Raw genomic sequence first — 56,188 nt, forward strand, 5'->3', positions numbered from 1 at the left:
AAATTGAAGGCGTCGCCCAAGCGCAAGGCCACGGGCGTGGGGCGCAGCGCCAGCGTGGGCGCGGGCGCGGGCATGGCGACGCGGGCCTTGCTGAAAGCACGCTAATTACCCCAACGGCGAAAGACCGGGGTCGTACGGGGACGCCGAGTCCTCAGGGTACGACCCCAGTTTATTTTTTGGGTACTTTTACTTCTTCACCCGGTACACCTCGCCGCTGCGCACCTTCCGCACCAACCCATCCCCGCCAAACAGAATCACATATTCTCCCTGCGCGCCCGAGGCGGCCGGATAGGTGTACATCCACACTTCATTGCCGCTGTCGAAACGGATGGACGTGCTGTCGCCCAGCGCGGCGCGCACCTGTTCGCGCGTGCTGCTGCCCGGCTGTACCGTCTGCTCCAGCGTTGCGTAAGGCACATTCTTGCTTGCCTGCAAGGCGCGCGTGCCGGAGCAGGCGGCCAGCAGCGCCAGCGCGAAGACACTGAGCCATTTCATGGCGCCACCTCGTCCATGTAAGTAAATTCCAGCAGGGTATCGTCGGGCCAGTTGCTATCCCACAGGGGCGCGTAATACGTGCGGTCAAGCAGCACCTGGCAATCGCAATAGGGCAGCGAGGCGGGCGTTTGCTCGCCGCCCGCATACAGCATGGTGAATGGCAGGGCCAGGCGGCGCTCGCCATGCACGAGGGTGACGCCGAACAGGGGGCGGTCCGTGAAAAACAGATAGTTGCCGTCCGGCTCGGAACACACCTTGTCCGTGCTGTAGAGCATGCTGGACAGCCAGGCAATGATTTGCGGGTCGTTCGAGATCAGGCCGGAATCCATGCCGGCGCGGCATTCCAGGCGCAAGTCGCCCAGGCGCCGCGTGCCGGGCGGCAAGCCGGGCGTGATCACTTGCGCGCGCCAGCTCATGGTGGTGGCCTTGCGGTTGGCGATCAGCACGGCGTCTTCGCGCGCCGCTTGCGCATGGCGCACGGGGGCAAAGCTGTTGTCTTCGGCCAGGGGCAAGGGGATGCTGACCGTGTCGCCGGCGATGCGCAGTTGCACGCCCGTCATGTCCACGCCGGGCTGGCGCGGCAGCAAGCGAAAGCGCAGCACGGCCTGCGGCGCCAGCGCATGGTCGCGCTCGAAGCGGTCCACGCCCTGCAGCATCTTGCGGTAGGATTTATCGACGGGGTCGCGCGTGGCGCCCACTTTGACTTGCGGCACGGGCGCGGTTTGCGCCAGCGCAATAGGTCCATGGAGCAAGCCTATGATCAGCAGTAATAGATAAATACGCATGGCTTAATGCTACGCCTTTTTGCGCATCAGCCACGCACGCGTGGGCGTGTCAGTATTCGCTGTATTTGCGCGCATCGCCACGCACCTGCTGCGCCGGGTATTTTTGTGCGTTGAGTTCCATCTTTTCCAGCACGGCCCCATGCAGGTCGACGCCACTCTTGTCGGCCAGGCGCACCAGATACATCAGCACGTCGGCCAGTTCGTGGCGGATGCCCGTGCGCTTCGCTTCGTCCAGTTCCGCGTCCGCCCCCGTGGGCAGCCACTGGTAGTGTTCCACCAGTTCCGCCACTTCCACGGACAGGGCCATGGCCAGGTTTTTCGGCGTGTGGAATTGCTCCCAGTCGCGTTCGTCGGCAAAGGCGCGCAGGCGCGCGCGAATGTCGAGCAAGCTGTCGGTGGGCGCGCTCATGCCGCCACCTGCAGCGTTTTTTCCATGAAGACACTGAACGGATCGTCGGGATAGTCGCCGTACGGTCCGCGCCGCTGGTAGCCGTGGCGCGCGTACAGGGCGATGGCTTCTGGCTGGTGGATGCCCGTCTCCAAGGTCAGCAAGCGGCAGCCGCGCGCCAGCGCCTGTTCTTCCAGCAAGGCCAGCAGGCGCTTGGCCAGGCCCAGGCCGCGGCTGTCCGGGTGCACGTACATGCGCTTGACCTCGCCGAAAGCGGGCGTGACGACGATGGCGCCGCAGGCGCGCGCCGCACCGGCCGCATCGCGGGCGACGGCAAACAGCAGGGTCTCCGGCGGCACGGACGCCAGGTCCAGCGAGTAGACGCACTCGGCCGGGTACAGGGTCTGTTGATAGGCATCAAGCTCGGCGATCAAGGTTTGCACATCGGCTTGCTGCGGCGATTCCAGGCGGATAGTCATGAGGGAGGTCGAATGAATGGGACTTCCCCCATGGTATCACTGCGGCTGCGCCAGGCACATGGTCAGGCCGATGGGCGACATCACAAAACCCATCAGTTCCCGCGCCTCGCCGCCATCGGGCGTGTCGACGCCGGCGATGTCGAAGCTGCCCAGCAGCATGGCCATGGCGATCTTGATTTCCAGCAAGGCCAGATAGCGGCCCGGGCACGTGCGCAAGCCGGCGCCGAACGGCATCGAGGCGCGCTTGTTGTTCGCTTCGCCGCCTTCGGCCAGCCAGCGTTCGGGCTGGAAGGCACTGGCATCGGGAAAGTGCGCATCGGATACGGTGTCGTGGCGCATCACGCACCACACGAGGGTGCCGGCCGGCACGGCGATGTCGGCGATGACCGTGTCGCGCAGCGCTTCGACAGGCAGGAAGGGCGCCACCGGTTTCAAGCGCATGGCTTCGCTGGCGCAGGCGCCCAGGTAGTCGAGGCTATCCATCTGCTCGATCGTGAAGTGGGCCGCGTCGGGCGCCAGGCGCCGCACTTCCTCGCGCGCCCGCGCCAGGGTGTGCGGATGGCATTGCAGCATGTAGATGATCCAGGAAATCGTGTTGGCCGTCGTGTCTTCGCCGGCCAGCAGCATGGTCAGCACATTGCCGGCCACGTTGCGGTCCGTCACGCCGCTGCCTTCCAGGTCGGCGGCGGCGATCATGGCTTCGAGCAGGTTGGGCGGGTGTTCTCGGCGCGCCGGGTCGTGCGCCATGCGCGTGCGCGCCTGCTGTACCAGGTCGGCCACGGCGGCGGAAAGGGCCGCCACGTCGCGGTCCAGCCGGCGGTCGACGGGCAGCTTGACGTAGCGCCAGTACGGGAACATGGACAGGCTGCGCCGCGCCACGGCGGGCAGGATGTCGTCCATGTGGCGCTGGATCACGTCCTCGCCCGATTCGAGCGTGTTGACTTCCGTGCCAAAGGCCAGGCCGGCGATGATGTCGACCGTGTAGCGTTTCAGGTCGCCGTCCAGGTCGATCGCCTGACCTTGCGTGGCGGCAAGATGCCAGCGCCGCTGCAAGCGCTGGGCCACCGTCACCAGCGCGGGGAAATAGGCCTTGATGGCGCCAGGCGCCATGCCGGCCATGACCATGCGGCGCTGGTTGCGCCACTCCGTGCCCTCGGCCAGGAACAGGCCGGGGATGCCGCCCATTTCCTCGGACACGATGGAGCTGCTCAGGGGGCGGCGAAAACCGTCGGGCCGGTCGCGCAGCACGGCGCCGACGGCCTCGCTGTCGGCCACCACCAGCACCAGGGTGCGGCCGAACCAGGCGCGCATGTAGGGGCCGTAGCGCCGCACCCACGCTTCCACGTCGCGGTGGATGCGCGTGAGCTTGAGTTGCAGGCTGTTGCCGACGATGGGCAGGGCGAAGGGCCCCGGCAAGCGGCGGATCTGGCGCAGCGGCCGGGCAATGTCGGGTGCGGCGGCGTGGTCGAGTGGCGGCATGGCAAGCTCCTGTTTCAGTGGGAACGATGGCATGACTGTAGCGCGCTTGCGCGCCCGCGTCTTGAACGAATACGACATCGTGCGCGGCCAGAAATTGCCGGTACAATCGTCGCCATGCCTGCCGCCCCTACGCCCCTGACCCGTTTGATCGCGCCGCGCACGGCGCTCGCTTCCTGCGTGCGCGCCTTCCTCGTGCGCGACACCACGGGCTGCGCGCCCCTGCCGCCGGCGCAGCGCCTGAACCGCTTTCCCGCTGCGCCCATGTGCAGCATCATCTGGACCGTCGCGGGCGATGTGGAAGCGGCCGCGCCGGGCCTGTCGCTGCGGGACGTGCGCATGCCGCCCGCGCTGTTCGGCGGACCCCGCTCGTATCCGCTGGTCAGCTACAACCCCGGTCCCGTGCGTTCGTTTGTCGTCATGTTTTATCCGGCCGCGCTGCATGCGTTGACGGGCGTGTCGATGGATGCCTTGCTGGACCAGTTTCGCCCGCTCGACGCGCTGTTCGATGCCGACTGGCAGGCCCTGTCGGACGCCGTGCTGGCGGCGCCGGACGACGAGGCCCGCGTCCGGCTGGTGGAGGATTTTCTCGCGCCGCGCTGGCAGTTGGCGCGCAAGAGCGGCGACCATCCGGCGGGCGCCGTGCAGGACTGGGTGCGCCGCCTGGGCGTGCAGGCGGCATCGACGGGCCTGGCCAGCAGCGCGCGCAATGTCGAGCGCCGCATCAAGGCCTGGGCCGGCCAGCCCATGCGCACCTTGCGCCGCATGCGCCGCGCGGAACAGCTGTTTCTCGACGAACGCGGCGCCATCCTGCAAGGCACGGCGTCCTGGTCCGACGTCGCCGCCAGCGGCGGTTACGCCGACCAGGCCCATTTCTGCCGCGAGACGCGCGAAATCACGGGCTTGAGTCCCACCGAGCTGGTGCGGGCCATGCGCGACGATGAAAGTTACTGGATTTACAGAATCTGGAATTGAGGGCGTAGGTCGGATTAGCGAGGCCTGGTCTCGCGTAATCCGACCTACCGCTCGCTGTACACCTTGCCCTTGGATAGGGTTACTTCATGGTGCCCCGCGCCGGGCGCCATCATGGGGAAGCAGTTTTCCGCGCCATGCACGCGCACGTCGAGGAAGTAGGGGCCGCTGGATTCCAGGCAGGCCGCCAGCGCCGCGTCGAGCTCCTCGCGTCGGCTCACCGTCTGTGCCTGCCAGCCGAACGCGCGTGCCAGGGCGACGAAATCGGGCAGCGCTTCCGTGTAGCTGTGGCTGTAGCGCTCGCCGTGGTGCAGTTCCTGCCACTGGCGCACCATGCCCATGTAGCCATTGTTGGACAACACCACTTTCACGGGCAGGCGGTGCTGCACGGCCGTGGCCAGTTCCTGGATATTCATCAGAATCGACGCATCGCCGCTGACGCACACCACGCGCTTGCCGGGATGGGCGATCTGCGCGCCGATGGCCGCTGGCAATCCATAACCCATGGTGCCGGCGCCGCCCGAGGTGAGCCAGCGGCGCGGCTGCTCGAAGCGCAGGTGTTGTGCCGCCCACATCTGGTGCTGGCCCACGTCGGTGGCGACGATGGCGTCGACGCCGTCCATGCTGTCCAGCGCCGCCTGCAGCCGGCGCATCAGCGCCTGCGGCGCGATCACTTCCGGCGTGTCGTCGAACGCCAGTGAGTCTTGCGCGCGCCAGCCTTCGATGCGTTGCCACCACGGTTGGCGGTCGGCCAGCAACCGGCCGCGCAGCTGCGCCAGCAATGCAGCGAGCACGGGCGCACAATCGCCGCGCAGGGCCACGTCGGCGCGCACCACCTTGCCGATCGATGCCGGGTCGATATCGACGTGGATGATTTTCGCGCCGGGGCAGAAGGCGTCGAGCCGCCCCGTGACCCGGTCGTCGAAGCGGGCGCCGACGCAGACGATCAAATCCGCATGATGCATGGCCAGGTTGGCTTCCAGGGTGCCGTGCATGCCCAGCATGCCGAGGAAGGCCGGGTGCGATGCGGGAAAGGCGCCCAGGCCCAGCAGGGTCAAGGTGCATGGCGCGGCGGCCAGCTTCACCAGCTGGCCGAACGCGGCGCAGGCATCCAGGCCGGAATTGATAAGCCCGCCGCCGCCATAGAATACGGGCTGGCGCGCACCGGCGATCAGGCTGGCGGCTTGCTCGATATCAGCCGCGCCGGGCAGGGGGGCAGGGACGGCTGCGACGGACGGCAGCGGCGTGCCGGCCGCGACCCGCGCCAACTGCATATCCTTGGGAAAATCGATCAGCACGGGACCGGGCCGGCCCTGCGTGGCCTGCGCGTACGCTTCCTGCACCACGCCAGCCGTCTCGTCGGCCGCGCGGATTTGCCGGTTCCACTTGGTGACGGGGCGCGAAATACCCAGCGCGTCGCATTCCTGGAAGGCGTTTGTGCCGATGCTGGTGGTGGCCACCTGGCCGCTGATGCAGATGAGGGGAACCGAATCGCACAGGGCGTCGAGCAGGCCCGTGGTGGTGTTGCTCATGCCGGGGCCGGACGTGACGAAGACGACGCCGGGCCGGCCCGTGCTGCGCGCATAACCTTCGGCCGCATGCACGGCTGCCTGTTCGTGGCGCACCAGCACGTGGCGCAAGCGGGGCTGCGCGTGCAGCGCATCGTACAGGGGCAGCACGGCGCCGCCCGGGTAGCCGAAGACAGTGTCGACGCCCAGGGCCAGCAGGGTGTCGATCAGGACGCTGGCGCCGTTGCGCGGCGCAGTATCGGTGGCGGGAGCGAGGAGGAGATCGGGATCGGGTTTCATGTGTCTATTTTCTGCTTGCTCCGACAGAAAAGGCTGCTGGTTTTCTCGTATAGAATGCAGTCTTCAGCAAAATTTGCTGTGAAATAGGGAGATGATAGAATGAAGCTGGATAAATTCGACCTCGCCATCCTGACGGCCCTGCAACAGGATGCCCGCATCAGCTTGCACGAGCTGAGCGCCAAGGTGGGCCTGACCTCGTCGCCATGCTGGGCCCGCATCAAGCGCATGGAAGACGATGGCGTCATCGAAGGCTATACGGTGAACGTCAACGCGGCCAAGGTGGGGCTGGCCGACACCGTCATTGTGCAAGTCACGCTGGACGACCATTCCGACCAGGCCCTGTTCGAATTCGGCCACGCGCTGGCCATGATCCCGGAAGTGCTGGAAGCGTTTCTCGTCTCGGGCGACTACGATTACTATCTGCGCATCGCGGTCAGCGACACGCGCGACTACGAACGCCTGCTGCGCGAGCGCCTGTATAAAATTCCCGGCATCCGCCACAGCAAATCGAGTTTCGTGCTGCGCCAGCTTAAACAGAGCTACCTGCCCTTGCAACGCTAGTTCCCCCGCACGGCGGGAGTTTTTCCCTAGTCCATCCCCTGTGGCTGTCCGATACTGGACGCAATAAAAACCACGATAAAACTGGGGATACGCATGAAACTGACTTTATTGGCCGCCGCTGCCATGGCGCTGTGCCAGGCGCAGGCCGCCGACCTTGCCGCTGACGCCAGCCTGGCCGCGAGCCTGGCCACCTCGGGTGACTTGCCCACCGTCATCATCACGGGCAGCATGCCGCTGCCCACCGTGGAGCAGCCGCGCGATGCGTTGGCCGCGCCCGTGCAGACGGCCAGCGCGCAGCAGATCGCCCGCAGCGGCGCGCTCGATATCTCCGCTTTCCTGCGCCGCAACCTGGGCAGCGTGGTTGTCAACGAGGTGCAGAACAACCCGTTCCAGCCCGACATCAGCTACCGCGGCTACACGGCTTCGCCTCTGCTGGGCACGCCGCAGGGGCTCTCCGTGTATCTGGACGGCATGCGCCTGAACCAGCCGTTTGGCGATGTCGTCAGCTGGGACTTGATCCCGCGCATGGCCATCGCATCGCTGACCCTGATGCCGGGCTCGAATCCCCTGTTCGGCTTGAATACCCTGGGCGGCGCGCTGGCGCTGCAAACCAAGGATGGCAGGAGCAGTCCCGGCACCGCCATCGAGGCGCGCCTGGGTTCCGACAAACGGCGCGGCGTCGAGGTCGAGCATGGCGGCAACAATGCGCAAGGCTGGCACTGGTATGTGACGGGCAACCGCTTCAAGGAAGACGGCTGGCGCGACGATTCGCCGTCCGACGTGCGCCAGGCGTTTGGCAAGCTGGGCTGGAGCGATGCGCGCACGGACATCGCCGTCACCGTGGCCCACGCGGACAATGCGCTGACGGGCAACGGCTTGCAGGAACAGCGCCTGCTGGCGCGCGACTACCGCAGCGTCTACACCAAGCCGGATTTGACGCAAAACAGGTCGACCCTGCTGAACCTGACGGGCAAGCACCAGGCCGGCGCTGCCTTGCTCTTGTCCGGCAATGTGTACTACCGCAAGATCGACACGCACACGTTTAACGGCGACCTGAACGATGAGTCGCTCGACCAGTCCGTCTACCAGCCCGGCGCGGCCGAGCGGGCGGCCCTGGCAGCGGCCGGCTACACGGGCTTTCCCGCCAGCGGGGCGAATGCCGGCAACACGCCATTCCCCAAATGGCGCTGCATCGCCAACGTGCTGCTGAACGATGAGCCGGCCGAAAAGTGCAATGGCATGCTCAATCGCAGCCATACGCGGCAGGAAAACTATGGGTTTTCCGGCCAGGTCACCGCGCTGGCCGACGTGGCGGGAGCGCGCCATGCCGTCACGGCCGGTGCCGCCTACGACACGAGCCATGCCACCTTCCGCCAGACGAGCCAGTTTGGCTATCTGAATCCCGACCGCAGCATCACGCCCGTGGATTTCTTTGCCGATGGCACGCAGATCGATGACGATGGCACGCCCGTCGACAACCGTGTCGACTTGAGCGGGCGCATGCGCACGTGGAGCGTGTATGCGAGCGACAGCATGGCGTTCAATCAAGACCTGACCCTGACCATCTCGGGCCGTTACAACCGCAGCACGGTGCGCAACCGCGATGCCATCACGCCCGGTGGCGGCAGCGGCTCGCTCGATGGCGACCATCGTTTCAGCCGCTTCAATCCCGCCATCGGCCTCGCCTATGCACCGGCCGGAGGTACCGGCGCGTATTTCGGCTACAACGAAGGCAGCCGCACGCCGACGGCCATCGAACTTGGTTGCGCCGACCCGGAAAACCCATGCCGCCTGCCCAACGCCATGGCCGGCGACCCGCCATTGAAACAGGTGGTGACGAAGACGTGGGAGGCGGGCGTGCGCGGCCAGTGGCGCGACGTGGCCCGCTGGAGTGCGGGCGTGTTCCGCGCGGAAAACCATGACGATATCCTGTTCGTCGCCGACAACCAGGCCGGTTTCGGCTATTTCAAGAATTTCGGCAAGACGCGCCACCAGGGCGTGGAACTGGCGGTCGACGGCAAGGCGGGCGCGGTGGACTTCGGCATCAATTACACGTGGCTGCAGGCGACGTACCAAAGCCGGGAAACCGTCAACGGCAGCGCCAACAGCAGCAGCGACGCGGAGGCGCCCGGCCTGGAAGGCAATATCGCCATCGCGCCGGGCAACCGCATTCCCCTGACACCGAGGCATATCCTGAAGGCGCACGTGGATTATCAGGGCGGACGCGACTGGACGGTGGGCCTGGCCATGACGGCCGTCTCCAGCGCGTATGCGCGCGGCAATGAAAACAACCAGCACCAGGCGGGCGGTCCATCTTACCTGGGCGCGGGCAAGAGCGGCGGCTATGCCGTGGTCGAGCTGAACGGCAAGTACCAGCTGACGCCCCGGCTCAGCGTGTTCGCTCAGGTGAATAATCTGTTCGATCGGAAATATGCGACAGCGGCCCAGCTGGGCGCGACGGGTTTCGATGCCAGCGGCAATTTTGCCGCCCGGCCATTGCCCGCCGTGAGCGGTGAGTATCCGATGGTCAATGCCACGTTTTATGCGGCCGGCGCGCCACGCAGCGTGAACGTGGGTGTGCGCTACGCGTTTTAAGGGTGGATATGCTCAATGACACCATTGCGCAGGGCAAGGTGGACAAGGGCGGCGGGGCCGGGCACGTCGAGCTTTTCCTTGATGCAGGTCTGGTGGTTGGCCACCGTCTTGCTGCTCACGTGCAGCAGGCGGGCGCAGTCGGCGGCGCTGCGGCCTTCGGCCAGCAGGCGGAAAATTTCGAATTCGCGCTGGCTGAGGCTGCTCAAGCGCTGCGCTTCCATGCGGGCCGTGCCTTGCAGCACGCCCGGTGTGCTGTGCGGGTCCAGGTAGCGCCGGCCCGCGTGGGCGGCGCGCACGGCGTCGACCAGATGTTCCGGGTAGGCCTGCTTGCTGACGAAGCCGCAGGCGCCGCCATCGAGCGCGCGCGCGATCAGCTGCGGCGTGTCGTGCATGGTAAACACCAGCACGCGGGCGGCGGCATCGCGGGCGAGCAGCTTGCGCAGCAGTTCCAGGCCGCCGATGCCGGGCATGGACAAGTCCGTCACGCAGACGTCGGGCGCCTGCTCCTGGTGCAAGGCATACGCCGTCTCTCCATTGCCCGCCTCGGCCACGACGGCGATGTCGCCGCCCTGTTCCAGCAGGCGGCGGTAGCCCGTGCGCACCACCGGGTGGTCGTCCACCAGCATCACGCGGATCGGCCGTATGCTGCAGTGCATGGCGCTCATGCCGCGCACCGTGCCGCCAGGGCCACTTCGATGCGCAAGCCCTTGCCCAGCGCGCTGATCCAGCGGATATGGCCGCGCAAGCCGGCCACGCGCTCGCGCATGCCCAGCATGCCGTAACCGGATTCCTGCCGCATGTCCTGGCGCAAGCCCCGGCCATTGTCTTCGATGGCCAGGTGCAGCACGCCGCGCGCATCGGCGCGCAATTCCACCGTGGCCTGGTCGGCGCCCGCGTGGCGCGCCACGTTCGTCAAGCCTTCCTGCACCAGGCGGTAGATGGCGGTGGCGGTGCTGTCGTCGAGGCCGGCGGGGATGGCGTGCGCCGTGAAATGGCAGGCGATGCCGTGCTGCTGGGCCCAGCTGTCGCACAGCGCCTGCAGGGCCGGCGCCAATCCCAGGCTGTCGAGCACGGGCGGGCGCAGCCGGCGCAGCATGGTGCGCACCATCGCATGCAGCGCTTCCGAGGAGCGGGCGATGCTGGCGGCGCAGGCCTGCACGTTGGCCTGGTCGCCATCGCGCGCGCGCAGGATGTAGCTGGCGGCGGCGCGGATGGCCGTGCAGTCTTGTCCCACTTCATCGTGCAGCTCGCGCGCCAGCGCGCAGCGCTCCTCTTCCTGCGCGCGCAGCAGGCGCTGCGTGAGGGCGCGGTTTTGCGCCAGCAGCAGCGCCACCTGGCGTCCGCGCCGCACGGCAAAGCCGGCCAGCGCCAGCACCAGCAGCAACAGGCTCAGGACCAGTTCATCGAGTTGCCAGTGTTCCTGGCGCCAGAGCGCGCGCGTCAGCCGTTCGGCCAGGTCCAGCCTGGCGGCCAGCAGGAAAAAAGCCAGCGCCAGCGTGCCGCACGCGATGATGCGCCGGGCCGGCAGCGTGCCTGAGCGGCCGCTGCCGGCCAGTTGGTAGTGTTCCATGATGCTGCTCCCTGAGCACGGTCGATCTCTTTGTTGTGCAAGCTTCATGCCATCGGTGCTGGGGCTGTGGCCGGGCGCGTGGCGGGGAGAGACAAGTGTTCCAGGATGGAACAGGTGTACCGCGATGTGACGGGAAGATGATGGTGCGGCAGGCGCAGTTTTCGAGCTTATCTGAAGTCGGGCCGGCACGCTGGCGCGCACGTCTGCAGTGCGCAGCATTGTTGTTCCAATGTAACGTTGAGATTGCTCAAGCTTTCATAGATAAAACAAAACAAAGTTTCGCGGAGCTAGATAAAAAATAAATAAATGATATTAAAAATATGTTATTTGTTTTATGCGATTTGCTATATTTGTTGACACTTTTGTGAAAAAGCTGAAAGCGGGCGCCAGACCTGCCGACCTATCTATCCACAACAAACAAGGGAATAGAATGAATCGTTCATCACATGCGCGGGTATCGCCCGCCACCGCCAATCCGCCCGCTACCCGCGGTCGCGCCACCATCCTGGCCGCGCTGGCCACCTTGTCCGTGCTGGCCTCGGCGCCGGCCATGGCCGATGTCCTGACCTTCGATAACTTGCGCCCCGACGTGTATGCCAGCGGCCAGACGCTCAATACGTCGAGCTACAACCTGCTGTTCCTGGCCGATCCGACCACGGCGGCCGGCGGCGGCGTCAGCGGCGTGGGCGCCATCCTAGATGGCCGCGTGGGCTCGTCGTGCGATATCGCCGCCTGCCCGCAGGGCGCCACCGGCAATTACCTGGCCATCCTCAACGATGGCGGCGTGAATTTTTCGCGTGCCGACCGCCAGGCGTTCAGCCTGGCCGGTTTCGATTATTCCTTCATCGCGCCCGTATCCGGCTTGCCCAACATGAATTGGGGCCAGTTGCAGCTGAGCGGCACCCTGAGCAACGGCCAGGTGATCAGTACCTCGCTGGCGTTTCCCGGCCAGGGCGGCGATGGAAATTACCATTTCCAGGGCGCTTCCCTGCTGGGCGGCTTCAGCAACTACGCGTTTACGGGCCTGACCTTCAACGCGTGCATTTTCAATGACACTGGCGCGTGCAGCAATTCCATCGATTTCCCCGCCTTTAACCAGGGCCAGTTTGCGCTCGACAACATCAACATCAGCGCCGTGCCGGAACCGTCGACCTACATGCTGATGCTGGTCGGCCTGGGCGCCATCGGCATGCTGTCGCGCCGCCGCACCGGCAAGTTCGCAGCGTTCACCGTGCAAGGAGCGTGAGATGAAATTACGTCCCGTTTCACTCGGTATCCTCCTGCTGGCCGCCAGCCTGGCGCAAGCGGCGCAGGCGCAGGAACGCCGCTCCTACATCGTGCAATTGGTCGACAAGCCGGCCGCCACCTATACGGGCCAGGTCGACGGCCTGGCCGCCACCAAGCCGGCCCCAGGCGCGCGCATCAACGTGGGCGCCGCCGATGTGCAGGCCTATTTGAGCTACCTCGACACCAAGCAGGCCGCCGTGGCCGGCACCGTCAGCGCGGCTGAAATCACGCACCAGTACAGCGTCGTCTTCAACGGCTTTTCCGCCTTGCTGACGGACGATGAAGTGCGGGCCCTGAAGAAAAACAGCGGCGTGGCCAGCATCAGCGCCGACTCCATCCTGCAGCTCGACACCAGCTACACGCCCAGCTTCCTGGGCCTGGACAAGCCGGGCGGCATCTGGGAGCAGCTGGGCGGCAAGGCGCACGCGGGTGAAGACATCATCATCGGCATCGTCGACAGCGGCATCTGGCCGGAAAACACGGCCTTTGCCGACCGCCTGGACGAGAATGGCGTACCTAGCCACAGCGGCAACAATGTCGTGTACGGCGCGCCACCGGCCAGCTGGCAGGGCACTTGCCAGACGGGCGAAGGTTTCTCCGCCGAGAATTGCAACAACAAGCTGATCGGTGCACGCTACTACCGCGCCGCCACGTCGGCGCTGCACTGGACGGAATTTTTGTCGCCGCGCGATTCCGTCGCCGGCCTGACGGGACACGGCGGCCATGGCACGCATACGGCCTCCACGGCCGGCGGCAACAATGGCGCCCTGGCCACCTCGAACGGCGTGTCGCTGGGCAAGGCATCGGGCATGGCGCCGCGCGCCCGCATCGCCGCCTATAAAGTGTGCTGGACGGCCGCATCGACGGGCCGCAACGGTTGCGCCACGGCCGACAGCGTGGCCGCCATCGACCAGGCGGTCAAGGATGGCGTCAACGTCATCAACTTCTCCATCGGCCCGAACGCGGGCGGCGGCGCCTTCGACGAACCGACGGAAGTCGCCTTCCTCGGCGCGGCGGCAGCCGGCGTATTCGTTGCCACGTCGGGCGGCAATTCCGGCCCGGCCACGCCCGCACCCGACGTGCCGGCGCCCGTCTCGCACATCAGCCCGTGGCTGGCAACCGTGGCCAATTCCACCCACAACCGCCTGTACGCGGGCAATGTCATCCTCAGCAACGGCACCAAGCTGGAAGGCGCGTCGAGCAATGCGAAGACGCCGGCGCTGCCGCTGATACGCTCGCGCGACGCGGGCCTGGCCGGCGTGCTGCCGACGGACGTCAATCTGCTGCGCTGCTTCGGCGCGGCCGATGCCACTTCGGCGTATCTGGACCCGGCGAAAGTGGCCGGCAAGATACTCGTGTGCGACCGTGGCGGCAACGTGCTGGTCAACAAGAGCGCGAATGCGAAGACGGCGGGCGCGGCGGGCGTGATCATCGCCAACGTGGCCGGCGGCGCCAACACCATCATCAACCAGGCGCACGTGCTGTCGACCGTGCACCTGGCGCAGGCGCAGGGCGACGCGCTGAAGGCCTTCATGGCGGCGACGCCCGATGGCACGGCGGCGCTGGGTGAAGTCCATACGATCCCCGACACGACGGTGCAGGCGCCGATCGTCAGCGACCGGTCCTCGCGCGGGCCGAACGTGGCCAATGCGAACATCCTGAAACCGGATCTCTCGGCGCCCGGCACCAACGTGCTGGCCGGCGTGACGGCCGACCTGACGCAGGCGCAGCGCGATGCCGTGGCGGCAGGCGGCGTGGCGCCGGCGGCCGAGTGGGATTTCTATTCCGGCACTTCGATGGCCAGTCCGCACGTGGCTGGCGTGGCGGCGCTGCTCAAGCAGCAGCATCCCGACTGGTCGCCCGCGGCCATCAAGTCGGCGCTGATGACGACGGCCTTCAGCACCTATTCGGATGGCTTGAACGGTTCCGTGTCGTGGGATGCCACGGCGAAGACCTCGGGCCAGCTGCCATGGGGCCAGGGCGCCGGCCACATTGCGCCGAACAGCGCGGCCGATCCTGGCCTCGTGTACGACATGTCGGAAATCGACTATGCGCGCTTCCTGTGCGGCCTGAACCTGAAGGTCTACAGCGCCGCCACGTGCCAGGCCATCGGTACCATCACGGCCTATAACCTGAACCTGGCGTCGCTGACGGCGGCCAACGTGCTGGGCACGCAAACGCTGACGCGCACGGTGACCAACGTGGGCGCCAGCAGCGCCGTCTACAACGTCTCGGCCAGCCTGCCCGGCTATACGGTGGCGGTGACGCCTACCAGCCTGAACCTGGCGCCGGGCGCCAAGGGCCAGTACCAGGTCAAGCTGACGCGCACCACGGCGCCGGCCAATACCTGGACCTACGGCGCTCTGAGCTGGACGGATGGCACGCACACCGTGCGCAGCCCGCTGACGGCGCGCGGCACCTCGCTGGCCGCCATTCCGCTGGTCAGCAGCGAAGCGGCCACGGGCAGCAAGGTGCTGACCCTGGGCACGGGCTTCACGGGCGCGCTGGTCGGCGTCAAGTCGGGTCTCGTCGAAGCCGTGCGCCAGGCGCGCACGATCGGCCAGGCGGCGACAGGCGCTGCCGCATCGGCTGCCTGCAAGGCGGGCGGCGCCACGGGTGTGAACGTGCACAACGTGGTGATCCCGGCCGGCACCCTGGCGGCGCGCTTTGCCACCTACGATGCGGAAACGACGGGCGGCGCGAATACCGACATGGACATGGAGGTCTACAACGCCGCCAATGTGCTGGTCGGCAGCAGCGGCAATGAGAGTTCGAATGAGCAGGTGGAACTGCGCCTGCCTGCCGCCGGCACCTACAAGGTGTGCGTGATCGGTTTTGCGCCGCAAAACGGCCAGGCCGACTACACCTTGTCGTCGTGGGTGCTGGCGCCGGGCTTGAACAACGGCAGCTTCAAGGCGCTGATGCCGGGCACGGCCTACACGGGCGGCACCGCATCTGTCTCCCTGAGCTGGTCCAACCTGGCCGAAGGCAAGCGCCACCTGGGCGCCGTCGGCTACCAGGTGGCTGGCGTGGTGCAGGGCGTGACGGTGATCGAGGTCAATACCAATGATCCCGTGCCGCTGTTCCAGAACGCGCGCGGCGCCAGGCCGGTGCTGGCGGAATAAACCGTTCATTGTGTGAACGCAAGGCGTGCCTCCGGGCACGCCTTTTTTTATGGGAACCCCCGTTCGCCAGGAATAGCGCTTGCGCGCCGGCAAAGCCACCGGTATCTTGTCGGATAGCCATGGCTTTGTGCCCTGGCATTCTTGGGGAGTCGCGCGTGACCAGTTTCCGCACCAATACCGACCGCCTGCTGGAAGTGCGCCTGCAGGATGAAAAAGTGCTGGCGATTGCCGGCGCCATGGTCGCCTATACGGGCGCCATCAAATTTGAAAAGTCCCTGCTCGGTGGCGAGGGCATCTTTGGCGCGCTCAAGCGCAAGGTGACAAACGAAGGCATGCAGGTGATGCAGGCCGCCGGCACGGGCACCGTGTTTTTCGCGCAGAATGCGGCCGAGATCACCGTCATGGCGCTGGCCGGCGAAAAGCTGACCATCGAAAGCAGCAGCCTGCTGGCCTACGATACGAGCCTGAAAACGGGCACCAGCTTTGCGGGCTTGCGCGGCGCCAGTTCCGGCCAGGGCCTGTTTTCCACCACCGTGGAAGGCAACGGCAACCTGGCCGTCATTTCGCGCGGCAACCTGATCATGCTGGAAGTGACGCCGGCGCATCCGCTGCGCGTGGACCCGGACGCCTTCGTCGGCTTCAAGGGCGACATCCGCCAGGAATTCGTTTTTGATGTCAACTGGCGCACGATGATCGGCCAGAGCTCGGGCGAATCGTACCAGCACAAATTCACAGGCCAGGGCGTGGTGTTCATCCAGCCCGCCGAACGTTAAGTCAGCGAGGACCCACGATGCCTGTCTATCAGCAGATCAATGAAAAGATGCTTGAGGTCAAACTCGGCAATGAAGAAGTGTTCGCGCGCAAGGGCGCCATGGTGTCGTATCAGGGCGACGTGGCGTTCAGCCGCTCCTTCCTGGCCGGCCAGGGCGTGCAAAGCCTGGCCATGCGCGCCGTCACGAATGAAGGCTATGCCCTGATGTCGGCGCGAGGCACGGGCAGCGTGTTTTACGCCCAGGGCGGCCTGTTCGTCACCATCGTCCCCGTGCGCGGCGAAACTTTCTATGTGGAAAGCGATTCCCTGCTGGCCTTCGATGCGCGCCTGACGGCTGGCACCATGTTCCTCGGCAACCAGGGCGGCGTGCAGGGCGTGGTGCGCGGCATGGCCTCCGGCCAGGGCTTGTTTACCACCACCTTGCAAGGCACGGGCGAAGTGGCGATCCTGTCCGACGGCAACGCCATCGGCTTGCCCGTCACGCCGGATGTGCCCGTGTTTGTCGACCCGCAAGCGTATATCGGCCATACGGGGCAGCTGAGCTCGACCATCGTCACGGACCTGAACTGGAAAACCTTCGTCGGCCAGGCGTCCGGCGAATCGTACCAGGTGAAGTTCACGGGCCAGGGCACGGTCTATATCCAAGCGAGCGAAAGGTAAGCCATGACGATTTACAATCCCGATACCTTGCCGAAGAACGATAACCTGAACCGTTTTTCGTATGTCATCGACGTCAAGGAACAGATCTTCATTCGCAAGGGCAAGATGATCGCCTTCTATGGCGAGCTGCGCTTCGAAGCCATGGGCAGCAGCGTGCTCGACTTGATCGTGCGCAATGCCTTCAATGCACCGAAATACATCCACCACTTTGTCGTGGCGCAAGGACAAGGGCAATTGATCCTGGGCGACAACGGCAATGACCTGGCGTGCTACGATCTGGACAACGCCAACATGACCATCCGCGCGAAAAACCTGCTGGGTTTTACGAAGGACGTGATTTGCCAGGAATCGACCTTGCCCGGCTATCTGACGATGATCGGCACGGGCAAGGTGATCGCCTCGTCGAACGGGCCCGTGCACTTCCTGGAACTGCCGTGCCGCGTCGATGAACAGGCCGTGCTGGGCTGGGCCGATTGCCCCAGCCCGTCGTATCACTACGATTACGCCCACGTGCAGGGCTGGGCCTCGGCCGCCGGCGCGCTTACCGGTTTCAGTTTGTCGGGCGAGGAAAAGCAGATCGACTTCACGGGCGCCGGCACGGTGCTGGTGCAGTCGTCCGAGCTGGACGTGACGGGCAGTTCCGCCCTGATGCAGCTGCTGGCGCAATTGCCGCTGCTGGGCAAGGAAGACCTCGGTACCTTGAGTCTTTCCGTCCAGCAGCAGATGAAGGAACAGCGTTAAGTTACCTGACGGCCGCCCAGCCGGGCGGCCGTTTTTCAAGGAAGGCGGTGACGCCTTCGTCCGCATCCTCTTCCATCATGTTGCGCGCCATCACGTCGCCCGCGTAGGCATACGCGTCGTCCAGCGGCAGCTGGCGCTGTTGGTAAAACATCTGTTTGCCGTAGCGGATGGCCGTCGGGCTTTTCGCCATGATCTGCTGCGCCAGGCGCGCCACGGCGTCGTCGAGCGCTGTGTCGGCCACCGTTTCGTTGATCAGGCCCCAGTCGGCGGCCGTGTCGGCGTCGATGAAGCGGCCCGTCACCAGCATGTCGAAGGCCCGCTTGGGCGAGACATTGCGCGACAGGGCCACGGATGGCGTGGCGCAGAACAGGCCCACGTTGATGCCGGACGCGGCAAAGCGCGCGGACGCGCCCGCCACGGCCAGGTCGCAGCTGGCGACCAGCTGGCAGCCGGCCGCCGTGGCGATGCCGTGCACGCGGGCAATCACGGGCACGGGCAAGGCCTGGATGGCTTGCATCACGCGCGAGCATTGCGCGAACAGGGTTTGGTAATACGCAAGCTGGCGCGTCGCCTGCATCTGGCGCAAATCGTGGCCTGCGCAAAACGCCTTGCCTTCGGCGGCCAGCACCACGCAGCGCACGTGCGGCTGCCCGGCGATGAAGTCGAGTTCAGCCTGTAGCGCGGCCAGCATGGCTTCCGACAGGGCATTGAATTGCAGGGGACGGTTCAGGCGCAGGGTGACCAGGCCACCCTCGTCCTCGCGCAGCACCAGCGGTGCTTGCGTGTCATGTGTTGCGGTCATGTGGTCTCCAGTGGCCTGATGGCCTTGTTATTTTAGGAAATCTTACTTGGCGGCGTTGACGCTGCCGATGCCGGCGATCGACTTGTGCACGATCTTCGGCTTGCCGTAATAGATCAGTTCACCCATGCCGCGCACGACGGCGTTCAGCTCGCCCGAGGAATACACCTTGACGGAACCGATGCCTTCGAAATTGACGTCGACGTTTTTCGCCAACAAGGCTTTCGTATCGACTTCGCCCACGCCTTGCGCCTTCAGGCGCAGCCAGTCGACCTGTCCATCGGCAGCCAGGCGGCCCGCGCCCTTGTAGCTGATGTCGACTCGTGGACCATTGAGCTTGGTCAATATCTTTTCTCCCGCGCCTTCCGCGATCAGCTTGCGCAAGGTGGGCATGGTGATGATGACCCGCGGGTCGCCATCCGTCTTCTTGATGTCCTTGTCCTTCATGGAAATTTTCAGCTCGCCATCGACCACTTCCGTGATCACGCCGCTGAGGAATTTCTGGTCGCCGCGCAGTCGCAGGCTTTGCTCCTTGCCCGATTCGACTTCGATGCTGATGGGGCCGCGGATATCGATGGCGTTGAAGGCGCCAACCGTGCGGGTTTGCTCGTCGGCATGCGCGAGCGTGGAGAGGCAGGCAAGGGACAGGACTGACAACAGGAACAGAGGGCGCATGGCGGTTTCCTTGAGTAGTTGATCAGTGTATTCTATTGTGCAACATCTCCATTGAGGAGAAATTTGCGATGAACGGCACAAATCGCGGCGCGGATGATACGGCTGCCATCGGGCAGCCGCGCGCCCGGCAAGGCGCCGTTGGGCTATGCTATGGCGTACCGCGTCCTGGAGACTGCATGAAAAATTACCACAAAGAAGATTATCCCGTCGCCGACATCCGGCGTTTCCTTGAACCGGGGCCCGTGGTGCTCGTCAGTTCAACGTGGAAGGGGGAAAGCGACGTCATGACCATGGCCTGGCACATGCTGATGGAATTTACGCCATCCTTGCTGGGCTGCTTCATTTCCGACGCGAACCACAGCTATGAAATGATCAAGCGCAGCATGGAGTGCGTGATCAACCTGCCCACGGCCGATATGGTCGACCAGGTGGTGGCCATCGGCAATTGCAGCGGCGAAGATACGGACAAGTTCACGGCCTTCGGCCTGACGGCCCAGCCGGCCGAGCAGGTGGGCGCGCCCCTGATCGCCGAGTGCTATGCCAACTTCGAATGCAAGCTGGCCCAGGTGTCGGGCAACCCGAAAGGCGGCTTCTTCATTTTCGAGTGCGTGAAAGCCCACGTGGCCACGTCGCCCAAGCTGCCCGAAACCCTGCACTATCGTGGCAATGGCGAGTTCATGGTGTCGGGTCGCACGATCAGCCGCAAGAGCCTGATGAAGCCTGAAATGCGTTAACCCCAAACGCAAGGGCCGGGGTCGGACCCTGAGGGTCCGACCCCAGATTTTGTCATTGGGTTAAATCACCCCTTGCGCCAGCATCGCGTCGGCCACTTTGACGAAGCCGGCGATATTGGCGCCATCCACATAGCTGACCGTGCCGTCGGCGCGCGTGCCGTACTGCTTGCACGCGGCGTGGATGCCTTGCATGATCTGCAGCAAACGCGCATCGACTTCCTCGCGCGGCCACGATATGCGCGCCGCGTTCTGGCTCATTTCCAGGCCGGACGTCGCCACGCCGCCCGCATTGCTGGCCTTGCCCGGCGCGTACAGCACGCCGGCCGCTTCGAAGGCCTTGGCGGCCTCGATGGTGGTGGGCATGTTGGCGCCTTCGGCCACACATTGCACGCCATTGGCAATCAAGGTGCGCGCATCGTCGATGTTCAGTTCATTTTGCGTGGCGCAGGGCAGGGCGATATCGACCGGCACATGCCATGGCGATACGCCTGCTTCGAAGCGCACGCCCGTGCGCGCGGCGTAATCGCTGACCCTGCCATACAGATGGTTCTTGATCTCCATCAGGATGGCCAGCTTTTCCGGCGTGAAACCTTCCTCGTCGATGACGGTGCCGCTCGAATCGGAGACGGTGATGACTTTCGCGCCCATGGCCATGGCTTTCTCGACCGCGTATTGCGCCACGTTGCCCGAGCCGGACACGGACACGCGCATGCCTTCGAACGAGCGGCCCCGGGTTTTCAGCATTTCCTGCGCAAAATACACGGTGCCGTAGCCCGTCGCTTCCGGACGCATCAGCGAGCCGCCGAAGCTGGCGCCCTTGCCCGTGAATACGCAGTCGGCGCGGTTGCTGAGTTTTTTCATCATGCCGGCCATATAGCCCACTTCGCGCCCGCCCACGCCGATGTCGCCGGCCGGCACGTCCGTGTCCGAACCCACATGGCGGAACAGTTCGCTCACGAAGGCCTGGCAGAAGCGCATCACTTCGCCCGGGCTCTTGCCCTTCGGATCGAAATCGGCGCCGCCCTTGCCGCCGCCCATCGGCAAGGTGGTCAGGGCATTCTTGAACGTCTGTTCGAAGGCGAGGAATTTCAGCACGGACAAGGTGACGGAAGGGTGGAAGCGGATGCCGCCCTTGTACGGCCCGATGGCCATGCTGTGCTGGATGCGGTAGCCGCGATTGACTTGTACTTGCCCGTGGTCATCGACCCACGACACGCGGAACATCACCACGCGCTCCGGCTCGATCAAGCGTTCCAGCAAGCCTTGTTCCGCGTATTTCGGGTGCTGTTCCAGGAATGGCCACAAGCTCTCCATGACTTCGGTGACGGCTTGCAGAAACTCGGGTTGACCTGGATTGCGTGCGGCGACATGCTGGACATACTCGTGAGCAGATGCGTATTTCATCAGAATTCCATGGAGGTAATCGGTTATTTGGGCAACTATCATCGCAGATTTCGCACAAAAATGGTGCGGAAATTTGGTTTTGAGGGGTTTCTGCTACATTGTGGGGATTTTTGAGGACGTTGCGGCCGATGCGAGTGGTAAACGACAACGCCAGCCCGAAGGCTGGCGTTGTCGTTGCGGATCGCCTGGTCAAGCCAGGATCGTCATCACCCCGCCATGCTGCGCAGGATCAGCCCCGTGATGTAGGCGCCGTAGGTGCCCAGCGCGTAGCCAAGCACGGCCAGCAGCACGCCGACGGGAGCCAGGGCCGGATGGAAGGCGCTGGCGATGACGGGGGCGGAGGCGGCGCCGCCGATGTTCGCCTGCGATCCCACGGCCATGAAGAACAGGGGGGCGCGGATCAGTTTGGCGACGAGCAGCATCAGGCCGCCATGCACGGCGATCCAGATCAGGCCCAGCAGGAACAAAAACGGCTTGTCGAGCAGGGCGCCCAGGTCCATGTGCATGCCGATCGTTGCCACCAGCACGTACAGCATGGCCGAGCCGATGGTCGAGGCGCCCGCGCCTTCCAGGCTGCGCGCCCGGGTAAAGCTGAGCAGCAAGCCGAAGGTGGTGGCGAGCACGACGATCCAGAAGAAGTTCGACGTCAGGCTGTAGTCCTGCAAGCGCCATGCGGCGGGCAGGGTGTTGATCCAGCTGATGATGGGGCCGGCCAGGAAGTGCGACAGGCCCGTCACGCCCAGGCCCACGCCGAGGATGATCATGATGTCGGTCAGGGTGGCGATGCGAGCGTGTTGCGTGCGGTAGCTTTCGATGCTGTCCTTGAGCGCATTGATGGCCGTCAAATCGGCACCCGTCCAGCGGTCGAAGGCGCCCGCGCGGCCGGCCAGGAACAGCAGCACGGCCGTCCAGACGTTGGCCACCAGCACGTCGACGGCGACGAACTGGCCGAACAGGGTGGCATCCACTTCAAATACTTCCTTCATGGCTGCCTGGTTGGCGCCGCCGCCTATCCACGAGCCGGCCACGGTGGTCATGCCGCGCCACGTGTCGCCTGCCACCGTTTCCGGGTGGATCAAACGCAAGGCTTCGAACGAGACGAGGGCGCCCAGCATGACGCCCAGGGTGCCGGTCAAGAACATGATGATGGCCTTGGGGCCGAGGCGGATGATGCCGCCGAAATCGATGGCCACGCACAGCAGGACCAGTGCGCTGGGCAGCAGGTAGTCGCGCGCCACGGCGTACAGGCCGGACGCATTGCCATCGATGATGCCAAACGTGTTGAGCAGCGCCGGGATCAGGTAGCACATCAGCAGGGAGGGGATATACGTGTAAAACTTTTTCCAGAAGCCATTTTGGCGGGAAGCGGTCCAGAAGACGGTCCCCAGGGTCATGGCGAGCAAGCCGAGGACGACGGCGTCATTGGTGATCAGGGCGGTAGTGGCAGGTGGCATCGGGGATTCCGGTGAACGTGTCAGGGACGCACCGGGTGCCGATAAGGCCCCCGGGCGCAGGGTGGCCGTATCGTATAGCAATGTTGAAGCCTAAACAAATTGTTTAGGCGGTGATGCGTGGATTTTTACTTGCCAAATCAAACACTTAGATACTGGTTCCTCACCCCGCGCTCCAGACTGGCGGTTACAAATAACGTGCCAGCAAGGCCTTGTCGAGGGACCCGTCGAGTTCGATGCGCACGAAGTGGCCGCTGCCGGGCGCCACCTGGATCTCGCTGCCGTCATCGCTGAGCATGCGCGCAATAGTGACATCGCGGTTGCCACCCGGATGCACGGCCTCGATGCGGTCGCCCACGGCGAAGCGGTTTTTCACTTCCACCCTGGCCCAGCCGTCCGTCACGCCCAGCACGTCGCCCACATACTGGCTGCGGTCCGCTTCCGACGCGCCGCGCATGTAGTTCTGGTGCGTCTGCGTGTGGTGGCGCTGGTAGAAACCGTCCGTGTAGCCGCGGTTGGCCAGGCCTTGCAGCTGACCTAAGAGACCAATATCGAAGGGGCGGCCCGCGACGGCGTCATCGATGGCCTGGCGGTAGACTTGCGCCGTACGCGCCGCGTAGTACAGCGACTTGGTGCGGCCTTCGACCTTCAGCGAGTCGACGCCGATTTTCACCAGGCGCTCGATGTGCTCGACGGCGCGCAAATCCTTCGAATTCATGATGTAGGTGCCTTGCTCGTCCTCGAGTATCGGCATCAGCTGGCCCGGACGCTGGGCTTCTTCAATAAAATATGGCTGGTCGGCCAGCGGGTGGCGCGGCTGCTGGTGCAGGGCGGAAAACGCGTTGTTGTCGGCTTCGGCCAGCGCCTGGTGAAATTCCAGCGGCACTACCTGCATGCCGCCCAGGTCGCCGCTGGCGTCTTCGGACGCATTTTTCACCTTGTAATCCCAGCGGCAGGAATTCGTGCACGTGCCCTGGTTGGGATCGCGGTGGTTGAAATAACCGGACAACAGGCAGCGCCCCGAATAGGCGATGCACAGGGCGCCGTGGACGAATACCTCGAGCTCCATTTCCGGGCAGCGCTGGCGGATTTCCTCGATCTCGTCGAGCGACAATTCGCGCGACAGGATCACGCGCGTCAAGCCCATGCGGTGCCAGAATTTGACGTCGGCCCAGTTGACGGCGTTCGCCTGCACCGACAGGTGCACGGGGACGTCCGGCCACTTGTCGCGCACCATCATGATCAGGCCCGGGTCGGCCATGATCAGCGCGTCCGGGCGCATGGCGATCACCGGTTCCATGTCGCGCAAATACGTTTTCAGCTTGGCGTTGTGGGCGAAGATATTACTGGCGACGAAGAATTGCTTGCCGCGCGCATGCGCACCATCAATTCCCTCCTGCAAGGCTTGCAAGGTCGAAAAATCATTATTGCGCACACGCAAGCTGTAGCGCGGCTGGCCCGCGTAGACGGCGTCAGCGCCAAAGTCGAAGGCGGCATGCATCTTGGCCAGGGAGCCGGCAGGCAGGAGGAGTTCGGGAGCTTGGCGCATGGAGGAGGGGCAAAGCCGGCGATTGTAAGCGGGCGGCGAGCGCATTGCATTGCCCTGGATCAAGGGATTGCAAGGCGCTGCGCCGTGGCAGCCTAGGCGGCCGGACAGATGTTCTGGTTGGCGCGGAACAGGTTGGCGGGATCGTATTGCTTCTTGATGCGCGCCAGGCGCGGATAGTTCACGCCATACGCGTCGGCCGTGCGCCCGCTTTCATCTTCGGTCAGGAAATTGACGTACACGCTGCCCGTCGCATACGGCGCGGCGTCGTTGAAAAACTCGCGTGCCCAGGCGATGCAGCGCGCGTCATCGGCCGGCTCGTCCCAGCGCGTGTGCACGTTCATCACGTACAGGGCGTCGCGGTGCGGATAGGCCGTATCCTGCGGCGCCGGCCGGCTCGCCTGCGCGCCCAGCAGGCCGAGGAAGATTTCGCATTGCGGCGTCGGCAGCTTGCCGGCATGGCGGATGACGGTATCGATGGCCGCGTCGCTGAGCTGCGTGAAGTTGTGCGATTTCCAGTAATTGCGCGCGCCCGGCGTGAGCAGGGCATCGAACGCCTGTTGCCAGGCCGTGTACGGCATGCTGCCCAGGTGCATGCCCAGCGGCTGGCCGAAGCTGCCGATGCGCTCGATCGCTTCCTGCATGGCGGCAGATTGCACGGGCGAAAAGACGGGCAGGACCAGCACGTCCTGGCCGTGCACTTCCGGTGGCAGAAAGGGCAGCGGCGGCGCTTTGCGCAAGACGGCCCAGACGGTCAATTCATCGGGCATGCCGTCGACGAAATCGCGGTATTTCGTCAGCACCGCCTTGGCTTGCGCGTAAGGAAACACGATGAGGCCAGCCGTGACTTGCGGCCCCACCGGATGCAGCTGGAACTCGAAGCGCGTGACCACGCCGAAGTTGCCACCGCCGCCGCGCAAGGCCCAGAACAGGTCGGGATGCTCCGTCGCGCTCGCATGCAGGAATTGTCCGTCGGCCGTGACGACATCGGCCGCCAGCAGGTTGTCGGCCGCCAGGCCCAGCGTGCGGCTGAGCCAGCCAAAGCCGCCGCCCAGGGCTAGTCCTGCCACGCCCGTGGTGGAATTGATGCCCAGCGGCGTGGCCAGGCCGAACGCTTGCGCCTCGTGGTCGAAGTCGTGCAAGGTGGCCCCGCCTTCGACGTGGGCGCGGCGTTGTTGCGGATCGATATGCACCGAGCGCATGCCGGACAGGTCGATCACCAGGCCATCGTTGCACAGGGCGCTGCCGGCGATATTGTGGCCGCCGCCGCGCACGGCCAGGGGCAGGCCGTGGTCGCGCGCATATGCCAGCGCCGTGCGCACGTCGGCCGTGCCCGCGCAGCGCGCGATGAGTGCCGGATGCCGGTCGATCATCGCATTCCAGACGGCGCGCGCGCTGTCGTAGCCGGCGTCGTTCGTTTGTAACAGTTGCCCTCTCAATGAGGCTTGCAACTCATTGAGCTGGCCGTTCGTCAAGGTATTCATCGTGTACCTCCCAGCGGCTGCATGCGGTTATGGGTATGGTGACGGGAAGCAGGAGGACTGTCCCCGCGTGCCGGCCTGCATGCATCGTTTGCCAGCGCGTGGTTTCATGATAGGAAGGCACCAGACGGTACGCAAGCCCAGGTGCTGGCAAATGAAACAAGGAAATGCGAGGGGTTGCCGCTTCAGGCGTAGGGCGTGCCCGCCATGGCGGCGTTCAAGCCCGTGTGTCCCCGGTCCACCAGGGACAGGAAGCCGGCCTTGGCCAGTTGCGCGTCGCCATGTTGCGCGAAGGCACGGTGCGCTTCGATGAGGGCGGTGCTCCAGGTGGCCAGCAGCAGACTGGCCGCCAGGTGCGCGAGGGGATCGCTTGCATCGCGCCCCGTGGATTCGGTCAGCGCTTGCGCCACCACTTGCGCCAGTTCGTCGCGGATGGCCCGCGCCCGCGCTTTCAAGGTATCGCTGGCTTCGATGGTGGCAATGAAACCCTGACCAGCGGCGGAAAAGGTGATGTAGGGACTGTCTTCCAGTACCAGCCGGTGCGCCAGCAGGCGCAGGGTTTCGATGGGCGGGATGGCGGGATCGCGCTGGCGCAAGGCGTCGCGCAGCAGTTCGCGCCCCTCTTCCTCGCGGTCGAAGAACATGTCTTCCTTGCGGGGGAAATGGTTGAACACCGTCATGCGTCCCACGCTGGCGGCCGCCGCGATCTCGTCCACCGTCACTTGCTCGAAGCCGCGCACGAAGAACAGGCGCGTGGCGGCATTCGAGATGGCTTGGCGGGTGGCAAGGCGTTTGCGGGAGCGGAGGTCGGAAGGAATCGTCATGTTGCCACGATCATACACGAAGTGTACTGAGTACAGATAAGGCTTGCTGGCGCGGCAAGGCTGGGCGTACTATTTATATACTGAGTACATATTTAGATTGAGTATATGAAAGAATCTGTTCCCGTGGCGGAATTGCCCGTCATTTTTACCACTGTCGTGCTCGACGCCGTCGGCATCGGCCTGATCTTTCCCATCCTGCCGGCGCTGCTGCGGGACGTCACCCATGCCGCCAATGTGGCGCCGTATATCGGCATCATGACGGCCCTGTATGCGTTGATGCAGTTCATCTTTGCGCCCGTGCTGGGGGCGCTGAGCGACCGCCTGGGCCGGCGCCCCGTGCTGCTGCTGTCGCTGGCGGGCGCGGCCGTCAATTACCTGTTCCTCGCCTTTGCGCCCAGCCTGTGGATGCTGCTGCTGGGGCGTGCCATCGCCGGGTTGACGAGCGCCAACGTTTCCGTGGCCACCGCCTACATCACCGACATTTCTCCCGAGGCGAAGCGGGCGCACCGCTTCGGCTTGCTCAACGCCATGTTCGGCGCAGGCTTCATCATCGGCCCCGTGCTGGGCGGCGCGCTGGGCGATTACGGGCTGCGCCTGCCGTTCATGGCGGCAGCCGTTTTGAATGCCGGCAATTTGCTGCTGGCCTGGCATCTGCTGCCAGAATCACGCGCCCCCTCGCGCACGCCGACACGGGGGAAAATCGACCTGGCGGCATTGAACCCTCTGCGCCCGTTGCGCTGGGTTTTCTCGGAGAAAAGCTTGTTGCCGATTACCGTCATCTTCTTTACCTTCAGCGCGGCCGGCGAAGTGTATGGCGTGTGCTGGGCGCTGTGGGGCCACGACGCGTTCGCGTGGAACGGGCTGTGGATCGGCCTGTCGCTGGGCGCCTTCGGCGTGTGCCAGGCGCTGGCCCAGGCTTTTCTACCTGGCCCGGCCGTGAAACTGCTGGGCGAGCGCGCCACCATCCTGGCGGGCGTGGCCTGCGCCTGCGTGGCATTGACCGTCATGGCGTTTGCCACGCGCAGCTGGATGATCTTCGCCATTATGCCCGTGTTCGCCCTGGGCGGCATCGGCGCGCCGGCCCTGCAGTCGCTGGCCACGCGCCAAGTGGCCGAGGACCGGCAAGGCCAGTTCCAGGGCGTGCTGGCCTCGGCCGTGAGCCTGGCATCCGTCCTGTGCCCGCTGGTGTTTTCCAGCATCTATTTTGGCGTCAGGGCGTACTGGCCCGGCGCCGTCTGGCTGTCGGTGATCGTCGTGTACGCGGCACTGGTACCGCTCGTGCTGGGCTTGCGCTTGCAGAAACCGGCGCAAGCCCTGGCAGGCTAGTGCGCGTGCGAGGCCCCGCTGCTGCCGGCTTGTCCCGTCATGGGCAGATGTTCGGGCGGCATGCCGTCCTTGAACAATTGGCGTAGTTGCTGGCGTAGCTCCGGGGTATCGTGGTGATGGTGTACCGAGACTGCGTGTTCCACAGCAATGCCCAACAGCTCTTCCTCGCTGTCAGCCGAGATGGCTACCGAGCAATGCGTGTCGCTTGGGAATTCCCTGCAATCGATGTATTTGCGCGTCATGATCGTCTCCTTTCTGGAAAGAGCGGGCACCGCACCCGCTCAATTCAGTATAGGCCGCAAAGCAGCCCCGCCTAGGCCGCGCGGCTCTCGCCAGCGGATCCGTCATCAAGACGCTGCATGGCGCCGCCTTGAGCCAGATGCGCCGCATCGGCGGGAAAATCGTCGACCTGGATCAAGCCGTCGACCAGGCGCGCATATTCGAGCAAGGTATTGTGCTCCTGGCAGCTGACCGAGCCTGCGGCCTTGGCCGTTGCCAGCCACTGCTGCATGGCGGACAGGCTTTGCGGCAGGTGCCGCAGGGCTGCGCCTGCGGGCGTGTCTTTCAGGCGTTTTTCGATGTGCAGCACGTCGGCCAGCAGGGCCAGTGCCCGCTCGGCGCAAGCCACGGGATCTGTGTTGTCGTTGGCCACATAACCGTCGGCCAGCAGGCGCTCACGGTCGGCGCCCGGCGTTTGCAGGGCCAGCGCCACTTCACTGCCAAGCTCGTCGGAAGGCGGGCGATGCGGCAGGCCGAAGGGAAACAGCAGGGTGCGCAGCAGCACGGCCAGCACGCGCGCGGGGAAATTGTCGAGCACGCCCGTCAAGCCCTGCTGCGCCTTGACCAGCGCATCCTGCAGCGACCAGTGCACGTAGGGCAGGTCGGCTTCGGGGCGGCAATCGTCCTCGTAGCGCTTCAGCACGGACGAAGCCAGGTACAGTTGCGCCAGCACGTCGCCCAGCCGGGCGGACAGCCGCTCGCGGCGCTTGAGCTCGCCGCCGAGCACGAACATCGACATATCCGTCATGACGGCAAACGCCGTCGACAGCCGCGTCAGGGCGCGGTAGTAGGGCGCCAGTGCGGGCGCGCCGGCGTCGGGCGCGGCCGCCAGGCGCGCACCGCCCAGTCCGTACCATAATCCCCTGGCCAGGTTGCCCAGCACAAAGCCCACGTGGCCAAAGAAGGCAGCGTCGAAATCCCGCAGGGCCTTGCGGCCGTCGCTTTCGCTGACGGCGGCCATTTCCCTGAGCACATACGGATGCGCGCGGATGGCGCCCTGGCCGAAGATGATCAGGCTGCGCGTGAGGATATTGGCGCCTTCGACGGTAATGGCGATGGGGATTTGCTGGTAGGCGCTGGCGAGGAAATTGTTGGGCCCCACGCAGATGCCCTTGCCGCCGAGAATGTCCATGCCGTCATTGACGAGTGCGCGGCCCCGTTCCGTGACGTGGTATTTGACGATGGCGGAAATGACGGCCGGCTTTTCGCCCAGGTCGACGGCGTGCGCGGCCAGCGTGCGGGCCGCATCCATCAGGTACAGGTTGGCGCCCATGCGGGCCAGCGCTTCCTGCACCCCTTCGAACTTGCCGATAGCCATGTTGAACTGGCGCCGCACGGCCGCATACGCGCCGGTACCGCGCACGGCCATCTTGCCCATGCCCACGCTGGACGAGGGCAGCGAAATGGCACGCCCGGCCGCCAGGCACTCCATCAGCATGCGCCATCCCTTGCCCACTTGCGCCTGGCCGCCGATGACCCAGTCGATGGGGATGAAGACATCGTTGCCCGAGGTGGGGCCGTTCTGGAACGCGGCGTTCAATGGGTGATGGCGGCGGCCGATCACCACGCCGTCGTGGCTGGCGGGGATCAGGGCGCAAGTGATGCCCGGCGTGTCATTCTCGGACAGCAAATGTTCGGGATCACTGGTCTGGAATGCCAGTCCCAGCAAGGTCGCGACGGGCGCCAGGGTGATGTAGCGCTTGTTCCAGGTGAGACGGAAACCCAGCGTGGCGCGGCCCTCATGCATGCCCATGCACACGACGCCGAGGTCGGGAATGGCGGCCGCATCGGAACCCGCATATGGGCTGGTGAGGGCAAAACAGGGAATCTCGGTGCCGGCGGCTAATCGCGGCAGATAATGGTTTTTCTGTTCTTCGGTGCCGTAATGCAGCAGCAGCTCGGCCGGCCCCAGCGAATTGGGCACCATCACGGTGACGGCCAGCGCCGAGCAGCGGCTCGACAGCTTCATCACCACTTGCGAGTGCATGTAGGCGGAGAATTGCTTGCCGCCGTATTGTTTCGGGATGATCATGCCGAGGAAACCTTGCGCCTTCATGTAGGCCCAGGCCTGGGGCGGCAAGTCCTGCGCCTGCTGCGTTTCCCAGTCGTTGACCAGTTCGCACAGCCGCTCGACGTCATGCTCGAGAAAGTGACGCTCCTCGGTCGTGAGCGAGGCACGTCCATAGGCCAGCAGCTTGGGCCAGTCGGGCCGGCCGGAAAACAGGTCCGCGTCCCACCACGTGGTACCCGCTTCGAGCGCGTCGCGTTCCGTGTCGGACATGGTTGGCAAGATGCGCTTGAACAAGGCCAGCAGGCGCGGGGTGACGAGGGCGCGGCGCACGGGGCCTGGGGCGAACAGTAAAGCCAAGCCCAGCAGGGCTACCATCAATAGGATCGTCAGCATGCGTATCTCCCTGTGTAATGAGAACAGGGTAGGCCGATTTGGCGAATGTTACTGTGCGGTACAGCGCATACGCACAACGCCAACCGCATGGGTTGGCGTTGTGGTGTATGGCGTGCGGCGTATTAGCGTTGCGGGACGACAATCACCGTGTCGCCCGTCTTGCCTTTGGCGCCGTCGTCGCCCTTGGCGCCATCGTTGCCTTGTGCGCCAGTGGCGCCCTTGGCGCCGTCATATCCGGCGGCACCGCTGTCGCCGGTCTGGCCCGTGGCGCCGGTCGCACCGGTCGCGCCGGCAGGGGCTTCAGCGCCCGTCGCACCCGTAGCGCCGGCAGGACCAGGCGCACCGGCAGGGCCGGGAACCACTTGTACGATAGGTGGCGCTTCGCGCTGGCAAGCGGTCAAGGCGAGGGTAGAGGCGAGCGCGAGCAATATCAGGGTAGTTTTCATGATGCATCCTTTGGCAGTGTGCCGTGATGTACGGAACGGCTCGACGGCGTCGGGCGCGAGTTTCGCATGGCGGTGTTACGGAGAGAATCTGATCAGGTGGCCGTTGCGCCGTGTCGCGCAGGACGCTGGCGGCGGGAAGGGGGTGTGGTCTGCCTGCAGCATGTGCTCTTGGGCGGCCGCAGTCCGTACGTTTGCGTACATAGCGGCGGGGTGGGGGAGGGTTTGGCAAAGAGAAACAAAAAAGCCAACCCGAAGGTTGGCTTTTTGCTATGTACTGCTGAATTCTTGGTGGCCCGGGGCGGAATCGAACCACCGACACAAGGATTTTCAATCCTCTGCTCTACCGACTGAGCTACCAGGCCAAGGCGGCGAATTATAGCAGAAAGACTTTCCACCTGACCAGAGCTAGCTGTGTTCAAATGCAACAGATGGCCAAAACATAGTGTTTTGGCATCCTTGTCTGACCTGAAGGGATGTGGCGATGCAGCGATGTATTGGAGTGCAAGGCCTGGCGGTGGCGGGCTTGTTCGGCTTGTTGTGCGGCGCGGCGCGGGCCGACGGGCTCGCTGATTTGAATGCGGCGCTGGCGCGCTTGCAGGGCCAGATGCCCATCAAGGCGCAGGTCGAATCGAAATCCTGGCGCCGCGAGGGTGAGGGCAAGGCGGCGGAAGAGGATAGCGGCCAGGCCATTGTCACTGTCGAGGGCGGGCCGGCGGGCTTGCAGGTGCTTTACGGCAAGGACTTGCTGGCGAAAGTGGAAGCCGAGCAGCGTGCCAGGGTGAAGGATCCGAAGGTCAAGACGCCGATCGGCTTTGCGCTGGGGGAAATGAAGGCGACGGAGCTGCGTTCCATGGTGTCGGCGGCCGATGCCCTGTCGCGCGAAATCGAGGAAGCCGTGTTCAGCAGCGAAAAGATGGATAGCTACAAGGGCAAGCCGGCGCGTTTGCTCAGCTTTACCTTGTCGCTTGACAAGGTGCCTGAGAAAGACCGCAAGTATGTGAAGAAGTTCGAAGGCGGCATCGAGGTATGGATCGCCGCGGACGGCACGCCGCTGGCCAGCCATTTCCACTTTGACGTGAGCGGGCGCGCCTTTGTCGTCGTCAGCTTTACGCAAAAGTCGGACGAGACGCGCCAGTATGGCGTCAGCGGCGACCATTTATTGTTGCTGCGCAAGGAGAGCAAGAATGCCACCGCAGGCGCGGGCGAGAAGGTGGAAAGCAAGATCGTCAAGACCTTGCAATTGCAGTCCTGACGTGTTGCCGAAGCACTCAAGCCGCTGATCCAGCGGCTTTGTTTTTTACATGGCGGTGCTGCCGCCCAGGGCGCTCTTTTGCAGCACGCAGCGCCCCGCCTCGCAGGTGGCGCCCGGGTCCGTGACGATGGAGCAGGTCGACATCATGCCGTCCGCTTGCTGCTGTTTGCGGCTCGCCTCGGCTTGCGCCTGGGCCAGTGCCTTGAGTTTCTTGCCGTCATTGCCCTTGCTGGACCAGGCCAGGTAGCGCTCGGGGCCGCCGCAAGCCTTGGCGCCGATGGCGATGGTCTGGCATTGCTGGGTGGAATCGCAGGCGGCTACGCCCACTTCCGCCTGGATTTGCGCCAGCAGGCTTGCATTGCCGGGGGCGGGCGGCGCATCATCTTGCGTGGGGGCGCTGCCGCAGGCGCTGGCGGCCAGCAGCAGGAAGCTGGCGCACGCGGCGCGCAGCAGGGAGTAGGTAGGTGTGTGCATGCCTTTATCATGTGCCACGCTTGCGTAAATGGCAAGCGCGATTCGCACTTGGCGAGAACCTTGACCCTGGTCATTTTCATTATTAACTAGTCAAAGTTAATATAAATCAACATCCAACCAGCGATGTACGGGTGGCAACCGGGCCGGTGCGCTGCATTCCCGCGCCGGCGCGCGCCGCCGATTCGGGAATGCTTCCAGGAGTTAGATTATGCGCCGCACCCTCTCACCCTTTCTCTTCATCACCAGCCTGGCCTTTGGCGGCGTCCTGCATGCCGCCGACAAGGAGCCGATCCAGCCCATCACCGCCGCCAAGATCGCCAATCCGGCCATGGTCGAATTAGGCAAGAAGCTGTTTTTCGATCCCCGCCTGTCGCGCTCGGGCTTTATTTCCTGTAATAGCTGCCACAACCTGAGCATGGGCGGCACGGACAATATCAAGACCTCGATCGGCCACAACTGGCAGCGCGGCCCCATCAATTCGCCCACGGTGCTCAATTCCAGCATGAATGTGGCGCAATTCTGGGATGGCCGCGCCAAGGATTTGCAGGAGCAGGCGGGCGGTCCCATCGCCAATCCCGGCGAAATGGCTTTTACGCACGAGCTGGCCATCGACGTGCTGGCCTCGATTCCCGCCTACCGCGCGGAGTTCCGGCAAGTGTTTGGCCAGGATAAGCTGACCATCGAGCAAGTCACGCGCGCCATCGCCGCCTTTGAAGAGGTGCTGGTGACGCCCGGTTCCCGTTTCGATCAATGGCTGTCGGGCAAAAAAAGCGCGCTGACGAAAGACGAGCTGGCCGGCTACCAGTTATTTAAATCGAGCGGCTGCATCGCCTGTCATAACGGCCCGGCCGTGGGCGGCAATACCTTCCAGAAGATGGGCGTGGTGGAACCGTATAAAACGGCGATGACGGCGCAGGGACGCTCGGCCGTGACGGGCAAGGATGCGGACCGCTTCAATTTCAAGGTGCCGACCTTGCGCAACGTGGAACTGACGTATCCCTACTTCCACGATGGCGAAGCGGCGACGTTGACGCAAGCCGTCGACGTGATGGGCCGCCTGCAGCTGGGCCGCACCTTCACGCCCGATGAAAACGCCAAGCTGGTGGCCTTCCTGAAAACCCTGACGGGCAAGCAGCCGCACCTCGTGCTGCCGATCCTGCCACCATCGTCGGACACGACGCCACGGCCCGTGCCGTTTGACTGAGTGATTGTCAACCCGCCAGCAAGGCTGGGGTCGGACCCTCAGGGTCCGACCCCGGTTTTTTTGCGGTGGGGTTAAAACAATGCCCGCGTCTAGCGGGCATTGTGATTGCTTCGTTTACTTCAACGTGCGCTGGAACAACTGATAAATCCGGCGGTACTCGTCATACCACGCTTCCGGCTGCACGAAGCCATGGCGCTCCATGGGGTAGCTGGCCATTTCCCAGTTATCCTTTTTCAGTTCGATCAGGCGCTGCGACAGGCGCACGGAGTCCTGGTAAAACACGTTGTCGTCGATCATGCCGTGGGCGATCAGGAGGTTGCCCGTCAGCTTGTCCGCGTATTCGATCGGCGACGAGATTTTATAGGCTTGCGGATCGATGTCCGGCGTGTTCAGGATATTCGCCGTGTACTCGTGGTTGTACGTGGTCCAGTCCGTCACGGGACGCAGGGCGGCGCCGGACTTGAAGATTTCCGGTGCGCGCATCAGTGCCATCAGGCTCATGAAGCCGCCATAGCTGCCGCCATAGATGCCCACGTTCCGGATGTCGCCCTGGTGCTGCTGCGCCAGCCAGTTGGCGCCGTCGACAAAATCTTCCAGTTCCGGGTGGCCCATCTGGCGGTAGATGGCCGTGCGCCAGGCGCTGCCGTAACCGAGCGAGGCGCGGTAGTCGACGTCGAGCACGATGTAGCCTTGCTCGACCAGCAGGTTGTGGAACATCTGTTCGCGGAAATAGACGGGATAGCGCTGGGTCACGTTTTGCAGGTAGCCGGCGCCGTGCGCGAACATGACGATCGGATAGCGCTTGCCCGCTTCCAGCTGCGCCGGGCGGTACAGCTTGGCCCAGATCGGCGCCGCGCCATGCGTGGACGGTACTTGCACCAGTTCCGGCATGACCCAGTTGCGCGCCTTGAAGGCGTCGCTGCGCGTATCGGTCAGGATACTGGCCTTGCCGCCCGCGACGGCAACCGTCGCCAGCTGGGCCGGCATATAGCTGGTCGAATAGCGCAGCAGCAGCTTGCCGTTATCGGGCGACAGGCCGAAGTTTTCCACGCCTTTCAAATTCGTCACTTCGCGCGCGCCGCCTTCCCTGGCCGTGCTGGCGCACACTTCATACGTGCCGGGCGCCTGCCGGTTGCACATGAAATAGGCATGCTTGCCGTCGCGGCTCCATTCGACGGCGCTCACTTCCCACTGGCCGCTGGTCAGCGCGCGTGCCGGGGCCGCGCCCGTCTTCGTGTACAGGTGGGCGTAGCCGCTTTCCTCGGACAGATACCACAGGGTGGTGTTGTCGGGCAGCCAGCCGAATTCGTCGGCGCGGCGGTTGACCCAGGCCGTGTCGCTGATGCGGTGCACGGGCACGAGGGCGGCGTTGGCCAGGTCGACGTTGGCGAGCCAGCCATCCTTGTTGTCGACGGCGCGGATGCGCACGGCCACCTTGCTGCCGTCATCGGTCCAGGCGATGCCGTCGCGCTGGGCGTCGATGCGCACGGCACGGTTGCCTTTAAGGGGCGGCAGCTTCTGTTCGGCGCGCAGACTGGCCAGCGGGTCGGTGGCGATGCCGGGCAGGCTGTCAAAGGCGATCTCGCGCACGGTGCCCGTGCGCAGGTCGGCCAGCTTCAGGCTTTGCGCGATCGGCATGTTGCGGCCCACGCGCGTGCGCTCGTCATCGACGTCCGGGTAGCCCGTTTCCGTCACGTAGCGGGCCAGTTTGCCCAGCTTGCCCTTTTCGGCCGCCTTGTCTTGCGTGACGAACAACAGCCAGCGGCCGTCCGGCGACAGGGCGCTGCCGGAAATGGTGACTTTGTCGCCCAGGTAGATCGGTTCCGGCGCGCGCGTGGCGTCCAGGCGGCGCTCTTCATGGCGGCGTTCGCGGCTCGCGTCGCGGTCTTGCTTCTGGCGCGCCAGGTTGACGATCAGGCGCAGCTGCAGGTCGCGCAGGGCGTCCGCTTCCGGTGTGGCGTCCGGGTCCTTGGCGGCGCGCAGCAGGGCGACGGGGGCGCTCAGGCGCTCCGCGCGGCTCCAGCTGAACCAGTCGGTGCCGCTGCGGTATTGCACGGCGGCGCCGTCGGCGGAATATTGCGGGTCGCTGATGGCCGAGACGCCGCGCGTGATTTGCGTCAAGGCGCCGCTTTTCAGGTCGCGCTCGAACAAGTCGCCGTTGCGCAGCAGGATGGCGCGCGTGCCGGAGCGGTTGACGACCATCTGCTGGCCATCGAGATTGGCCAGCTGCGCATCGTCGACCTTCTTGCCGCTATTCAGTTTGGCGTTTGCGCCTGGCAATTGATACGTGTCGCGCAGGGGCGAGCCGAGGCGTTTTTGCTTGTAGTAGAGCTGGCCATTCCAGCCCCACCATGCCGCTTCGACGGGCGTGCCGATCCAGTCGGGGTCGGCCATGGCCTGGTCCAGCGTGATCGGCGTGGGGGTGGTGGTGGATGGGGCCGCATGCGCGGCGGGCAGGGCGGCGGCTATCAGGGTGAGCAGCAGGGGAAGAACCAGACGCATCGGGGATCACTTTAATCAAAGGGGATGGTGAAGGTACAGGCTATGAGGCCGGTATTCTAGCGGAGGAGTTTCGTGCAGGAAATGTCGGAAAGCTAAGCTTGGCGCTGGGCCAGCCAGGCGAGAAAGTCATCGAGCGGCATCGGCCGCGCATACAGGTAGCCCTGCAAGCCGTCGCAATCGTGGGCGATCAGGAAGTCGGCCTGCTCCTGCGTTTCCACGCCTTCGGCCACGACGCGCAAGCCCAGGTGGCGCGCCATGGCCAGGATCGCTTGCACGATGGCCGTGTCGCGCGCATCGTGCGGCGTGTCGTCGATGAAGCGCTTGTCGATCTTGAGTTCGTACAGCGGCATCGACGTCAGGTAGGCGAGGCTGGAATAGCCGGTGCCGAAATCGTCGATGGAAAAGCGGATGCCCAGGGCCGCCAGTTCGCGCATGCGCGCCAGCGAGGCGTCGCGCTGGTCGATCAGCAAGCCTTCCGTCAGTTCCAGGATCAGGGCGCCGGCCGGCGTGCCGTGTTCGGCCAGCGCGGCCTGCACGCGGGCGGCAAAATCGGGCTGGCGAAACTGGGCCGGACTCACATTCACGGACAGGGCGACAGGCGATCCGGCCCGCGCCAGCATGGCGGCGGCGCGGCACGCTTCGCGCAGGGCCCAGTGGCCCAGCTTGACGATCAGCCCAGATTCCTCGGCGATGGGGATGAAGATGGCGGGAGCGATATGGCCGCCGTCCGCCTGCGGCCAGCGCATCAGCAGTTCGGCGCCCGTCACCCGGCCATGGCGGTCGACCTGCGGCTGCACGTGCATGCATAATTCACTGGCATCGAGGGCGCGCGCGAGTGTCCTTTCCAGGGTCAGGCGGCGTTCTACGCCCGCCTGCATGGCCGCTTCAAAGAAGGCGATGCCGTTGCGTCCTTCCGCCTTGGCCCGGTACATGGCGATGTCCGCTTCGCGCAGCAGGTCGTGCGCCTGCTGGCCCGCTTTCGGCAGCAGGGTCACGCCGATGCTGGCGCTGCAATGATAGGACTGCCCTTCGATCTCGAAGTCGCGCGCGATGGCGGCGCGGATTTTCTCGGCCACCTGGGCCGCCGCGCGGGCGGCGTTGTGCAGGTCATCGGCCAGGTGCGCCAGCAGCACGACGAATTCGTCGCCGCCGATGCGCGCCACCGTGTCGGCCTTGCGCATCAACTGCGCCAGCCGTTCGCCGGCCAGGCGCAGCAGCGCGTCGCCGGTGGCGTGGCCGCGCGCGTCGTTGATGTGCTTGAAGTGGTCGAGGTCGATGAACATCAGCGCACTGATGGTATGGCCGCGCGGCGCGGCGGCCAGCAGGTGGCCGATGCGGTCCATCAGCAGGCGCCGGTTGGGCAGGCCCGTGAGCACGTCGTAGAAGGCCAGGCGGTGGATGTCCGCTTCCGATTTCTTGCGCTCGTCGATTTCGCGCTCGACGGCCACCCAGTGCGTCTGCCTGCCGTCCGCATCCGTGAACGGCACCAGTTCCGCTTCGACCCAGTACGCCTTGCCGGCCTTGTTGTAATTGAGCAATTCCGCGCGTGCCGGCTGGGCGCGGGCCATGGCGGCGGCGATGCGCGCCAGTTCGCCCGCATCGGTGTCGGGGCCTTGCTGGAACAGCAGGCTGCGGCCCAGCACCTCGGCGCGCGCATAGCCGCTGCTGCGCTCGAAGGCGTCGTTGACGAAGATGATGCGCGTGGCCGGCGCCGCACCCGCGCCTGGCGGGGCATCGGCCACTTCGGCGAGCATCACCATGTCGTTCAGGCGGGCCAGCGCCGTGGCCGTCAGGCGCAGATCGGCGTTCAGCTGCGACAGGGCCTGGCTGCTGCGCTCCAGGTGGCGCAGCAGGAAAGCGCAGGAGAGGGTCAGCACGGCGGCGATGAACAGGAAGTTCAGGGCCACGATCAGCGCGCGCAGCACGGGGGAGTCGGGCACGCCGCGCAATTGCAGCTCCACGTCGGGATGCAGGCCGAGGAAAAAAATGGTCAGCGAAGTCAGGGCCAGGGTCGACAAGGCTGGCCGCATCCCCAGCAGCAGGGCCGCCAGCACGGGCATGAGCATCATGTAGATCTGGCTGACGGGGCCGATTTTCAGCAGCAGGCCCACGCCCACCAGGTAGGCGACGATGAGGAATTGCCACACGCGCCAGCGGTAGGGCATGGCGCGCAGATGCCAGATGAGGCCGACCCAGCCGATGGCCAGCACGTCGAGGGCGACTATGGACCAGATAGCTTCGCGCGCCGCCAGCAGGGCGCTGGGAATGGCAGTGACGATGCCAAGCAGCAGCACCGCCTGCAGCAGGCGCGCAAAAATCTGTCCGCGCCAGTGCGCGAGATCGTTTGACGCGGCCACGCTGCCGTCCTTTCCCCAAGGAGCTGTGCTGCCGAGCTGAGCAGTATGGTAAAAATATTACGCGGTATCGTTCTGCATGTCATCTTGATCATTCGATATGATTGACTGCGCGACTACCCGCAGGGCGCATCGGGCCGTCTATTCCTTTTCCGCCGTGGGCCAGTAGTGGCTATCTGGCGTATCCCGTGCGCCGAAGATGGCCTGGCCGACCCGCACGACGGTGGCGCCTTCTTCAATGGCGATTTCATAGTCGCCGGACATGCCCATCGACAGCTCGTCGAGGCCGATGCCATCGGGAACATCCTGGCGCAGCCGGTCGCGCAATGTGCGCAGCAGAACGAAGCAGCGGCGCACGCGCACGGCTTCCGCCGACAACAGCGCCAATGTCATGAGTCCGCGTACCCGCAGCGCCGGGAAGGCGGGCAGCTCGCGCAGGAAAGCGGCCACCTCGTCCGGCGGCAAGCCGTACTTGCTGGCTTCTCCCGATGTGTTCACTTGCACGAACACATCGAGCCCTCGTCCTGCCGCTTGCAGGCGCCGTTCCAGCGCCTCGGCCACGCGCAGGCTGTCGAGAGCCTGGAATTCGCTGGCAAAGCGCGCCACCAGCTTGGCCTTGTTGGTCTGCAAATGGCCGATCACCGACCATTGCAGGTCGCCCAGGTCCGCCATCGCTTCCCACTTGCGACCTGCCTCCTGCGGCTTGTTTTCTCCCAGCATGCGGCAACCCGCGGCGTAGGCCAGGCGCAGGCTCGCCTCGGGCTTGGTCTTGCTGACGGGCAGCAGGCGCACGCCGGCCGGATCGCGGCCGACCCGCTGGCATGCGGCGGCCATGCGCGCGTGCACGGCGGCCAGATTGCGGCGGAAGTCGTCCACCGACACGGCTTGCGGCCAGCGCCCATGCTGCGCGTGCATGGTCGCAGTGAGCAGGGGAGTGTCATTGTTCATGTGTCAGCCTTGTGTCAGCCTTATGAGCGGCAGGAGTCGCCGCAGTGATGTATGATTGTCCTATGCCAAAATATATCATGTCTGAGACTATCATGAGGATTGCAGGGAAAACCGCTGCGGAGCTGTTCGACAGCATCCGTGCTCTGACGCAGGCGGGCGAACTGGCGCCGGGCCAGGAGTTGCCGACCGTGCGCGAACTGGCCGCGACCTTGGGCGTCAACCGCAATACCGTGTCGCTGGCGTACAAGCGCCTGGTGACGGCCGGGATCGCGGTCACGCAAGGGCGATTGGGCACGGCCATCCGCGCACAGCGCGATCCCGGCGAGCAGGAAGGCCTGTTGCCCGGCTCGCCGCTGGCCGACCTGGGCGGCGGCAATCCTAACCTTGCCTGGCTGCCCGATGTCGGCGCGGCCCTGGCGCGCAAGCCATACCGCCCGCGCCTGTATGGCGAAGCCACGCTGGATCCGGAGCTGGAAGCCCTGGCGCGGCGCTGGATGGCCGGCGATTGCCCTGAGGGCCACGACATCACCCTGACGAATGGGGCGGTCGATGCGGTGGAGCGCCTGCTGGCCGCGTATCTGGTCGCGGGCGACAAGGTGGCCGTGGAAGACCCGTGCTTCGTCAGCAGCATCAACACCTTGCGCATCGCCGGGCTGCACGCCGTTGGCGTGGCTGTCGATGCCGAGGGCATGCAGGCCGAGGCGCTGGAACGGGTGCTGGCGCAAGGCGCGCAAGCCGTCATCGTGACGCCGCGTGCGCACAATCCCACCGGATGCAGCCTGAGCGCGGCGCGCGCGGACCAGCTGCGCGCGGTGCTGGCCGCTTACCCGCACGTGCTGGTCATCATCGACGACCATTTCTCGCTGCTGTCCGTCGCCAGCCACCAGGACGTGATTCCCCATGCTGCCCGGCGCTGGGCGCTGATCCGTTCGGTATCGAAGATCTTCGGCCCCGACCTGCGCCTGGCCGTTGTCGCCAGCGACGGGCAGACCGCCCAGCGCCTGCGCCTGCGCCTGGCGCCCGGCACGAACTGGGTCAGCCATCTCCTGCAGGATGCCGTGAGCGCCTGCCTGTCGTCACCGGAAGTGTCCGCGCAGGTGGCCTTGGCCCGCGCCGACTATGCGCGCCGCCGCGGCATCCTGGCCGATGCGCTGGCGGCGCAAGGCTTGGTTGGCGCCAGTCCTGCCGATGGACTGAACCTGTGGCTGCCGCTGCCGGGCGGCAGCCAGGCGGCCGTGCTGGCGCTGGCCCGGCATGGCTGGCTGGTGCGCGGCGGCGAAGCCTTCGGTGTGCAGGCGCCGGCGCAGGGCTTGCGGATCACCGTATCGACCATGGACGCAGCGCATGCGCAGGCGTTCGCCGGCGTGCTGGCCCAGGTGCTGGGCCGGCCATAGTTTTTTAATTCCTCGCCACAGAAAGGGAACATCATGAAAGTCCATTTCATCGTGCATGAAGCGTTCGAGGCGCCGGGCGCCTACGAGACATGGGTACGCGAGCGCGGCTACGCAGCCACGTATTCCCGCGTCCACGCCCATGAACCGCTGCCCCCGTCCATCGCGGACATCGACCTGCTGGTCGTCATGGGCGGACCGCAGTCGCCGTCGACGACGCGCGAGGAATGCCCGCATTTCGACGCCGCGGCCGAACAGGCCTTGATCGCCGCATGTGCCGCGGCGGGCAAGGCGGTCGTCGGCGTCTGCCTGGGGGCGCAGCTGATCGGCGCGGCCCTGGGAGCGCGCCATGCGCACAGCCCTGAAAAGGAGATCGGCAAGTTCCCCATCATGCTGACGCGAGAAGGACAGGCGAACGACAAGTTCGCCCATTTCGGCGATGTCCTGGAGACCGGACATTGGCATAGCGACATGCCGGGCCTGACTGACAGCGCGAAGGTCATCGCCCACAGCGAAGGCTGCCCCCGCCAGATCGTCGAATACGGCAATCTGGTGTACGGATTCCAGTGTCATATGGAGTTCACGCCGGAGGTGGTCGACCTGCTGATCGCCGCCTCAGAAACGGAACTGGCCACGCTGGAGTCGCACCGCTTCGTGCAGCAGCCAGCGACCCTGCGCGCCCACGACTGGCAGGCCATGAACGGCAAGCTGTTCGGTTTCCTTGACCGGCTCATGCAGGCCTACGCATCGCCGTGAAAAAAAACGCCAGCATGATGCTGGCGTTGTGGGGCAAGCAGACGAGGCGCTTATTTTTTCGGCGCGCTCAGGCATTCCTTCATGAAAGCCTTGCGGGCATCGCCCTTCATGTCCTTGGCGTCGACATTGCATGCCTTCATCTTGTTTTGCTGCGTCATGGCCGGCGCCGGCTTGGCGCTCAGGCATTCCTTCATGAACGCCTTGCGCTCATCGCCTTTCTTGCCGGCGGCGTCCGCATTGCAGGTCGTCATTTTTGACTGTTGGGCCGTCTTGGCGGCGGGCGCCGCTTCCGGCGCGGCGGCAAAGGCGGTACTGGCAAACGCGGCGGCGATGCAGAGGGCGAATAATTGTTTCATGGCAAATCCTTGTAGACGCAGTCAGTGGAAGGGGACGTGCAACCGGCAGGCAATGCCGATATGCAGAACGTAACTAACTATATGACATTTATCAACAAAATTTGCAATCGAGTGTGTCTTTTTGTTACTGGCCGGCGCCAGGAACCTGCCGGCTGCCCCGGGCAGCCATCTTGCGGCGGCAGCCCCCCTGTTTTTTGCTATGCTAGCGACTTTCCACCGGCCGATGCCGCTGCCTTGGCCGGCGCACCCTCAATACGGAGTAGTTATGGTCTCGTTGCAAGAGCAGTTTTTAAAGGCCGGCCTGGTCGACAAGAAGAAGGTCAAACTGGCCAACCAGGACAAGAGCAAGCAAAAAAAGGACGAGCGCAAGAGCGGCACGCAAAGCGTCGACGAAGTGCGCCTGGCCGCGCTCGAGACCCAGCGCAAGAACGCGGAACGCGCGCGCGAACTGAACGCCCAGCGCGACGCGGCCGCCAACCAGAAGGCCATCGTGGCGCAGATCGCGCAAATGGTGCAAAAGAACCGCCAGAGCAAGGGCAACAACGGCGACGTACCGTATAACTTCACGTTCAACAACAAGATCGAGCGCATCTACGTGACGGCGGCCGTGCAGGCCCACCTGGTGGCGGGCCGCCTGGTCATCATCTGCCTGGGCGGCGCCGTGGAACTGGTGCCGCGCATCATCGCCGACAAGATCGCCGAACGCGACCCCGCCATCGTCGTGCGCGTCAAACAGGCCAGCACGGAAGTGGACGAGGACGATCCGTATGCGGCGTTCCAGATTCCCGATGATTTGATGTGGTAAGAACGACGGGGCTGGCCGCAGCCGGCAGCCTTGCTCGATTCAATAAAAACGCCAACCCGAAGGTTGGCGTTTTTATTGGCGCGGCAAATTCTGTTACCCGGCGCAAGCAAGGCACGGGGAGATGCAAGGCTAGGCCGGTATCTGGACAGTTACCATTACTGCGCTGCGGGCGCGCTTCTCTCATTCGTGGCTTGCCTGGCAGCAGGCAGGCCAAATGACGCTGGTAATCGCCCCAGGATTTCGCCAGTGATGCCGGAGTAAAAAACGATGCCCAAGATATTCCCAGTAAGAAATACTCTATCTGTCGTAGTCACGTCGATTTGTTGTGGTGTTGAATCGGACGACTTGTAGTCGTAGGCAATGTAAGGCGATGCCAGCTGCATCACGATCATCGCCTTCAAGACCGGCAATTCTTTTGCCGCGACGGCATTTTCCAGCGTAAACTGGAATGCAGGTTTTATGTATTGGGTGTAGCCCCGGTCAATATCCAGGAATGGGATGCGATTGACGGCAACGCCCATCGTGGATGTGTACGTTTCTTCAATGGGATAGTAGCCGCGATAGGTGCTGCGTCCTTTATAACGGCCTTTCGAGTTCAATTTGGAACTCAAGTCAAATTGGTCCAGTCCTTTATAGGAAGGCTTGTTGATGTCATAGTCCGGCGCGCCGATGCCATTCAAGTCTCGTGTGCGGGGAAAGACATACAGCTTCACTTTTCCCGTATCCGCATTGAAATCGTACCCAATGCCAACGGAATATGCTCCGTCTTTTTTGACGGAAACAACAAAGGCCAGTGCATCATTCAAGCTCGAATCCGCCACCACTTTTTCGTTCAGCGCTGCCGCCATTCTGCGCTTGTAGTCAGCCGTCGATTCAAACTCCCCCTTTTTCTCGCGCACAAATTTTTTGACTGCCTCGATGACCGCGCCCAGCGGCAAGCCTGGATACGCCGGATCGAGGCGGTCGCTGTCGAGCATCTCCATGGAAAATTTCTCCCCCTCCACCTTTCGTTCCCATGGCCTGTGGAGGACGGCACTCTTCTGTTCCTGAGGCGTTGCGCCCGATGGGCTTTTCACTTGCTCTGCCACTTGCGTGGCCTGTGCCGTGCCCATGCCGGCAAGTGCGCTGGTGGCAGCCAGCAAGAACCATTTTTTCATTTTCATCATCCTTGATGCCGGTGTTAATGTTTATTTAATTTTAACATGTTTCCCATGGGGAATATCTGCCGGTATCGGGGTACTGGCGTCTCGCGTCAGGCCGCCGGGCCATGCGCTGGAGGGGAAATACCGTATCGGATGAGGGGAGGATGCCGGCATGCGGCCGGAAGAGGGGGATGCTGCGGTGAATTGGCGCAGTCCACAAACAAAAACGCCACCCGAAGGTGGCGTTTTTGAATGTAAAACGAATTCTTGGTGGCCCGGGGCGGAATCGAACCACCGACACAAGGATTTTCAATCCTCTGCTCTACCGACTGAGCTACCAGGCCAAGGTGGCGAATTATAGCAGACCAAAACGGGAATGCAAGAGCCGGCTGTGACTTTTCCCCGATTTTCTGCATAGGCAACACCTTACTTGCCTACGGGTCAAATATGATTTGATATAAACGGTATTTTTCTCAACAAAGGATGGGCGCATAGTGTGGTCATCGTTACTGACTTGAGAGGATTACCGCATGAACTCCACCACCCATCACACCGCCATCCCTGAAATCGGCCTGGGCACTTTCCGTCTGCAGGGACAGGTCGTCATCGATTCCGTCGCCACGGGCCTGGACGTCGGCTACCGCCATATCGACACGGCGCAAATCTACGGCAATGAAGCCGAAGTGGGCCAGGCCATCGCCGCCAGCCCCGTCCCGCGCGACGAACTGTTCGTCACCACCAAGATCTGGATCGAGAGCTTGCGGCGCGACAAACTCATTCCCAGCTTGAAAGACAGCCTGCACAAGCTGCAGCTGGAGCAGCTGGATTTAACGCTGATCCACTGGCCGTCGCCGCAGGACGCGATTCCCGTCACCGAATACATGGCGGCGCTGGCGGAGGCCAAGGCGCAGGGGCTGACCAAGGCCATCGGCGTATCGAATTTTACGAATGCGCAGCTGCAGCAAGCCATCGATACGGTGGGTGCGGCAGAAATCGCCACGCAGCAGATCGAGATCCATCCGTTTCTGCAAAACCGCCAGGTCATCGATTTTGTGCGCAGCCAGGGCATCCACATCACGGCCTACATGCCGCTCGCCTATGGCAAGGTGATGGCGGACCCCGTGATCGCCGCCATCGCCGCGAAGCACGGCGTGACGCCGGCGCAAGTGGCCCTGAGCTGGTCGCTGCAGCAGGGCTTTGCCGTGATCCCCTCGTCGACGAAACGTGCCAACCTGGAAGCGAACCTGCATTTCCAGCGCATCACCCTGTCGCCGGACGAGATGGCGCAGATGGCGACCCTGGAACGGGGCGAACGCCTGGCCAACCCGGACGGCCTGGCGCCGCAGTGGGATTGAGATGGGCGCCATGACAAAGCTGGGGCAGGGCGGTTTCAGCATCGCCCTGGAACTGCCGCTCGATAACGACTGGTCGTCCACGGGGCGCCAGGCGAATGCGGTCTCCGGCCGCATGCCGGGCGAACCGGACCTGAAACAGCACGCGGCGCTGGCGAAGCTGGCCGACCGCCTCGGTTTCAGGGCCCTGTGGCTGCGCGACGTGCCTTTGTACGACCCGTCGTTCGGCGACGCGGCCCAGGTCTTCGAGGTATTTACCTACCTGGGCTACCTGGCCGGCATCACCGGGAACATCTTGCTGGGCACGGCCGCCGTGGTGCTGCCGCTGCGCGAGCCCGTGTTGACGTTAAAAGCGGCGGCCAGCGTGGACCAGTTGAGCGGCGGGCGTTTGCTATTGGGCGTGGCCAGCGGTGACCGGCCCGTCGAGTATCCCGTGTTTGGCCGCGATTTCGAGCAGCGCGGCGCGGCCTTCCGCGAGCAGGTCGCCATGCTGCGCGACTGGGGCGAGACGCGTCTGCCGCCAGGCGTCCGTTTGCTGCCCAAGCCAGCCGCGCCCTTGCCCCTGCTGGTGGCGGGGCTGGCGCAGCAGTCGCCCGCGTGGATCGGCGCGCAGATGGATGGCTGGCTCGCCTATCCGGGCACGCCGGACGACCATGCGCGGCGCTCGGCGCAATGGCGCGCCGTGGCCGGCGATGACAAGCCGTATGTCAGCTTCATCCACCTGGATCTGGACGAAGATCCGAACCTGCCGCTGCAGCGTTTTCGTTTCGGCGGCCGCACGGGGCGCCATGGCCTGATCGCGGAGCTGCACGCCATGCGCGCGGCAGGCGTGCGGCATATCGGCTTGCAGCTGCGGCAGAACCGCCGCCCGCTGGCCGAGACGATGCAGGAGATCGCGGACCACGTGCTGCCCGTCTTTCATGGCACCGCTTGATCTGGGGCACGCGTTCTGTACTTCCGGACTATCTGAAAAGGGTGGGGCAAACGCTATAATGGCCGCATGAACAGTCCCACTCCCCCTACCATGCGGCGCTTCATGCACAGCCACAGCGACGTTTGCATCGTCGGCAACGGCGCCATCGCGAAAACCACGGCGCTGGCGCTTGCCCAGGCAGGACAAAGCGTCACCCTGTTATCCCCGGTGAGCCCGCCCGCCCCCGCCCCCGCCCCCGCCCCCGCTTCGGCCGCCAAGCCGGTCGAAGCCAGCTGGGACGTGCGCGTGTATGCGCTCAATAATACGGCGCACCAGTTGCTGTCGTCGCTGAAGGTGTGGGGCGCACTCGCGGCCGACAGGGTGGCGCCCGTTGACGCCATGCTGGTCAACGGCGATGGCGCGCAGGCGGGGGGACTCGGTTTCGACGCCTACGGCGCCCATGTGGGCACGCTGGCGTGGATCATCGAAGACCGCAACCTGGGCCAGGCGCTGGACGCAGCCCTCAAGTTCGCGCCGAACGTCAGCGTGCTGCAGGGCCGGGCCAGCCGCCTGGAATGGACGAATGATTCGGCCATCGTGCACCTCGATGGCGGCGACACCATCACCTGCGCGCTGGTGGTGGGCGCGGACGGCGCCCAGTCGTGGGTGCGGGGCCAGTGCGATATCGGGCTCGATTACCGCTCGTATGGCCAGCGCGGCGTGGTCAGCAACTTCGCCTGCGAAAAGCCGCACCATGGCGCTGCCCACCAGTGGTTCACGGGCAGCGAAGGCATCGTCGCGCTGCTGCCGCTGCCGGGCGACCGCGTTTCGCTGGTCTGGTCGGCGCCCGATGCGCTGGCCGATACCTTGATGGCCGAATCGGCCGACGCCCTGGCCGCGCGCCTGGCCGCCTATTGCCACGATAAACTGGGCAAGCTCACGCCGCTGCAGCCGGAGCTGGTGCGCGCATTTCCCCTGACCCTGATGCGCCCGCACGCCATGGTGGCGCCGCGCGTGGCCCTGGTCGGCGACGCCGCCCACGTGGTGCACCCGATGGCGGGCCACGGCATGAACCTGGGTTTTGCCGACGTGGCGCAGCTGGTCAAGACGATCAGCGAACGCGAAGCGCACCGCGGCATCGGCGACGAGCGCGTGCTGGCCCGCTATGCGCGCGCGCGCAAGGAAGACGTGCTGCTGATGCAGCTGGCGACCGATGGCCTGGCGCGATTATTTGGCGCCGATCTGGAACCGTTGCGCGTGGTTCGCAATTTGGGATTAAACTTGCTGGATAAATTGCCGGCCCTGAAGCGAAAAATGATTGCGCACGCATTGGGACATCAGTAAATATCAGCGAATCTTAAGATATCGCCGGATAATGGCAGGTGTGAAAATTCAAGGTCGCCGCAGCTGGTCTGCGGCGATCGTTTTGTCAAAGAGATCATGACGCCGGACCAGAGGCCAGTCCCGCCAGGCGTTTCAAGTGGAGAAGTGATAGTGATAAAAATGAGCAGAATCGCATTGGTACTCGCCTCGGGCCTGATGATGTCGTGCGCCGGCGCGGAAACGCCGACGGAAGCGAACATCAAAAAGCTGATCGAGCCGCGCCTGGGCGAAGGCGCCAAGGTCGATTCGGTCAAGGAAACCCCATACGGCGGCCTGTACGAAGTGCGCACGGGCGGCGACATCCTGTACACGGATAAAGCCGCGCAATACCTGTTCGTCGGCCACGTCTTCGACGCCAAGACGTCGCAAGACCTGACCAAGGTGCGCCTCGACGAAGTCAATCGCATCAAGTTCTCCGACTTGCCGCTCGATTCCGCCATGAAGACCGTCAAGGGTAATGGCAAGCGCGTGATCGCCGTGTTCGAAGACCCGAACTGCGGCTATTGCAAGCGTTTCCGCCAGAACGCGCTGAAGGAAATCGACAACGTCACCGTCTACACCTTCATGTACAACATCCTGTCGCCCGATTCCATCGTCAAGTCGCGCAATGTGTGGTGCGCGCCGGACCGCAACAAGGCATGGGATGACTGGATGTTGAACGGCAAGGCGCCGGCCACGGTGGCCGCCACCTGCGCCAACCCGCATGAAAAAATCCTGGCCCTGGGCCAGCAATTGCGCGTCTCGGGCACGCCAGCCATCTTCTTTGCCGACGGCAGCCGCATTCCGGGCGCGGTCGATGCGAAGACGCTGGAACAGAAATTCTCGACCATTAAGTAATCCGGGCTGTCGCCAGGAAGGCTGGACGGCGCGCCCTCGCAAGGCGCGCTTTTTTTTGCACTTTTTTCCGCTGTCGTATCATCAAGTGTTGTTTGTAGACGCCATAACAATTCAAAAAAGGAGAAGCAGCAGATGATTACCTTGAATATCAACGGACGCGACACGCAGGTCGACGCCGATCCTTCCACGCCCATCCTGTGGGCGCTGCGCGATAACCTGAATATGACGGGCACCAAATTCGGTTGCGGCGCGGCCCTGTGCGGGGCCTGCACGGTGCACCTCGACGGCCAGCCTATCCGCTCCTGCATCACGCCGATTTCCTCGGTGGGCGCGCAAAAAATCACCACCATCGAAGCGATGGAAAACGACCAGGTGGGCAAGGCCGTGCAGGCGGCATGGGTACGCCACGACGTGCCGCAATGCGGCTACTGTCAAAGCGGCCAGGTGATGAGCGCCACGGCGCTGCTGCGCACCAACAAGGCGCCCAGCGATGCCGACATCGACGGCGCCATGAGCGGCAATATCTGCCGCTGCGGCACCTATCAACGGATCCGCGCAGCCATCAAGGACGCGGCCAAGACCCTGGCCTGAGGAGAGCGACATGCGTATCGAATGGTTGAATCAGGAAGCATTGCAGCATGGCGGGGTGACCCTGGGCGCGGCGCTGGCATCGGCGCCGGTGGCCGTTGCCGATGGCGTGTCGCGGCGCGGTTTCATGAAGGCCGGCGCGGCGGCCGGCGGCGGCTTGATGCTGGGCTTTTTCCTGCCTGGCGCAGGCAAGCTGGCGCAGGCGGCCGATGCCGCGCCCGCCAAGCCCGTGTATGCGCCGAACGCCTTCTTGCACATCGCTCCCGATAATTCGGTGACGGTGCAGGTGAACCGGCTGGAATTCGGCCAGGGCGTGCAAACGAGCTTGCCCATGCTGATCGCCGAGGAACTCGACGCCGACTGGAGCCTGGTGCACGGCGCCCTGGCGCCGGCCGGCGAGCAGTACAAGGATGCCGCCTATGGCATGCAGATGACGGGCGGTTCGGGCAGCATCGCCCACTCGTTTACTCAGTACCGCGAAATCGGCGCCAAGGCGCGCGCCATGCTGGTGGGCGCCGCTGCCGCGCAGTGGAAGGTCAGTCCCGACCAGGTGCGTGCCGCCAAGGGCGTGCTGTATGGCCCTGGCGGACAAAAGGCGACGTATGGCGAGTTTGCCGACGCGGCCATGCGCCAACCCGTGCCTACCTCCGTCAAGCTGAAAGACCCGCGCGAATTTGTCATCATCGGCAAACCCGTGAAACGCCTCGACGCGGCCGCCAAGTCCACGGGAAAACAGCTGTTCGGCATCGATTTCAAGCCGCCCGGCGCGAAAGTGGCCATGGTGGCGCGCCCACCCGTGTTTGGCGCCAAGGTGGCGAAATTCGACGCCAGCAAGGCGAAAGCCATCAAGGGCGTGCTCGAGGTGCTGGAAGTGAAGACCGATCGTGGCGGCAGCGGCGTGGCCGTCATCGCCGACGGCTACTGGCCAGCCAAGCAAGGACGCGACGCGCTGGTGATCGAGTGGGATACGAGCGCCGTGGAAAAGGTCAGCAGCGACAAGCAGCTGGCCGCCTTCAAGGCGCTGGCGAAAACGCCGGGCACCATCGCCAAACCTGCCGACATGGGCAAGCTGGCCAAGGCGCCGAAAAAGATCGAAGCCGTGTACGAGTTCCCCTACCTGGCGCACGCGCCGATGGAGCCGCTCAACTGCGTCGTCGACCTGCAAGCGGACAAATGCACGATGTGGGTGGGCTCGCAATTCCAGACCGGCGACCAGGCGGCCATTGCGGCTACTTCCGGCCTGAAACCCGGGCAGGTGACGCTGCACACCATGATGGCTGGCGGCGGCTTTGGCCGGCGCGCCGTGCCCTCGTCCGATTATGTGGTCGAAGCCGTCAACGTCGCCAAGGCATACAGGGCGGCGGGCAAGAGCGGCCCCTTAAAGCTGATGTGGAGCCGCGAGGATGACATCAAGGGCGGCTACTACCGGCCGTCGCATGTGCACCGCGCGCAGATCGGTCTCGACGCCAAAGGGAAAATCCTTGCCTGGGACCACACCATCGTGGGCCAGTCCATCATGGCCGGCACGCCATTCGAAGCCTTCATGGTGAAAAATGGCGTCGACGGCACCATGGTCGAAGGCATGGGCGAGCCGTACACCCTGCCGATGAAGCTGTCCGTGCACACGGCCAAGGCGAACGTGCCCGTGCTGTGGTGGCGCTCCGTCGGCTCGACGCATACGGCCTTCGTCATGGAAACCCTGATCGACGAGGCGGCGCACGTGGCGAAGATGGACCCCGTCGCCTACCGCAAGCAGCTGATCGACGCCAGGCACACGCGCCACATCGCCGCGCTGGACCTGGCCGTGGCCAAGTCCGGCTATGGCAAGAAGAAGCTGCCGAAAGGGCAGGCCTGGGGCGTGGCCATGCATGAATCGTTCAATTCCGTCGTCGCCTACGTGGTGACGGCTTCCGTGGTGGAAGGTGCGCCCAAGCTGCACCAGGTATGGGCCGGCGTGCATTGCAACCTGGCCGTCAACCCCTTGACGATCGAGGCGCAAGTACAGGGAGCCGCGCTGATGGCGCTGGGCATGACCATCCCCGGTGCGGCCATCACGCTCAAGGATGGCGTGGTGGAGCAGCAGAACTTCGGCGACTACCCCGTACCGCGCATGCAAGACATGCCGGTGATCGAGGTGCACCTGGTGCCATCGGGCGACGCGCCAACGGGCATGGGCGAACCGGGCGTGCCGCCATTGGCGCCCGCCTTCGCCAATGCGCTGTTCGCGCTGACGGGCAAGCGCCTGCGCAAGCTGCCATTCGACCTGGCGGCCGCATGACGGCAGTGGTTTTTTGAGTACGGTCGGCATCTTGCTGGCAGCCGGAAGGGGGCGCAGGTTCGACCCTTCCGGCGTACAGAACAAATTATTGCAGCCGCTGGCCGAAGGCCCGCATGCGGGCTTGCCGGTGGTGGCGGCTGCCGCAAAAGCCATGCTGGCGGCCTTGCCGCGCGTGCTGGCCGTGGTGCGTGCCGACGATACGCAGGTGGCGCGCGTGCTCGGTGCGCTGGGCTGCGAGGTGCGCGTCTGCCATGATGCCGACACGGGCATGGCCGCCTCGCTTACCTGCGCCATCGATTACGTGCGCGGCGCGCCGGGCTGGCTGATCGCCCTGGGCGACATGCCCTGGGTGGAAGCGGCTACAATCGCCGCCTTGTCGCAAGCCATTGGCGATGGCGCGCACATCGCCGTGCCCGTGTTCCAGGGCCGGCGCGGCAATCCTGTCGCCTTCAGCGCCTTCCACTTGCCGCTGTTGCTGGCGCTCGATGGCGACCAGGGCGCGCGCAGCATCGTCAACAGCCATGCCGTATGCGAAGTGACAGTGGACGACAGCGGCATCTTGCGCGATATTGATACACCTGACGATTTGTCGCCGGTGCCTGGCGCACCCGGGCGATTGTAGAACATCCATGCCAGACACGAGGAAAACATGAAGAAAGCACCGATTCAAAAAATCACCGCCAAGGCGGGAGCCAAGGCAAGCGGCAAAGCCACAAGCAAAGCCGTAGCGAAAACCGCAGTGAAAACCACACCAGCCGCCGGTATCATCTACAGCATCGCCGCTGCCGACCTGGCCGGCCACATGTTCAAGGTGACGTTGACAGTCAAGTCGCCGGCCGCCATCGGCCAGGTCTTGTCCTTGCCGGCCTGGATCCCGGGCAGCTACATGATCCGCGAATTTTCGCGCAACATCGTCAGCATCCGCGCCGAGTCCGAAGGCAAGGCCGTGGTGCTGACCAAATTGGACAAGCACTCGTGGCAAGCCGCTCCGTGCAAAGGCCCGTTGACGGTGGAATACGACGTGTATGCCTGGGACCTGTCCGTGCGCGCCGCCCACCTGGACCAGAATCACGGCTTCTTCAACGGCACCAGTGTGTTCCTGCGCGTGCTGGGCCAGGAGGCCGAGCCGCATGAAGTGCACATCGTGCAGCCGAAGGATGCGGCCTGCAAGACCTGGAAGGTGGCCACCACCCTGCCGGAACTGAAAGCGAAGCGCTATGGCTTCGGCAGCTACCAGGCGGCCAACTACGATGAGCTGATCGACCACCCGGTGGAGATGGGCGACTTCGCGCTGGCCACCTTTACCGCGCATGGCGTGCCGCACGATATCGTCGTCACGGGCAAGGTGCCGAACCTGGACCTGGACCGTCTGTGCCGCGACCTGAAAGCCATCTGCGAAACACAGATCGCCTTCTTCGAGCCGAAGACCAAAAAGGCGCCGATGGACCGCTATGTGTTCATGACCATGGCCGTCGGCGACGGTTACGGCGGCCTCGAACACCGCGCCTCGACGGCGCTGATCTGCGCGCGCGCCGATTTGCCGACGACGGCCTCGACCAGCACGGAGATCGGCGACGGCTACCTGAAATTCCTGGGCCTGTGCAGCCACGAGTACTTCCACACTTGGAACGTCAAGCGCATCAAGCCGGCCGCTTTTGCGCCGTACAACCTGCAGGCGGAAAGCTATTCGCCGCTGCTGTGGCTGTTCGAAGGATTCACCAGCTATTACGATGACCTGATGCTGGTGCGCGCGGGCCTGATCGACGAGGCAGCCTATTTCAAATTGCTGGGAAAAACCGTCAACAGCGTCTTGCGCGGCAGCGGCCGCACCAAGCAAAGCGTGGCCGATTCCAGCTTCGACGCCTGGGGCAAGTACTACCGCCAGGATGAAAACGCGCCGAATGCCATCGTCAGCTATTACACCAAGGGTTCGCTGATCGCGCTGGCCTTCGATCTGACGATCCGCAGCAAGACGAACGGCGCAAAGTCGCTGGACGACGTGATGCAGGCCTTGTGGCAGCGCTATGGCCGCGACTTCTACAAGGGCAAAGCGCGCGGCGTGACGCCGGCGGAAGTCGAAGCCCTGTTCGATGAGATTGCCGGCACACGCATGAAGCCGTTCTTCGAGCGCTACATCCGCGGCACGGACGACGTGCCGTTGGCGCGCCTGCTGGCGCCGTTCGGCGTGAAATACAGCGATGCGCGCAAGGCGGAAAAGGCCAGCCTCGACGTCAACCTGGGCCGCGACGGCAACGATGCCAAGCTGGCGCAGGTACACCAGGGTGGCGCTGCCCATATGGCCGGCCTGTCTGCGGGCGACGTGCTGGTGGCCGTCGACGGCTTGCGCGTGACGGGCACCAACCTGGACACCTTGCTGGGCCGCTATGCGGTGGGCGCCAAGGTGGCGGTGCACGCTTTCCGCCGCGACGAGCTGATGACGTTTGCGGTAATGCTGCAGGGCGACCGCGTGCCAGGTGTCAGCTTGACCCTGCTGCCGGCGCCAAAGAAAGCCGCGGGACCGAAGCGTCCTAGCGCGGCATGATGCAGTTTGTCATGCAGTAGGACAGAAAACCGGCCGTCACTGGCCGGTTTTTTTATTTCTAGCAGCAATTTCTCAAATGCAACTCATCCGCTGAACTGGCGGCTTGCCATCATATTTACCGTAAATGAACTAATTTTTCTTTAACTAAACTAAAATTGCCGAACTGCTTCTTTTAGATCGCGCCAACGTGCAAACCCTCGATCCGCGAACCATCATGCTGATGACGACCCTGATGTGCGGGGCGATGAGCATCGTCATGTTCTCGGTGTATCGCAGTTTCCGGCGCGAGGTGCATGGCCTGGGACATTGGGCGGCCGGTTTGCTGTTGCTGGTGTGCGCGTCCCTGCTGTTCGGCACCCGCGAAGTGCTGCCGCCGGCATTGTCCGTGATCGCGGCCAATGCGGCGCTGGTGGCCGGCATCGGTCTGTCGATGCTGGGCACGGAGACATTCTTTGGCCTGGCGCCCAGCCGCCGAGCCTATCTGCTGATACTTGCCCTGGCCATCGCCGGCAATAGCTGGTGGCTGCTGGTGCACCCTGATTTCTCGGCGCGCGTGGCGGTCTTCTCCCTGCTGGTCTTCCTGTTTTACGCCCGCCAGGCGCAGTTGGTGTGGCGCCATGGCGAGCGCCATTTCTCGAGTTTTTTCTTTGGCGCGCTGATGCTGACGCAGGCGATCGTGGTGCTGGCGCGCGGCGTGTCTGCCTTGCTGCATGGTGGCGCCAGCGTGAACCTGACGGTGGCCGGCACGCCGGCCGGCATCTATCTGGCGGTCGCCAATTTCATGGCGCTGCTGCTGACGGTGGGCTTCATGACGGTGGCGACGCGTCGCCTGCAGCAGATACTGGAGCGCCGCTCGACCCACGATCCGCTGACGCAGGTGCTGAACCGGCGCGGCTTTGGCGACGCCTATGCGCGCGAAATGGGCAATCTGCGGCGCCGCCGTTTGCCGCTGACACTGCTCAGCATCGACCTCGATTACTTCAAATCGATCAATGACCGCTACGGTCACGCGGTGGGAGACCAGGTGCTGGCGCATGTGGCCACTGTCATCGGTGGGGCCTTGCGCGAATCGGATTGCGTGGCGCGTTACGGCGGCGAGGAATTCGTCGTGCTGATGCCGGACATGCCGGTGCAAAGTGCGCTGGGCGTGGCCGAACGCATCCGCACCTTGCTGCGTGAGTCCAGTCATGCGGGACTGCCTTCGTGTACGGTCAGCATCGGTGTCGCTTGCCAGGCATCGGTGGTGGAAGGGCTGGAACAGTTGCTGTCGCGCGCCGATGCGGCCCTGTACCTGGCCAAGGAGCGGGGACGCGACCGCATCGAACTCGATACCGCTGCGCTTACTGTGGACCGGACAATGTCCGCAGCTGGAATCGGTACTGGTCGTTGAACAGAAAGGTTTCGGAAAAATCGAAGGTCTGGGCATGGCGGCGCATCAGGTGTGCCGCTGGCGGAAAGAGCGCCTGCACGCGCCGCACGGCGGCCAGGGCCGCAGCCGATGCTTCGCTGTCGCGCGAACGGTGGACATGCACGCTTTTCAGCTCGCCGTCGGGCCCCACGCTCAGGTCGAGCACGACGATGGCCGGCAGCATGGGCGGCAGGCGTCCGCTGAACGTATATGCAGCGTTGGCCTCCATGATTTGCTGCGCCACCAGTGATTTGTAGGCGTCGATGCTGGCGGCGAGCTGTATCGCGGCGGGCGTGCGAGCGGGCGTAGGTGTGGGCGTGCGCGCCGCTGGCGGGGCCGCAGTCTGGCAAGCCGACAGCAGGCTGGCGGCGGCAAGGACGATTATCGCGTGTCTCATGCCTGCCAGCCTACCATGGTTTAGCTGAACAGGCGTTCCAGCTCCACGCCGGGGTCTGGCGCACGCATGAACGCTTCGCCCACGAGGAAGCTGTGGATGTGCGCGTCGCGCATGCGTTGCACGTCAGCCGTGCTGTGGATGCCCGATTCCGTGATGATCAATCTGTCTTGCGGGATGCGCGGCAAGAGATTGATGGTCGTGTCGAGCGACGTTTCGAAGGTGC

Annotated in this window: 51 protein-coding genes and 2 tRNA genes (2 of these 53 cut by a window edge); 25 read left to right on the plus strand and 28 right to left on the minus strand. The window is 64.4% G+C overall.

The window, feature by feature from the left end:
• Positions 1–105, plus strand: partial view of a methyl-accepting chemotaxis protein gene (locus tag LSO07_RS04100; protein WP_151092425.1) — the 3' end only. It extends 1,563 nt beyond the left edge of the window; 105 of the gene's 1,668 nt are visible here — the last part of the coding sequence; the start codon falls outside the window, past its left edge; its stop codon occupies positions 103–105.
• Between the two features lie 81 nt (positions 106–186).
• On the opposite strand, the gene bamE is transcribed toward LSO07_RS04100, so the two are convergent.
• Genes bamE through LSO07_RS04125 form a run of 5 tightly spaced genes read right to left on the minus strand, consistent with a single transcriptional unit; the run spans position 187 to position 3,626 of the window.
• Positions 187–495, minus strand: coding sequence for an outer membrane protein assembly factor BamE domain-containing protein (gene bamE / locus LSO07_RS04105; RefSeq protein ID WP_151092427.1), 309 nt, complete (start codon positions 493–495; stop codon positions 187–189).
• The gene (locus LSO07_RS04110) at positions 492–1,280 is read right to left on the minus strand and encodes a hypothetical protein (RefSeq protein ID WP_151092429.1); all 789 of its coding nucleotides are present in this window, start codon (positions 1,278–1,280) and stop codon (positions 492–494) included. The genes bamE and LSO07_RS04110 overlap by 4 nt, the downstream gene beginning before the upstream one ends.
• 49 nt (positions 1,281–1,329) lie before the next feature.
• A complete protein-coding gene (locus tag LSO07_RS04115; RefSeq protein ID WP_070259888.1) occupies positions 1,330–1,689 on the minus strand; it encodes a nucleotide pyrophosphohydrolase in 360 nt (119 codons plus the stop codon).
• Positions 1,686–2,147: a GNAT family N-acetyltransferase gene (locus LSO07_RS04120; RefSeq protein ID WP_092608877.1), complete on the minus strand. Its 462-nt coding sequence runs from the start codon at positions 2,145–2,147 to the stop codon at positions 1,686–1,688. Before LSO07_RS04120 ends, LSO07_RS04115 begins: the two co-directional genes overlap by 4 nt.
• A 36-nt stretch (positions 2,148–2,183) precedes the next feature.
• Positions 2,184–3,626 carry a cytochrome P450 gene (locus LSO07_RS04125; RefSeq protein ID WP_225317172.1) on the minus strand — a complete coding sequence of 481 codons (1,443 nt, stop codon included), beginning with the start codon at positions 3,624–3,626 and terminating at the stop codon, positions 2,184–2,186.
• 114 nt (positions 3,627–3,740) lie between these two features.
• Between LSO07_RS04125 and LSO07_RS04130 the strand changes: the two genes are divergently transcribed.
• A complete protein-coding gene (locus tag LSO07_RS04130) occupies positions 3,741–4,598 on the plus strand; it encodes a helix-turn-helix domain-containing protein (protein ID WP_225317173.1) in 858 nt (285 codons plus the stop codon).
• A gap of 44 nt (positions 4,599–4,642) precedes the next feature.
• On the opposite strand, the gene ilvB is transcribed toward LSO07_RS04130, so the two are convergent.
• A complete protein-coding gene (gene ilvB, locus LSO07_RS04135; protein WP_151092433.1) occupies positions 4,643–6,403 on the minus strand; it encodes a biosynthetic-type acetolactate synthase large subunit in 1,761 nt (586 codons plus the stop codon).
• Between the two features lie 99 nt (positions 6,404–6,502).
• Here ilvB and LSO07_RS04140 point away from each other — a divergent pair, with 99 nt between their 5' ends.
• Entirely contained in the window at positions 6,503–6,964 is a 462-nt protein-coding gene (locus LSO07_RS04140; protein ID WP_034784295.1) for an Lrp/AsnC family transcriptional regulator, read from the plus strand.
• 93 nt (positions 6,965–7,057) lie between these two features.
• Complete coding sequence (locus LSO07_RS04145) at positions 7,058–9,559, plus strand: TonB-dependent receptor (RefSeq protein WP_151092435.1); 2,502 nt, start codon at positions 7,058–7,060, stop codon at positions 9,557–9,559.
• On the opposite strand, the gene LSO07_RS04150 is transcribed toward LSO07_RS04145, so the two are convergent.
• Both LSO07_RS04150 and LSO07_RS04155 read right to left on the minus strand, forming a co-directional pair.
• Positions 9,556–10,224 (minus strand): response regulator, encoded by a 669-nt coding sequence (locus tag LSO07_RS04150; protein ID WP_225317174.1) that lies wholly within the window; start codon positions 10,222–10,224, stop codon positions 9,556–9,558. The two genes, LSO07_RS04145 and LSO07_RS04150, sit on opposite strands and share 4 nt — an antisense overlap.
• Positions 10,221–11,129: a histidine kinase gene (locus tag LSO07_RS04155; RefSeq protein ID WP_191909576.1), complete on the minus strand. Its 909-nt coding sequence runs from the start codon at positions 11,127–11,129 to the stop codon at positions 10,221–10,223. The genes LSO07_RS04150 and LSO07_RS04155 overlap by 4 nt, the downstream gene beginning before the upstream one ends.
• 430 nt (positions 11,130–11,559) lie before the next feature.
• Between LSO07_RS04155 and LSO07_RS04160 the strand changes: the two genes are divergently transcribed.
• From LSO07_RS04160 to LSO07_RS04190, 5 genes are all read left to right on the plus strand, one after another.
• The gene (locus LSO07_RS04160; protein ID WP_034784293.1) at positions 11,560–12,375 is read left to right on the plus strand and encodes an NF038120 family PEP-CTERM protein; all 816 of its coding nucleotides are present in this window, start codon (positions 11,560–11,562) and stop codon (positions 12,373–12,375) included.
• Between the two features lies 1 nt (position 12,376).
• Positions 12,377–15,541, plus strand: coding sequence for a S8 family serine peptidase (locus LSO07_RS28335; protein ID WP_151092439.1), 3,165 nt, complete (start codon positions 12,377–12,379; stop codon positions 15,539–15,541).
• Positions 15,542–15,660: 119 nt separating this feature from the next.
• Complete coding sequence (locus tag LSO07_RS04180; RefSeq protein WP_080753537.1) at positions 15,661–16,314, plus strand: AIM24 family protein; 654 nt, start codon at positions 15,661–15,663, stop codon at positions 16,312–16,314.
• A gap of 17 nt (positions 16,315–16,331) precedes the next feature.
• The gene (locus tag LSO07_RS04185; RefSeq protein WP_034784288.1) at positions 16,332–16,973 is read left to right on the plus strand and encodes an AIM24 family protein; all 642 of its coding nucleotides are present in this window, start codon (positions 16,332–16,334) and stop codon (positions 16,971–16,973) included.
• A 3-nt stretch (positions 16,974–16,976) separates the two neighbouring features.
• Complete coding sequence (locus LSO07_RS04190; RefSeq protein ID WP_034784287.1) at positions 16,977–17,714, plus strand: AIM24 family protein; 738 nt, start codon at positions 16,977–16,979, stop codon at positions 17,712–17,714.
• A gap of 1 nt (position 17,715) precedes the next feature.
• Here the strand turns inward: LSO07_RS04190 and LSO07_RS04195 are convergent, their stop codons facing one another.
• Both LSO07_RS04195 and LSO07_RS04200 read right to left on the minus strand, forming a co-directional pair.
• Positions 17,716–18,516, minus strand: a complete 801-nt coding sequence (locus tag LSO07_RS04195; protein ID WP_151092441.1) for an enoyl-CoA hydratase — start codon at positions 18,514–18,516, stop codon at positions 17,716–17,718.
• Between the two features lie 42 nt (positions 18,517–18,558).
• Positions 18,559–19,188 carry a head GIN domain-containing protein gene (locus LSO07_RS04200; protein WP_151092444.1) on the minus strand — a complete coding sequence of 210 codons (630 nt, stop codon included), beginning with the start codon at positions 19,186–19,188 and terminating at the stop codon, positions 18,559–18,561.
• A gap of 176 nt (positions 19,189–19,364) precedes the next feature.
• Between LSO07_RS04200 and LSO07_RS04205 the strand changes: the two genes are divergently transcribed.
• Positions 19,365–19,922 (plus strand): flavin reductase family protein, encoded by a 558-nt coding sequence (locus tag LSO07_RS04205; RefSeq protein ID WP_099389938.1) that lies wholly within the window; start codon positions 19,365–19,367, stop codon positions 19,920–19,922.
• A 60-nt stretch (positions 19,923–19,982) separates the two neighbouring features.
• Here the strand turns inward: LSO07_RS04205 and gdhA are convergent, their stop codons facing one another.
• From gdhA to LSO07_RS04230, 5 genes are all read right to left on the minus strand, one after another.
• On the minus strand, positions 19,983–21,326 hold the full coding sequence (gdhA, locus tag LSO07_RS04210) for an NADP-specific glutamate dehydrogenase (protein ID WP_034784281.1): 1,344 nt from the start codon (positions 21,324–21,326) through the stop codon (positions 19,983–19,985).
• Between the two features lie 206 nt (positions 21,327–21,532).
• Positions 21,533–22,780 (minus strand): DUF819 family protein, encoded by a 1,248-nt coding sequence (locus LSO07_RS04215; protein WP_151092447.1) that lies wholly within the window; start codon positions 22,778–22,780, stop codon positions 21,533–21,535.
• Between the two features lie 184 nt (positions 22,781–22,964).
• Positions 22,965–24,326: a prephenate-dependent tRNA uridine(34) hydroxylase TrhP gene (trhP, locus tag LSO07_RS04220; protein WP_151092450.1), complete on the minus strand. Its 1,362-nt coding sequence runs from the start codon at positions 24,324–24,326 to the stop codon at positions 22,965–22,967.
• Positions 24,327–24,418: 92 nt separating this feature from the next.
• Positions 24,419–25,807, minus strand: coding sequence for an FAD-binding oxidoreductase (locus tag LSO07_RS04225; RefSeq protein WP_092608824.1), 1,389 nt, complete (start codon positions 25,805–25,807; stop codon positions 24,419–24,421).
• Between the two features lie 182 nt (positions 25,808–25,989).
• On the minus strand, positions 25,990–26,628 hold the full coding sequence (locus LSO07_RS04230) for a TetR/AcrR family transcriptional regulator (protein ID WP_034784272.1): 639 nt from the start codon (positions 26,626–26,628) through the stop codon (positions 25,990–25,992).
• A gap of 105 nt (positions 26,629–26,733) precedes the next feature.
• Here LSO07_RS04230 and LSO07_RS04235 point away from each other — a divergent pair, with 105 nt between their 5' ends.
• A complete protein-coding gene (locus LSO07_RS04235; protein ID WP_151092453.1) occupies positions 26,734–27,954 on the plus strand; it encodes a TCR/Tet family MFS transporter in 1,221 nt (406 codons plus the stop codon).
• Here LSO07_RS04235 and LSO07_RS04240 read toward each other — a convergent pair.
• From LSO07_RS04240 to LSO07_RS04255, 4 genes are all read right to left on the minus strand, one after another.
• Positions 27,951–28,196 carry a DUF1059 domain-containing protein gene (locus LSO07_RS04240; RefSeq protein ID WP_070282880.1) on the minus strand — a complete coding sequence of 82 codons (246 nt, stop codon included), beginning with the start codon at positions 28,194–28,196 and terminating at the stop codon, positions 27,951–27,953. The two genes, LSO07_RS04235 and LSO07_RS04240, sit on opposite strands and share 4 nt — an antisense overlap.
• A 71-nt stretch (positions 28,197–28,267) precedes the next feature.
• Positions 28,268–30,637, minus strand: coding sequence for an acyl-CoA dehydrogenase (locus LSO07_RS04245; RefSeq protein ID WP_151092456.1), 2,370 nt, complete (start codon positions 30,635–30,637; stop codon positions 28,268–28,270).
• Between the two features lie 122 nt (positions 30,638–30,759).
• Entirely contained in the window at positions 30,760–31,083 is a 324-nt protein-coding gene (locus LSO07_RS28340; protein ID WP_151092459.1) for a collagen-like protein, read from the minus strand.
• A 286-nt stretch (positions 31,084–31,369) separates the two neighbouring features.
• A tRNA-Phe gene (locus LSO07_RS04255) sits at positions 31,370–31,445 on the minus strand.
• A gap of 119 nt (positions 31,446–31,564) precedes the next feature.
• On the opposite strand from LSO07_RS04255, the gene LSO07_RS04260 reads away from it, so the two are divergent.
• Positions 31,565–32,335: a hypothetical protein gene (locus LSO07_RS04260; protein WP_225317175.1), complete on the plus strand. Its 771-nt coding sequence runs from the start codon at positions 31,565–31,567 to the stop codon at positions 32,333–32,335.
• Positions 32,336–32,380: 45 nt separating this feature from the next.
• On the opposite strand, the gene LSO07_RS04265 is transcribed toward LSO07_RS04260, so the two are convergent.
• Positions 32,381–32,809, minus strand: a complete 429-nt coding sequence (locus LSO07_RS04265; protein WP_151092462.1) for a hypothetical protein — start codon at positions 32,807–32,809, stop codon at positions 32,381–32,383.
• A 208-nt stretch (positions 32,810–33,017) separates the two neighbouring features.
• Between LSO07_RS04265 and LSO07_RS04270 the strand changes: the two genes are divergently transcribed.
• On the plus strand, positions 33,018–34,013 hold the full coding sequence (locus LSO07_RS04270; RefSeq protein WP_151092464.1) for a cytochrome-c peroxidase: 996 nt from the start codon (positions 33,018–33,020) through the stop codon (positions 34,011–34,013).
• Positions 34,014–34,127: 114 nt separating this feature from the next.
• Here LSO07_RS04270 and LSO07_RS04275 read toward each other — a convergent pair whose 3' ends face one another.
• The 3 genes from LSO07_RS04275 to LSO07_RS04285 all read right to left on the minus strand — a co-directional run bounded on the left by LSO07_RS04275 (position 34,128) and on the right by LSO07_RS04285 (position 39,817).
• Positions 34,128–36,515 (minus strand): S9 family peptidase, encoded by a 2,388-nt coding sequence (locus tag LSO07_RS04275; protein ID WP_151092467.1) that lies wholly within the window; start codon positions 36,513–36,515, stop codon positions 34,128–34,130.
• Between the two features lie 92 nt (positions 36,516–36,607).
• On the minus strand, positions 36,608–38,872 hold the full coding sequence (locus LSO07_RS04280; RefSeq protein ID WP_151092469.1) for a putative bifunctional diguanylate cyclase/phosphodiesterase: 2,265 nt from the start codon (positions 38,870–38,872) through the stop codon (positions 36,608–36,610).
• 138 nt (positions 38,873–39,010) lie between these two features.
• Positions 39,011–39,817, minus strand: a complete 807-nt coding sequence (locus LSO07_RS04285; RefSeq protein WP_151092471.1) for a YggS family pyridoxal phosphate-dependent enzyme — start codon at positions 39,815–39,817, stop codon at positions 39,011–39,013.
• 92 nt (positions 39,818–39,909) lie between these two features.
• Between LSO07_RS04285 and ptsJ the strand changes: the two genes are divergently transcribed.
• Together ptsJ and LSO07_RS04295 are read left to right on the plus strand one after the other, a co-directional pair.
• Positions 39,910–41,211: a MocR-like B6 salvage transcription factor PtsJ gene (ptsJ, locus tag LSO07_RS04290; protein WP_151092473.1), complete on the plus strand. Its 1,302-nt coding sequence runs from the start codon at positions 39,910–39,912 to the stop codon at positions 41,209–41,211.
• A gap of 33 nt (positions 41,212–41,244) precedes the next feature.
• On the plus strand, positions 41,245–41,964 hold the full coding sequence (locus tag LSO07_RS04295; protein WP_151092475.1) for a glutamine amidotransferase-related protein: 720 nt from the start codon (positions 41,245–41,247) through the stop codon (positions 41,962–41,964).
• A gap of 50 nt (positions 41,965–42,014) precedes the next feature.
• On the opposite strand, the gene LSO07_RS04300 is transcribed toward LSO07_RS04295, so the two are convergent.
• Positions 42,015–42,320 (minus strand): PsiF family protein, encoded by a 306-nt coding sequence (locus LSO07_RS04300; protein ID WP_034784390.1) that lies wholly within the window; start codon positions 42,318–42,320, stop codon positions 42,015–42,017.
• 265 nt (positions 42,321–42,585) lie between these two features.
• Here LSO07_RS04300 and LSO07_RS04305 point away from each other — a divergent pair, with 265 nt between their 5' ends.
• Positions 42,586–43,125 (plus strand): DUF2058 domain-containing protein, encoded by a 540-nt coding sequence (locus LSO07_RS04305; protein WP_034784389.1) that lies wholly within the window; start codon positions 42,586–42,588, stop codon positions 43,123–43,125.
• 155 nt (positions 43,126–43,280) lie between these two features.
• Here the strand turns inward: LSO07_RS04305 and LSO07_RS04310 are convergent, their stop codons facing one another.
• Positions 43,281–44,282 (minus strand): hypothetical protein, encoded by a 1,002-nt coding sequence (locus tag LSO07_RS04310; RefSeq protein ID WP_151092477.1) that lies wholly within the window; start codon positions 44,280–44,282, stop codon positions 43,281–43,283.
• A 253-nt stretch (positions 44,283–44,535) separates the two neighbouring features.
• A tRNA-Phe gene (locus LSO07_RS04315) sits at positions 44,536–44,611 on the minus strand.
• 186 nt (positions 44,612–44,797) lie between these two features.
• Here LSO07_RS04315 and dkgB point away from each other — a divergent pair.
• The 9 genes from dkgB (at position 44,798) to LSO07_RS04360 (ending at position 55,550) form a co-directional block, all read left to right on the plus strand.
• Positions 44,798–45,622 carry a 2,5-didehydrogluconate reductase DkgB gene (gene dkgB / locus LSO07_RS04320; protein ID WP_151092479.1) on the plus strand — a complete coding sequence of 275 codons (825 nt, stop codon included), beginning with the start codon at positions 44,798–44,800 and terminating at the stop codon, positions 45,620–45,622.
• A 1-nt stretch (position 45,623) separates the two neighbouring features.
• Positions 45,624–46,553, plus strand: coding sequence for a TIGR03571 family LLM class oxidoreductase (locus tag LSO07_RS04325; RefSeq protein ID WP_151092481.1), 930 nt, complete (start codon positions 45,624–45,626; stop codon positions 46,551–46,553).
• Between the two features lie 66 nt (positions 46,554–46,619).
• Positions 46,620–47,876: an FAD-dependent monooxygenase gene (locus LSO07_RS04330; RefSeq protein ID WP_225317176.1), complete on the plus strand. Its 1,257-nt coding sequence runs from the start codon at positions 46,620–46,622 to the stop codon at positions 47,874–47,876.
• Positions 47,877–48,035: 159 nt separating this feature from the next.
• Complete coding sequence (locus tag LSO07_RS04335) at positions 48,036–48,752, plus strand: DsbC family protein (protein ID WP_034785648.1); 717 nt, start codon at positions 48,036–48,038, stop codon at positions 48,750–48,752.
• 132 nt (positions 48,753–48,884) lie between these two features.
• Positions 48,885–49,343: a (2Fe-2S)-binding protein gene (locus LSO07_RS04340; protein ID WP_034753534.1), complete on the plus strand. Its 459-nt coding sequence runs from the start codon at positions 48,885–48,887 to the stop codon at positions 49,341–49,343.
• Positions 49,344–49,353: 10 nt separating this feature from the next.
• Positions 49,354–51,618, plus strand: coding sequence for a xanthine dehydrogenase family protein molybdopterin-binding subunit (locus tag LSO07_RS04345; protein ID WP_151092483.1), 2,265 nt, complete (start codon positions 49,354–49,356; stop codon positions 51,616–51,618).
• Between the two features lie 13 nt (positions 51,619–51,631).
• Entirely contained in the window at positions 51,632–52,240 is a 609-nt protein-coding gene (locus tag LSO07_RS04350; RefSeq protein WP_099396065.1) for a nucleotidyltransferase family protein, read from the plus strand.
• A 180-nt stretch (positions 52,241–52,420) separates the two neighbouring features.
• Positions 52,421–54,160 (plus strand): M61 family metallopeptidase, encoded by a 1,740-nt coding sequence (locus tag LSO07_RS04355; RefSeq protein ID WP_231773013.1) that lies wholly within the window; start codon positions 52,421–52,423, stop codon positions 54,158–54,160.
• A gap of 187 nt (positions 54,161–54,347) precedes the next feature.
• The gene (locus LSO07_RS04360; protein WP_225317177.1) at positions 54,348–55,550 is read left to right on the plus strand and encodes a GGDEF domain-containing protein; all 1,203 of its coding nucleotides are present in this window, start codon (positions 54,348–54,350) and stop codon (positions 55,548–55,550) included.
• Here LSO07_RS04360 and LSO07_RS04365 read toward each other — a convergent pair.
• A complete protein-coding gene (locus LSO07_RS04365; RefSeq protein ID WP_151092487.1) occupies positions 55,501–55,965 on the minus strand; it encodes a hypothetical protein in 465 nt (154 codons plus the stop codon). The two genes, LSO07_RS04360 and LSO07_RS04365, sit on opposite strands and share 50 nt — an antisense overlap.
• A gap of 20 nt (positions 55,966–55,985) precedes the next feature.
• Positions 55,986–56,188 carry the final stretch of an indole-3-glycerol phosphate synthase TrpC gene (trpC, locus tag LSO07_RS04370; protein WP_151092489.1) on the minus strand. The gene runs 598 nt beyond the window's last position, so 203 of the gene's 801 nt are visible here — the last part of the coding sequence; its start codon lies beyond the right edge, outside the window; its stop codon occupies positions 55,986–55,988.

It is taken from the genome of Janthinobacterium sp. PLB04, from assembly GCF_021165895.1.
In the GTDB taxonomy this organism is placed as follows: Bacteria; Pseudomonadota; Gammaproteobacteria; order Burkholderiales; family Burkholderiaceae_D; genus Janthinobacterium; species Janthinobacterium lividum.

Bases quoted from the DNA above. Each gene is read 5' to 3' on its own strand.
- bamE (WP_151092427.1), bottom strand. From the start codon at position 495: ATGAAATGGCTCAGTGTCTTCGCGCTGGCGCTGCTGGCCGCCTGCTCC.
- LSO07_RS04110 (WP_151092429.1), bottom strand. From the start codon at position 1,280: ATGCGTATTTATCTATTACTGCTGATCATAGGCTTGCTCCATGGACCT.
- LSO07_RS04115 (WP_070259888.1), bottom strand. From the start codon at position 1,689: ATGAGCGCGCCCACCGACAGCTTGCTCGACATTCGCGCGCGCCTGCGC.
- LSO07_RS04120 (WP_092608877.1), bottom strand. From the start codon at position 2,147: ATGACTATCCGCCTGGAATCGCCGCAGCAAGCCGATGTGCAAACCTTG.
- LSO07_RS04125 (WP_225317172.1), bottom strand. From the start codon at position 3,626: ATGCCGCCACTCGACCACGCCGCCGCACCCGACATTGCCCGGCCGCTG.
- LSO07_RS04130 (WP_225317173.1), top strand. From the start codon at position 3,741: ATGCCTGCCGCCCCTACGCCCCTGACCCGTTTGATCGCGCCGCGCACG.
- ilvB (WP_151092433.1), bottom strand. From the start codon at position 6,403: ATGAAACCCGATCCCGATCTCCTCCTCGCTCCCGCCACCGATACTGCG.
- LSO07_RS04140 (WP_034784295.1), top strand. From the start codon at position 6,503: ATGAAGCTGGATAAATTCGACCTCGCCATCCTGACGGCCCTGCAACAG.
- LSO07_RS04145 (WP_151092435.1), top strand. From the start codon at position 7,058: ATGAAACTGACTTTATTGGCCGCCGCTGCCATGGCGCTGTGCCAGGCG.
- LSO07_RS04150 (WP_225317174.1), bottom strand. From the start codon at position 10,224: ATGAGCGCCATGCACTGCAGCATACGGCCGATCCGCGTGATGCTGGTG.
- LSO07_RS04155 (WP_191909576.1), bottom strand. From the start codon at position 11,129: ATGGAACACTACCAACTGGCCGGCAGCGGCCGCTCAGGCACGCTGCCG.
- LSO07_RS04160 (WP_034784293.1), top strand. From the start codon at position 11,560: ATGAATCGTTCATCACATGCGCGGGTATCGCCCGCCACCGCCAATCCG.
- LSO07_RS28335 (WP_151092439.1), top strand. From the start codon at position 12,377: ATGAAATTACGTCCCGTTTCACTCGGTATCCTCCTGCTGGCCGCCAGC.
- LSO07_RS04180 (WP_080753537.1), top strand. From the start codon at position 15,661: ATGGCTTTGTGCCCTGGCATTCTTGGGGAGTCGCGCGTGACCAGTTTC.
- LSO07_RS04185 (WP_034784288.1), top strand. From the start codon at position 16,332: ATGCCTGTCTATCAGCAGATCAATGAAAAGATGCTTGAGGTCAAACTC.
- LSO07_RS04190 (WP_034784287.1), top strand. From the start codon at position 16,977: ATGACGATTTACAATCCCGATACCTTGCCGAAGAACGATAACCTGAAC.
- LSO07_RS04195 (WP_151092441.1), bottom strand. From the start codon at position 18,516: ATGACCGCAACACATGACACGCAAGCACCGCTGGTGCTGCGCGAGGAC.
- LSO07_RS04200 (WP_151092444.1), bottom strand. From the start codon at position 19,188: ATGCGCCCTCTGTTCCTGTTGTCAGTCCTGTCCCTTGCCTGCCTCTCC.
- LSO07_RS04205 (WP_099389938.1), top strand. From the start codon at position 19,365: ATGAAAAATTACCACAAAGAAGATTATCCCGTCGCCGACATCCGGCGT.
- gdhA (WP_034784281.1), bottom strand. From the start codon at position 21,326: ATGAAATACGCATCTGCTCACGAGTATGTCCAGCATGTCGCCGCACGC.
- LSO07_RS04215 (WP_151092447.1), bottom strand. From the start codon at position 22,780: ATGCCACCTGCCACTACCGCCCTGATCACCAATGACGCCGTCGTCCTC.
- trhP (WP_151092450.1), bottom strand. From the start codon at position 24,326: ATGCGCCAAGCTCCCGAACTCCTCCTGCCTGCCGGCTCCCTGGCCAAG.
- LSO07_RS04225 (WP_092608824.1), bottom strand. From the start codon at position 25,807: ATGAATACCTTGACGAACGGCCAGCTCAATGAGTTGCAAGCCTCATTG.
- LSO07_RS04230 (WP_034784272.1), bottom strand. From the start codon at position 26,628: ATGACGATTCCTTCCGACCTCCGCTCCCGCAAACGCCTTGCCACCCGC.
- LSO07_RS04235 (WP_151092453.1), top strand. From the start codon at position 26,734: ATGAAAGAATCTGTTCCCGTGGCGGAATTGCCCGTCATTTTTACCACT.
- LSO07_RS04240 (WP_070282880.1), bottom strand. From the start codon at position 28,196: ATGACGCGCAAATACATCGATTGCAGGGAATTCCCAAGCGACACGCAT.
- LSO07_RS04245 (WP_151092456.1), bottom strand. From the start codon at position 30,637: ATGCTGACGATCCTATTGATGGTAGCCCTGCTGGGCTTGGCTTTACTG.
- LSO07_RS28340 (WP_151092459.1), bottom strand. From the start codon at position 31,083: ATGAAAACTACCCTGATATTGCTCGCGCTCGCCTCTACCCTCGCCTTG.
- LSO07_RS04260 (WP_225317175.1), top strand. From the start codon at position 31,565: ATGCAGCGATGTATTGGAGTGCAAGGCCTGGCGGTGGCGGGCTTGTTC.
- LSO07_RS04265 (WP_151092462.1), bottom strand. From the start codon at position 32,809: ATGCACACACCTACCTACTCCCTGCTGCGCGCCGCGTGCGCCAGCTTC.
- LSO07_RS04270 (WP_151092464.1), top strand. From the start codon at position 33,018: ATGCGCCGCACCCTCTCACCCTTTCTCTTCATCACCAGCCTGGCCTTT.
- LSO07_RS04275 (WP_151092467.1), bottom strand. From the start codon at position 36,515: ATGCGTCTGGTTCTTCCCCTGCTGCTCACCCTGATAGCCGCCGCCCTG.
- LSO07_RS04285 (WP_151092471.1), bottom strand. From the start codon at position 39,817: ATGAACAATGACACTCCCCTGCTCACTGCGACCATGCACGCGCAGCAT.
- ptsJ (WP_151092473.1), top strand. From the start codon at position 39,910: ATGAGGATTGCAGGGAAAACCGCTGCGGAGCTGTTCGACAGCATCCGT.
- LSO07_RS04295 (WP_151092475.1), top strand. From the start codon at position 41,245: ATGAAAGTCCATTTCATCGTGCATGAAGCGTTCGAGGCGCCGGGCGCC.
- LSO07_RS04300 (WP_034784390.1), bottom strand. From the start codon at position 42,320: ATGAAACAATTATTCGCCCTCTGCATCGCCGCCGCGTTTGCCAGTACC.
- LSO07_RS04305 (WP_034784389.1), top strand. From the start codon at position 42,586: ATGGTCTCGTTGCAAGAGCAGTTTTTAAAGGCCGGCCTGGTCGACAAG.
- LSO07_RS04310 (WP_151092477.1), bottom strand. From the start codon at position 44,282: ATGAAAAAATGGTTCTTGCTGGCTGCCACCAGCGCACTTGCCGGCATG.
- dkgB (WP_151092479.1), top strand. From the start codon at position 44,798: ATGAACTCCACCACCCATCACACCGCCATCCCTGAAATCGGCCTGGGC.
- LSO07_RS04325 (WP_151092481.1), top strand. From the start codon at position 45,624: ATGGGCGCCATGACAAAGCTGGGGCAGGGCGGTTTCAGCATCGCCCTG.
- LSO07_RS04330 (WP_225317176.1), top strand. From the start codon at position 46,620: ATGAACAGTCCCACTCCCCCTACCATGCGGCGCTTCATGCACAGCCAC.
- LSO07_RS04335 (WP_034785648.1), top strand. From the start codon at position 48,036: ATGAGCAGAATCGCATTGGTACTCGCCTCGGGCCTGATGATGTCGTGC.
- LSO07_RS04340 (WP_034753534.1), top strand. From the start codon at position 48,885: ATGATTACCTTGAATATCAACGGACGCGACACGCAGGTCGACGCCGAT.
- LSO07_RS04345 (WP_151092483.1), top strand. From the start codon at position 49,354: ATGCGTATCGAATGGTTGAATCAGGAAGCATTGCAGCATGGCGGGGTG.
- LSO07_RS04355 (WP_231773013.1), top strand. From the start codon at position 52,421: ATGTTCAAGGTGACGTTGACAGTCAAGTCGCCGGCCGCCATCGGCCAG.
- LSO07_RS04365 (WP_151092487.1), bottom strand. From the start codon at position 55,965: ATGAGACACGCGATAATCGTCCTTGCCGCCGCCAGCCTGCTGTCGGCT.